The sequence below is a fragment of the Streptomyces sp. NPDC050806 genome, from assembly GCF_055586425.1.
In genome coordinates, this window is record NZ_JBVJIF010000012.1 from 55,264 (window position 1) to 112,670 (window position 57,407).

Genomic DNA, 57,407 nt, shown 5'->3' on the forward strand with positions numbered 1-57,407 from the left:
TCTCGACCTCGAAGATCCCCACCAGGTCCTCGGGCCGCCTGCTCGCCGCATACCGTCCGCACATGTATGCCACAGTGCCACGCCACAGCAAGGGGAGAGATGGACACCGATCACATCACAGACGTATGGGACCGGGTTTTCGCCACCCAGCCCGATCCGTCGGTCTGGCTGGTCGTGGCCACCGCCGTGGTCGCACTGGCGGTGGTGCTCCCCTACGGCGCCTGGCGGATTGCCCGTAACGCCATCACCATCGCGCACGAGGGCGGCCACGGCCTCGTGGCCCTGCTCACCGGGCGGAAGCTGGACGGCATCCGGCTGCACTCCGACACCTCGGGGCTGACCGTCAGCCGCGGCAAGCCGCACGGCCTCGGCATGATCCTGACCGCCGCCGCGGGCTACCTCGCGCCCTCCCTGCTCGGCCTGGCCGGGGCCGCGCTGCTCGCCGCCGGCCACATCACGGCCCTGCTGTGGGGCGCGACGGCGCTGCTGCTGGCGATGCTGGTGATGACCCGCAACGCGTACGGCGTGCTGACGGTGGTGCTCGCCGGGGCGGCGTTCTTCCTGGTCTCCTGGCTGACCAACGCGGACGTGCAGGCGGCGTTCGCGTACGCGGTGGTGTGGTTCCTGCTGCTGGGCGGGGTGCGGCCGCCGTTCGAGATCCAGGGGAAGCGCAGACGCATGTTGCGCGCCGCGCCAGCGGCTCCTTCAGGGGCGGTGGTCGGGCGACGGGCGGGCCAGGTGGACTCGGACCCGGACCAGCTCGCCCGGCTGACGAACGTCCCCGCCGCCGTCTGGCTCGGCCTCTTCCACGTGGTGACGCTCTGCTCGCTGATCGGCGGGGGCCGCTGGCTGCTGGAACTGTGAGGTGAGGACCGCCGAGCCGGGCGGTACGGCGCCGGTCCGCGCGCAGTTGCTTTACCAGTGCCATGTTTCGCACAGGTTGCGACCCATTTGATCAAGATCTGCCCTCCTGGTGAGCCATTAAAGTGAGCTGCATGACCGAGAGCCCCGCACACACCGCCCTCTGGCCAGCCCCCACCGCGCCCGGGGCGGTCGACGCGACCGTCACCGTGCCCGGGTCCAAATCGGTCACCAACCGTGGCCTGGTCCTGGCCGCCCTCTCCGCCGAGCCCGGCTGGCTGCGCCGCCCGCTGCGCTCCCGCGACACCCTGCTGATGGCCCAGGCGCTCCGCACCATGGGCGTGGGCATCGACGAGACCGTCTCCTCCAGCTCGGCGCCGTCCGGGGCGGGCGGCGGCGAGGCCTGGCGCATCATCCCCGCGGGGCTGCGCGGCCCCGCCACCGTCGACGTCGGCAACGCCGGTACGGTCATGCGCTTCCTGCCGCCGGTCGCGGCGCTGGCCGACGGCCCGATCCGCTTCGACGGCGACCCCCGGTCGTACGAGCGTCCGCTGGGCGGCGTGATCGACGGCCTGCGCGCCCTCGGCGCGCGCATCGACGACGACCACCGCGGCGCGCTCCCGATGACCGTGCACGGCAGCGGCGGCCTGGACGGCGGCCGGGTCGAGATCGACGCGTCGTCCTCCTCCCAGTTCGTCAGCGCCCTGCTGCTGTCCGCGCCGCGCTTCAACCAGGGCGTGGAGGTGCGGCACGTGGGCGACACGCTGCCCTCCATGCCGCACATCCGGATGACCGTGGACATGCTGCGGATCGCCGGCGCGCAGGTGGACACCCCGGAGGCCGGCGGCGAGCCGAACGTCTGGCGGGTCACCCCCGGCGCGCTGCTCGGCCGCGACCTGACCGTCGAGCCGGACCTCTCCAACGCCCAGCCGTTCCTGGCCGCCGCGCTGGTCACGGGCGGCCGCGTCACCATCCCCGACTGGCCCGGGCGCACTACTCAGCCGGGCGACGCGCTGCGCCGGATCTTCACCGAAATGGGCGGTTCCTGCGAGCTGACCGAGCAGGGCCTGACCTTCACCGGCAGCGGCCGGATCCACGGCATCGACATCGACCTGAGCGAGGTCGGGGAGCTGACCCCGGGTATCGCGGCGGTCGCGGCGCTGGCCGACTCCGAGTCCGTACTGCGCGGCGTGGCCCACCTCCGGCTGCACGAGACCGACCGGCTCGCGGCGCTCACCAAGGAGATCAACGGCCTCGGCGGCGATGTCACCGAGACCGCCGACGGGCTGCGCATCCGCCCGCGCCCGCTGCACGGCGGGGTGTTCCACACCTACGACGACCACCGCATGGCCACCGCCGGCGCGATCCTCGGCCTGGCCGTCGAGGGGGTCGAGGTGGAGAACGTCGGCACCACGGCCAAGACGCTGCCCGACTTCCCCGAGATGTGGACGGACATGCTCAGTCCGGCGACGGCCGCCGCCCGGAGAGCCTGAGAGTTCCGCCCGATGCGCCGCTACGGCAAGCACACCGACGAGGACGACGTCCGGGTCCGCCCCAACCGCAAGGGCAACCGGCCCCGTTCGAACATCCGGCCGAAGCACGAGGATGCCAGCGAAGGGCTGGTCCTCACCGTCGACCGGGGCCGCATCACGTGCCTGATCGAGGACCGCACGGTCATCGCGATGAAGGCACGTGAGCTGGGCCGCAAGGGAGTGGTGGTCGGCGACCGGGTCATGGTCGTCGGCGACCTCACCGGCGCCAAGGACACCCTGGCCCGCATCGTCCGGGTCCAGCCGCGCACGTCCGTGCTGCGGCGCACGGCCGACGACGACGATCCGTACGAGCGGGTGGTGGTCGCCAACGCCGACCAGCTGGCGATCGTCACCGCGCTCGCCGACCCCGAGCCGCGGCCCCGGCTGATCGACCGCTGCCTGGTGGCGGCGTACGACGCGGGACTGGAGCCGCTGCTGGTCCTCACCAAGTCCGACCTGGCGCCGCCGGACACCCTGCTGGAGTCGTACGGCGCGCTGGGCGTTCCGTACGTCGTGACCAACCGCGAGGAGCTGACCGACGGCGCCGCCGCCGACCGGGTCCGCGAGCGGCTGACGGGGCGCATCACCGCCTTCGTCGGCCACTCGGGAGTGGGCAAGACCACGCTGGTCAACGCCCTGGTACCGGAGCGGCGGCGGGCCACCGGGCACGTCAACGCGGTCACCGGGCGCGGCCGGCACACGACCACCTCGGCGCTGGCCCTGCCGCTCGCGGACGGTGGGGGCACCGCCGGTTCGGGCGGAGCGGGGAGCGGCAGCGGCTGGGTGATCGACACGCCCGGCGTGCGGTCCTTCGGACTGCATCACATCGACCCCTCGCGGGTCATCCACGCCTTTCCCGACCTGGAGCCGGGCACGGCCGAGTGCCCGCGCGCCTGCAGCCACGACGAGCCGGACTGTGCGCTGGACCAATGGGTCGCCGACGGCCACGCCGACCCGGCACGGCTGTACTCGCTGCGGCGGCTGCTGGCCACCCGGGAGCGGCGCGAGGGCGACTGACGGCCCGTCGGCCCGCGCGCCCGGCAGGCGGAAGATGGCTGCCGCGGGCCGGTATCAACTGCATAATCACATCAGGCACGGGCTCTCAGAACGGGCGAAGCGGTCGCCGGACTGACGGAGGCAAACTGATGGCGTGGCTGCTCGTCGTGGTGGCGGGAATCCTGGAGACGGGCTTCGCGGTCTGCCTGAAGCTCTCGCACGGTTTCACCCGGCTGTGGCCCACGGTCGCCTTCTGCGCCTTCGCGCTCGGCAGCTTCGGACTGCTGACGCTGTCGCTGAAGAAGCTGGACGTGGGCCCGGCGTACGCGGTGTGGACCGGCCTGGGCGCGGCGGGCACGGCGGCCTACGGCATGATCTTCCTCGGTGACGTGGTGTCGACCCTGAAGATCGTCTCGATCACGCTCGTCATCGCCGGTGCGATCGGGCTCCAGTTCTCCGGGTCGGCGCACTGACGGGACCGGGCGCCCCGGGCCCGGACCCGTACGCCGGGCTCAGCGCCCGGCCGGCTGGCGCGGCAGGCCGGCGAACGCGCCGCGCACGAGCCGCCCGACCTCGTCGGGGTCCGCCGGCGCGACCACGCAGGACAGGGTGAGCCGGACCGCCGCCGTGCACGCGCTCCCGAGCTCGGTCAGCTCCTCCTTGGGCCAGTCCGCCTCCAGCGCGGCCACCGCCCGGTCGCTGAACCGGCCGACCAGCTCGCTCGGCCCGGGCAGCGGCGCCTCCACCGGCGGCGGCACCATGGGAAAGCCCGTCCGGGCCCCCGGTACCGGCAGCGGGAGCGACTGGTCGGCGGGCGAGGGCAGCCGCTCGTTCCAGCACCCCGTCAGCACGGCCCGTACGAGCGGGTTGGCGCGGGCGGTACGCAGCGTCCAGTCGGCCGCCGCGGCCAGCCTGGCCTGCGCCTCCTCGGGAACGCCGGGCGGGCGGCCGCGGTCGGCGCCCAGGTCGCGGTCCTCGGGAGGCCCGTCGGCCGCGGGCCGGGACAGGATGCGCTCCACGCCCGCCAGATAGCCCTCGGTCTCCCGGCGTACCAGGGCGCGCGCGAGCCCCTGCTTGCTGCCGAACTCGTTGTAGAGGGTCTGCCGGGAGACGCCCGCCGCTGCGGCGACATCGACCATCCGGACGCCTGCCCAGGGCCGCACTTCGAGCGCCGCGTAGGCGGCGTCCAGTAGGGAATCACGCGCTGCGGGCATCGTCGCCTCCCAGGCCGTAGTGCCCATATGGCCTTGTGTGCGCACAGAATTGACGCCCCGCCAGGTGGTGTCAAGGGTCCGGAGCAAAGGTCTGCCGGCGGGTGGGGAGAGGCCCCCGGCGGGACGCCACGCCCGCCGGCGAGCCATGGGTTTTCCGTGCTCAGGGACCGAGAAAGATAGTGTTCGCACATGGCCGACTATCACGATGATCTCCGTCTCGCCCACGTCCTCGCGGACGCTGCGGACGCCGCGACCATGGAACGGTTCAAGGCGCTCGATCTGAAGGTCGAGACCAAACCGGACATGACGCCGGTGAGCGAGGCCGACAAGGCGGCCGAGGAACTGATCCGCGGCCACCTCGCGCGGGCCAGGCCGCGGGACGCGGTGCTCGGCGAGGAGTTCGGCTCGGAGGGTTCGGGGCCGCGTCGCTGGATCATCGATCCGATCGACGGCACGAAGAACTACGTGCGCGGCGTGCCGGTCTGGGCCACCCTGATCGCCCTGATGGAGCGCGGCGAGGGCGGCGACCGTCCGGTCGTCGGCGTGGTCTCCGCGCCCGCGCTGCACCGCCGCTGGTGGGCGGCCGAGGGGCTCGGCGCCTACACCGGCCGCAGCCTGACCTCCGCTCAGCGTCTCCAGGTGTCGAGCGTCGGGCGCATCCAGGACGCGTCGTTCGCCTACTCCTCGCTCACCGGCTGGGAGGAGCGCGGCACGCTGGGCGGCTTCCTGGACCTGTCGCGCGAGGTGTGGCGCACCCGCGCGTACGGCGACTTCTGGCCCTACATGATGGTGGCCGAGGGCTCCGTGGACATCTGCGCCGAGCCGGAGCTGTCGCTCTGGGACATGGCCGCGTGCGCCGTGGTCGTCCAGGAGGCCGGCGGGCGCTTCACCGGCCTGGACGGGACGCCGGGTCCGCACAGCGGCAACGCGGCGGCCTCCAACGGGCTGCTCCACGAGGATCTGCTGAGCTACCTGCGGGACTGAGCGCCCCGCACGCCGCTCCGGCGGCTTCGCCCGCTCTCCCCGCTCACGGGCCGTCAAACGGCGCCTTGGGGCGCGTGGCCGGCAGACCGGCTCTCACGCGCCCCTTGTCGCGCACCACTGGGCATGTGAACATGAGAATCCCCCCGCTTGTGCGTTTGTGAAAATTTTCTCCCGGCACTTCCGGCGCCGGGAATTCCTCCGGGGGTTCACCAAGGAGGTGGCTCCACTCCATGCCCATGTACGTCCGAGACGCCATGAGCACGGTGGTCCTCACCATCGGGCCCGCACACACACTCCGGCAGGCAGCACACCTGATGGCGGCACGGCGCGTCGGCGCCGCCGTGGTCCTCGACACCGACGCCGAAGGGCTCGGCATCCTGACCGAGCGCGACATCCTCAACTCCCTGGGCGCCGGGGAGAACCCCGACCACGAGACCGCACAGACCCACACCACCACCGACGTCGTCTTCGCCGCTCCGGACTGGACTCTGGACGAAGCCGCCGCCACGATGGTGCACGGCGGCTTCCGGCACCTGATCGTCCTGAACGAGCGGGAGCCGGTGGGCGTGGTGTCCGTACGCGACATCATGCGCTGCCGCTCCGCCCACCGGGAACGGGCGGCCACGGCCGTACTGGCCTGAGCGGAGCGGGGGCGGGCCACGGCGTCCGCCCTCCGGAATGCCGAGGAGGCCGGACACCCGAGGGTGTCCGGCCTCCCCTCTCCGGGGTGAAGGGGCCCCGGACGACGCGGTCGGCGGAGCGACGGTCAGCCGCGCAGGGCCTGGACCGCGGCCTCCAGCCGCTTGCCGTAGTCCGCGTCCGCCTTGCGGAAGTTCTCGATGGCGCGCTGCGCGATGTCGTCGCGCGAGACCTTCGAGATGAAGCCCGCGAGATTGTCGATCAGGCGGTCCTTCTCCTCCTCCGTCATCAGGCGGTAGAGGTTGCCCGCCTGCACGAAGTCGTTGTCCTCGGCGTGCGAGGGGGCCGCCGCCTCGCCGGTGGCACCGGCGACCGGGAGCGGCTGCCACAGCGCGCGGCCGGTCTCGGCCGGGCCGCCGAAGCTGTTCGGCTCGTAGTTCTTCTGGCCGCCGTGCCGGCCGTCGTACAGCACGCCGTCCCGGCCGTGGCTGCGCGCCTCGGTGGCGTGCGGGCGGTTCACCGGCAGGTGGTCGGCGTTGATGCCGACGCGGTACCGGTGGGCGTCGCCGTACGCGAAGAGGCGGCCCTGCAGCATCTTGTCGGGCGAGGGGCCGATGCCCGGCACGAAGTGGTGCGGGGAGAAGATCGACTGCTCGACCTCGGCGAAGATGTTCTGCGGGTTGCGGTTCAGCTCCAGCTTGCCGATCTCGATGACCGGGTAGTCCGCGTGCGGCCACACCTTGGTGAGGTCGAACGGGTTGAAGCGGTAGTTCGCGGCCTCGGCGACGGGCATGATCTGCACGCCGACGGTCCAGCTCGGGAAGTCGCCGCGCTCGATCGACTCACGCAGGTCGCGCTGGTGGCTGTCGGGGTCCTCGCCCGCCAGCTTGGCGGCCTCTTCGCTGGTCAGGGTCTTGATGCCCTGGTCGGTCTTGAAGTGGTACTTGACCCAGAAGGCCTCGCCGGCCTCGTTGTTCCACTGGAAGGTGTGCGAGCCGAAGCCGTCCATGTGGCGGTACGAGGCGGGGATGCCGCGGTCGCCGAACAGCCAGGTCACCTGGTGCGTCGACTCCGGCGACAGGCCCCAGAAGTCCCAGACGTTGTCCGCCTCCTGCGAGCCGGTGTACGGGTCGCGCTTCTGGGTGTGGATGAAGTCGGGGAACTTGATGGCGTCCTTGATGAAGAACACCGGGGTGTTGTTGCCGACGAGGTCGTAGTTGCCCTCTTCGGTGTAGAACTTCAGCGCGAAGCCGCGGGGGTCACGCACCGCGTCCGCCGCGCCGAGGTTGCCCGCGACGGTCGAGAAGCGCAGGAACGTCTCGGTCTGCTTGCCGACCTCGGAGAGGAACTTCGCGCGGGTGTACTTGGTCACATCGGCGGTGACGGTGAAGGTGCCGTACGCGCCGGCGCCGCGGGCGTGCACGATCCGCTCCGGGATCCGCTCACGGTTGAAGTGCGCGAGCTTCTCGATCAGCAGCTGGTCCTGGATCAGACCGGGACCGCCGATGCCGGCCGTCTCGCTGTTCTGGTTGTCCGCGACCGGAGCACCGGACTCCGTGGTCAGCGGTCCCGTGGTGCTTTCTACCGACACGTGCGCCTCCTGTGTAAATACCTGCCCTTGGCTTGCGCCGTACTCGATCCTACATTGGACAATGTCTAAGTCAAGAAGACTGCGAAACTCATACGCGTTCCGGTGATGGACGCCGCTGGTACTCTGGCTCATATCTGACTGATGGGTGATTGCGATGAGTGACCTGCTCGAACGACTCCGGGGACGCGGCTGGCGGCTGACCGCACAGCGCCGCGTCGTCGCCGAGGTCCTGGACGGGGACCACGTCCACTACACCGCCGACGAGGTGCACGCGCGGGCGTCCGAGCGACTGCCGGAGATCTCCCGCGCCACCGTCTACAACACGCTCGGCGAGCTCGTCTCGCTCGGCGAGGTGCTGGAGGTGAGCACGGACGGCCGCGCCAAGCGGTACGACCCCAACGCCCACCACGACCACCACCACCTCGTCTGCTCGCAGTGCGGCACGATCCGTGACGTGCACATCGCGAGCGACCCGCTGGCAGCCCTCCCCGAGCCGGAACGATTCGGCTTCGCGGTCTCGGAGGTCTCGGTCACCTACCGCGGCGTCTGCCCGAACTGCGCGAGCGCCTGACACCCGAGCCACCGCGGTACCCCCCTCGATCTCCCATCACCGACCCTTTCAGCCCGCCGCCTCCCGCGGCGGGCTTTTCGGCATGCCACCCTCCCGACGGGGTCGCGACCAGCGATTTTCGGCCTACCGTCGGCGGCCGTCGGCTTCCCACGTCCCGGCCGGCCCCGCGTACGCCCGCGTACCTCTTCCTGTTTCTGACGGATCGTCATATCGTGCGCCGCGCCACCCCCACGGCTGCCCGGGACCGCCGCGGCAGCCCGCCCGCACTCCGCGAGGAGCACACCGTGGGAGAGCCGCACCCGCCGCACCCGTCCGCCGTCCCGCGCCCGGCCGCCCCCGGGACACAGCCCCCGCCCGCCCTCCGCGCCCGGTCGCTCGGCCGCTCCTTCGGGCGCGGCCGCAAGGCGCTCACCGCACTCGGCCCGCTCGACCTCGATGTCGCGCCCGGCGAGTTCGTCTGCCTCGTGGGCCCCTCGGGCTGCGGCAAGTCCACCCTGCTGCGGATCGCCGCGGGGCTGCTCCGGCCCGGCACGGGTGAGCTGGAGATCCGCGCCGCCGGCCCACGCCCCGCCGCGATGATCTTCCAGGACTACGGCATCTACGACTGGAAATCCGTACTGGCCAACGTCCGCTTCGGCCTGGACGTCCAACGCGTGCCCCGCAAGGAGGCGGACGCCCGGGCCCGCTCCTGGCTGGCCCGGATGGGGCTCGCGGACTTCGCCGACGCCTACCCGGCCGTCCTCTCCGGCGGCATGCGACAGCGCGTGGCCATCGCGCGGGCACTCGCCGTCGAGCCCGAGATCCTGCTCATGGACGAGCCGTTCGCCGCCCTGGACGCCCAGCTGCGCACGATCCTCCAGGACGAGCTGCTGGACCTCACCCAGCACACGCACACGACGACGCTCTTCATCACGCACAGCCTCGAAGAGGCCCTCGTCCTCGGCGACCGGGTCCTGGTGATGTCGGCGCGGCCCGGCCGGATCATCGCCGAGCGCCGGCCGCCCTTCGGCCGCCCCCGGAGCGGAGCGGTCCGCGGCGCCCCGGAGTTCACCGCGCTCAAGGCCGAACTGTGGGAACTGCTGCGCGGCGAGGTGGACAACCGCTCCCGCACGCCGGAGGTGCGCGCATGACGCTCACCGACCGCGCCGCGCCCCGCGAGACCGTCCTCGTACGCCGACCGGGCCCGCGCGAACTCCGGCCGCGCCGCGCCCACCGGCGCCGCCGCGCCCTGGAAACCGGTCTGGCGCTCGCCGTCCCGGCCGTCCTGGTACTGCTGTGGCAGCTGGCCGCGACGAGCGGCTGGATCGACGCCCGGATCTACCCGGCGCCCACCACGATCCTGGCCGACGGCTGGGACCGGGCGCTGGCCGGAGCGCTGTGGCCGGACGTGTGGGCCACGCTCCAACGGGTCCTCTCGGGCTATGCCATCGGGACCGTCTCGGGCTACGCGCTCGGCCTCCTGATGGGCTCGCTCGCCCTCGTGCGCGCCGCCCTGGAGCCGCTGCTGGACGCCCTGTACGTGGTGCCGAAACTGGCCCTGCTGCCGGTCTTCCTCAACATGTTCGGGCTCGGCGAGGGGCCGCAGATCGCGCTGGTCGCGGCCACCGTCTTCTTCTTCGTGTGGATCTCCACCATGGCGGCGGTGCTGGCCGTGCCGGCCGGGCACCGCGACGCCGGACGGGTCTTCGGCGCGAGCGCCTGGCAGATGTTCCGGCACGTACTGCTGCCCGCCTCGCTGCCCGCCGTACTGGTCGGGGCCCGGATCGCGGCCGGCGTCGCGGTCCTGGTGATCGTGGCCTCGGAGCAGATCGCCGCGGCCGACGGCCTCGGCCATCTGATCTTCGACTCGCGCGCCCTGTTCCAGAACGACGTGATGTTCGTCGGGATCGTCTGCGTCGCCGTGCTCGGCGTGCTCTTCTCCGAACTGGTGCGGCTGGTCGGCCGCTTCCTCACCCCCTGGGCGCCGCGCGACCGCGGCCGCTCCCAGAGCTGAGCCCGTAGCCCTCTTCGCGTACGGAGGCCCCATGCGTCGCCGCACCACCGCGCTCGCCGCGCTGACCGCCGCCCTTGTCCTCTCCGCCGGCTGCACCGCACAGGAGCCCCCCGCGGCGGCCACGAAGCCCCGGCCGGTCAAGCCGGTCGCCGGCTGCGGCGCGGGCGCCTGGACCGACCCCGCCGACCTGGCGCCGGACCGCGCACCGGCCCGCTGCGACAAGGGAACGCCGGCCGCCCGCCCCCTGAAGAAGCGGCGGTCGCTCACCCTGGCCACCGGCACCCTGAACGCCGAGTACGTCGCGCCCGTACGGATGGCGCTGGCCAAGGGCGAGTTCGCCAAGGAGGGCCTGGACGTCCATCTGAAGGTACTGCCCACGCCCGAGGCGCTGCCGCTGCTCGCCAAGGGCGACGTGGACGTGCTGTGGGCGGCGCCGGAGGCCGCCGTCGTCAACGGCGTCGCCGGCGGCTTCGACATCCGCTGGGTCGCCGGGAACTTCTCCCCCGACCCGCGGTCCAGGAGCGGCCTGTGGATCCGCCTCCGCAAGGGCGAGACCGCCCGCTCGGCGTCCCTGAAGAACGCGAGCCTCGGCACGATGATCGGCAAGGGCTCCGTGATCATGTACCCGATGGACCGGTCCTTCGCCCGGCACGGCGCCCGCATGGACTCCGTCACCTTCCAGCAGCTCGGCTCAGCGGACGTGCTGACCGCGCTCACCGGCGGCGGTGTCGACGCCGCCTGGCTGCTGGACCCGGTCTGGCGGACGGTCGCCCATGACAAGAGGTACGCGTTCCTCGGCGGCCAGCCGCAGGGCGAACCGCTCGGCGGCGCCCTGTACGGCCCGAACCTGCTGCAGCGCGACCCGGACGCCGGTGTCGCCTTCCTCCGCGCGTACATCCGTACCGTCAACACCTACTTCCGCGGCGACTACAAGGCCGACGGGAAGTTCGTCGCGGAGCTGGCGAAGCTGCTGAAGGTCGAAGCGGACGTCCTGACGGCGGTGCCGTCGCTGCGGATGGACTGGGAGATCCGCAAGGGCACGGCGGACCGGCTGCAGCGCGCCTACCGCGACGCGGGGGTCACCGAGGGAGCGCCGGTCCCGGAGAACCGGCTCGTGGACCGCGCCCTCTACGCGGAGGCGGTCGGCCACCGGCCGTGACCGCACGCACACATGACGAAGGCCCGGATCCTGAGATCCGGGCCTTCGTCTTCAGTAGCGGGGACAGGATTTGAACCTGCGACCTCTGGGTTATGAGCCCAGCGAGCTACCGAGCTGCTCCACCCCGCGCCGTTGTGTTCACAACTCTAACCCCAAGCCGACGACCAGCGCAAATTCATCTCCCGGCGCCCCGCGCACCGGGTGTCCGGCCGGCCTCGCGGGACCGGCCGGACCTCATGCGCTCAGCTCCTCCTTGAGGGCGTCGCTCAGCCGCGAGGCACGCTGGGTGACCTCCGGCGGCCCCAGCTCCACGGCCCGCGCGCACCACCGCTGGCTCTCCGCGAGCGCGCCCCGCCGGGCCGCCAGCAGCGCGAGGCGCAGCGCCGCGCGGCCGTGCCCGGCCTCGGCGGCCCGCGTCCACCACAGGGCGGCCTCCGGGAGGCTGCCCTCGCGCGCCAGCAGCAGCCCGAGGTTGAAGGCCGCGTTGCGGCTGCCGGCCTCGGCCGCCGCGCGGTACCAGTCGGCGGCCGCCACCGCGTCGCCCCGGGACGCGGCGAGCATGCCCATCCGCACCTGGGCCCCGCGGTGCCCCTGCTCCGCGGCGCGCTCGTACCACTCCTCGCTCTCGCCGCCGGACTCCTCCGGGCCGCGGGCCTCCCGGTCCAGCAGCGCGGCGAGCCGGTAGGCCGCCTCGGTGCTGCCGGCGCCCGCGGCGCGCCGCAGGTGCCGCTCGGCGTCCTGCCACTCGCCCTCCCGCAGGAAGGAGATGGCCGCCTGCAGCGCCGCCTCGGTGTGCCCGGCATCAGCCGCTCGCTCGTACCACTTGCGGGAGGTGCGCTCCGCGCCCCGGCCGGCGTGCAGGATGCCGAGGTTGAACGCGGCGTCCACGCTGCCGGCCTCGGCCGCCTTGGAGAACCACGGCTCGGCGCCGGACGCGTCGCCGCGCTGCAGGAGCAGCACGGCGAGCGCGTTGGACGCCTCCCGGTGACCCGCGTAGGCGGCCCGGCGGTACCACTGCTCGCTGCGGCCGTCGCTGCCCTGCTGGGCGCAGAGCAGACCGATGTTGTACGCGCCGTTGACGTCGCCGGCCTCCAGCGCCGCGCGGTACCACCGCTCGGCGGTCTGCAGCTCGCCGCGGTCGGCGTGCAGCGCGCCCAGCGCGTTGGCGGCGTTGCCGTCGCCCTCCTGGGCCGCCCGGCGCCACCACTCGGCGGCGCTCTCCTCGTCGCCCGCGTCCTTGAGCAGGAAGCCGAGCGCGCACGCGGCGCGCGGCTCGCCGTCCTTGGCCGCGATGAGGTACCAGCGCCCGGCCTCCTTCAGCTCGCCGCGCTCCTCCAGGAGCGTGCCGAGGTGCAGCGCCGCCCTGCGGTGACCGCGGGCCGCGGCCTGGCGGTACCACTGCTCGGCGGCGGCGCGCGGTTCGGCGTGCTCGCCGTACGCGGAGCCGTCCGCCTCCCGCTCGTCGAGGATGCGCGCGAGACGGTACGCCGCTTCGCGGTGGCCGCGTTCGGCGGCGGCCACGAACCACTGCTCGGCGCCCTCCTCGCCGCGGTGGTCCAGCAGGTCGGCCAGCGCGTACGCGCCCAGGCAGTGGCCGGACTCGGCGGCCTGGCGCAGCCAGTACTCGGCGGCGGGCTCGTCGCCGCGCTCGCGGTAGTGGCGGCCCAGCGCGTGCGCCGCGGCGGCGGAGCCGGCCACGGCGGCGATGCGCCACCAGCCGGCCGCCTCGTCGGCGTAACCGCGCTGGTGCAGCAGGACTCCGAGGTTGTTGGCCGCGGCCCGGTCGCCCGCGACGGTGGCGGTGCGCAGGCACGGTTCGGCACCGTCCAGATCACCGCGCCGCAGCAGCATCGCGCCGAGCATGCTCGCCGCTGCCGGATCGCCGGCGGCGGCCGCCTTGCGGTGCCCCACCTCGTCCAGGACCTCGACGGCCTCGGGCGGCTCGGCGGTCTCCGCCGCGTCCGTCGCGTCGTCCGCGACCGGCGGCAGCTCGGATTCGCGCCCGTCGTCGGGCGCATGCACAAACGGTCCTGTCTCCAACAACCTTGCCTTGTCCCCCATAAGGGCCATCGTCGCACCACCCGAAGCCCGGGTACACCTGGTATACCGCAGCCAGTGAGGTCACTACAGCGTTTTGTCGACTTCCCGACACGACGACATGCCAAACGCTCGGAAGACGAGTCTCCCCAATGCGAGTGGTTTAACGCGCACATATGTGACGCCCACACATGACGAAGGCCCGGATCCTGAGGATCCGGGCCTTCGTCTTCAGTAGCGGGGACAGGATTTGAACCTGCGACCTCTGGGTTATGAGCCCAGCGAGCTACCGAGCTGCTCCACCCCGCGCCGTTGTGTATTTAAGGTACCACGGCGCGGAGTCGCAGCCATAATCCGCGGTCAGCCGCCCTGCTTGTCCCCCTCGTCCGAGCCGCCCCTGTCCGACGAACCGCCCTTCTCGCCCGCCTTCTTCTCGGCGGCGGCCGCCCGGTCCAGCGCGGCCTTCAGCTTCTTCTGCGCCTCGCCGTAGCCGCTCCAGTCGCCTTCCACGCGGGCCTTCTCGCCGTCCTCGTAGGCCTGCTGCGCATCGTCCAGCGCGTCCTGCACCGACTGGTCCGAGGGCGGGGTCGTACTGCCCTCGTCCGGCGGCGTGGTGGTGTCCTCCTCGCCGTCGTCACCGATGTTCGGTGCCTTCTTGCCGAACACCACGTCCAGCGCCTCGCCGAGGCTGTTCTCGAAGGCCGCCTTGTTGCCGTAGCTGACGAGCACCTTCTTCAGCAGCGGGTAGTTCGTGCCCGCGCCCCTCAGATAGACCGGCTCGACGTACAGCAGGCCGCCGTCCAGGGGGACGGTGAGCAGGTTGCCGTACTCGATCTCCGAGTCGCCCTTCTTGAGGATGTTGAGCGTCTTGGCCACCGTGTCGTCGGAGTTGAACTTCGACTGCACCTGCTGCGGACCCGGGACCGTGGTCTCGGACGGGAGTTTGAGGATTCTGATCTTCCCGTAGTCCGGACTCTTGGCGTTGGCGTCGACCGCCATGAACGCGCCCAGGTTGTCCCGCTTGTTCGGCGTGAACGTCGTCGTCAGCGAGAACGTCTGGTTCTTCTGGTCCGGCATCTTCATGCTGAGGTAGTACGGCGGAACCGCGGTCGCCGACTTGGTCGTCGGGTCGTTCGGGATCTGCCAGCGCTCGCTGCCGGTGTAGAAGGTGTTCGCGTCGGTGACGTGGTAGGTGGTCAGCAGCTGCCGCTGCACCTTGAACAGATCCTGCGGGTACCGCAGGTGCTCCATCAGGTCATTGCTGATCTTCGACTTCGACTCGACCGTGCCGGGGAACGCCTTCATCCAGGTCTTCAGGACCGGGTCCTTCTTGTCCCACTGGTAGAGCTTGACGGAGCCGTCGTACGCGTCGACCGTCGCCTTCACGGAGTTGCGGATGTAGTTGACCTGGTTCTGCTGGGCCACCACCGCGCGCTGGCCGTCGGTCAGCGAGTCCGCCGTGGTGTCGCCGAGCGTGGTCCGCGAGGCGTACGGATAACCGTTGCTCGTGGTGTACGCGTCCACGATCCACTTGATGCGGCCGTCGACCACCGCCGGGTAGGCGTCGCCGTCGATGGTGAGCCACGGCGCGACCGACTCCACGCGCTCCTTGGGCGTGCGGTTGTACAGGATGCGCGAGCCGTCACCGATGGCGCCCGAGTACAGGATCTGGGGCTCGCCGAAGGCCACGGCGTACGCCGCCCGGTTGACGGGATTGGCGAGGTTCACCCCGCTCTTGCCGCTGTAGCTGTAGCTCTTCTCGCCGCTGTCGTCGGAGTAGTCCAGCTCCTTCTGCGGACCCCCGACGATGGAGTACTGCGAGGTCTTCTCGCCGTAGTAGATGCGCTGCTCGTACTTGCCCAGGTGGCCCTTGGCCGGGAGGTTCTTCTCGGTGTAGTCCGGCTCGCCCTCGTTGACCGTGCCGGTCCCCTTGGCGGTGACCGCGCCGTACCCGTGGGTGTACTTGAAGTGGTCGTTGATCCAGTTGCGCTCGGGGATGCCGGCGATGTTCAGCTCGCGCAGGCCGATGACGGTGTCCTGCTCCTTGCCCTTGTCGTCCTTGTACCGGTCGACGTCGAGCGTGGCGGGGAACTGGTAGTAACCGCGGACCTGTTGCTGCTGCTGGAACGTGGGCGAGACGACGTTCGGGTCCAGCAGGCGCATGCTCGCGGTGGTGTCCGCGTCGGCGCGCAGCCGCTCGTTGTCCGCCTTGTCCGTGGGCTTGTAGTCACCCTTGTAGCCGGTGACCTTGGAGCCGCCGATGCCGTAGGCGTCCCGGGTGGCCTGGATGTTCTCCTTGATGTACGGAGCTTCCTTGGCCTGCTCGTTCGGCTGGACCTGGAACTTCTGCACGATGGCCGGGTACAGCCCACCGATCAGGACGGCGGAGAGCACCATCAGGCCGAAGCCGATGACCGGCAGCTGCCAGGTCCGCCGCCAGAGCGTGGCGAAGAAGAGCACGGCGCAGATCGCCGCGATGAAGAACAGGATCGTCTTCGCCGGCAGGTAGGCGTGCGCGTCGACGTACCGCAGGCCCGTCCAGCCCTCGGCGGACTTCAGCCCGCTGGACTTCACCGCGAGGCCGTACCGGTCCAGCCAGTACGCGATCGCCTTCAGTGACACGAAGATGCCCAGCAGCACCGAGAGGTGGCCGGTGGCCGCGGCAGTGGCCCGCGAACCCGGGCTCGTGACACGCAGGCCGCCGTACAGGTAGTGCGTGAGCGCCGCGGCGATCAGGCACAGCACCACACACGCGAAGCCGAAGCTCAACAGGAAGCGGAACCACGGCAGGTCGAAGGAGTAGAAGGAGATGTCCTTGCCGAACTGCGGGTCCTTCTGGCCGAACGGCACACCGTTGACCCACTGCAGCCAGGTGCGCCACTGGCTGGAGGCGGACGCGCCCGCGATCAGACCGACCAGCGCGGTGACCGCGATCAGCACCCACTTCTTGTACGGCGCGATGCTCATCCGGTAGCGGTCCAGGCTCTGCTGCTCCAGCGACATGGCGCTGAGCGGCGGGCGGAGCCGGTGGGCCAGCCAGACGTTGACCCCGATGGCCGCCGCCATCAGCACGCCGAAGAAGAAGAACAGCCCGACCTTGGTCCACAGGGTCGTGGTGAAGACCGAGGAGTACCTCACCGAGCGGTACCACAGCCAGTCGGTCCAGAACCCGGAGAACATCACGAAGAGCATGGCCAGCACGGCCAGCACGCCCAGGGTCAAAAGCCCGGTCCGCATCCGCCGCGACGGGCGGCCCACTCTCGTCCGTGGCCCCGATGGGCCTGAGCCGCGGTCCGGCATCTGGAAAGCCAAGGTGCGCACCTCGAAGTTCGCTGTCGTATGAAGCGGGCCCGGTGATAGTAGGACCCACTGTTGCAACTTACTAAGGCTTTACCCGGTTCCCGTTTTCCGGGAAGTTCAGGGCACGATATTCCACATGACCAACCTCCCCGTGGACGGCACCCCTCTCGCCGCCGACCCGCTGACCCGCGCCGTGCTCGAAATCGACGAGTACGCGGCCGGGATCGGCTGGGACCAGCCCGCCCGACTTTTCGCCCTTGTGGACACCGCGCGCCTGCGCGACCAGGAACCCGCCCTCGCCGCCCAGCTGGGCATCGACGAGAACGCCGACGCCTCCCTGACCCCCGTGGAGCAGGACGAGGTGCCCGCCACCGTGCCGCTCGACGAGTTCCTCGCCACCATCGCCTGGCCCGACGCGGTGGCCGGCTGCGCCATGACCGTGGAGCGGCTGATGCTGCCGCCGTCCGCCGAGGAATCCGTGCCGGCCGGCATGGACGAGGACGAGCTGGCCAAGTGGGTCGCCGAGCACCCCGACCGCCAGGAGGTCCGGATGACCGTGGCGGTGCTGCGGGACGGCCGGCGCGAATCGGCGCTGCGGCTGCGCGAGAAGGACTCCACCGCCGAGGTGCTCACCGGGGCCGACCTCGTACCGGGTCTGGCCGAGGCACTGACGGCGACGTTCGAGGAGTAGCGGAGCAGCTGCTCCGGGGCCGGGGCACTGTCGGGGCGCTGGGGGCTGGCGCCTGGGGGGGCGCGGCGCCGGGATGCCCGGGGGGGGCTCCCGTGTGCCGGGGGCTCCCGTGTGCCGGGGGCCCCCGGTGCCGGGGGCATTCGGATGCCCCAGGGGGCGCTCCGGGGGGGGAGCGCCTCGCTGCGGAAACCGGTCCGCCGTCAGGAACGCCCGGCCGGCGTGCAGCTGGGCAGATCCTTCGTGTCGCCCTTCCGGATCTTCGCGAGGGCCCGCGTCGCATCGTGAATGGTGTTCACCTTGACGAGGCGGAGGCCGTCCGGTGTGTCCTTGGCCGCGGTCGCGCAGTTGTCCTTCGGCGTCAGGAAGTATTCGGCGCCCTTGTCGCGGGCCGCGACGGTCTTCATCGAAATGCCGCCGATCGGCCCGACCACGCCCTTCTCGTCGATCGTTCCCGTACCGGCCACGAACTTCCCGCCGGTCAGGTCGGCCGGCGTGAGCTTGTCGACGATCCCGAGGGCGAACATCAGGCCGGCGCTCGGACCGCCCACGTCGGCGAGCTTGATGTCGATGTCGAACGGGAACGTGTGGTCGAGCCCGGCCTGGATGCCGACGATCGCCCGGCCGTCGGTGGCCTTCTTGGTCGTCAGCGAGACATCACGGCCGCCCGTGGGCTTCTTGCCCTTCTTCTCCGCCGCGGCCGCCTCCTTGGCCGGGATCAGCGTGAAGGTGACCTTCTCGCCCGGCTTGCGCTTCGTGACCAGCCCGGCGACGTCGGTCGGCTGCTTCACGGCCTTGCCGTCCACCGCCTTGATCACGTCACCGGCGTGCAGCGCGCCGTCGGCCGGGGTGTCCTTCATGACGGAGGCGACCACGACCTGTGTGTCGACCGGGATGTGCAGCTCCTTCAGGGCCGCCACCTTGGCGCTCTCCTGGGACTGGCTGAACTCCTCGGCGTTCTCCTGGTCGGCCTGCTCGGCGGTCTGGTCGTCCGGGTAGAGCGTCTTGTGCGGCACCACGGCGTTGTCGTGGGCCAGCCAGCCGTACGCCGCCTCGAAGAGGTTCATGCGGTAGTCGGGGCCGGTGACGCGGACCGTCGTCATGTTCAGATGACCGGTCGTCGGATACGTCTTGCGGCCCTCGATCCGGAGCACCGGCTCGCCGGCGTGATCGCCCAGGGTGTTGACCGTCGGCCCCGGCGTCATCTGCGCGTACGGCACGGGGATCAGCACCCCGGCGCACAACAGCGCGATCAGCATGAGGGTCGAGGCGAGGAGCGTCGCGGTCCGGCGTGGCATGGAACGACAGTACGGGACGAGTATGACAAGCGGCCCGCGGGGCCGTCCGTACGGGTCCCGGCTCGCCCCGGCGGCTCAGGCCGCGTCCGAATGCTCCTGCGGACGCGCGTCCTCGGACCGCTCCATCGCTTCGCGGAACCGGGCGTAACCGGCCAGCTCGGCGACATCGCCGGCCTTGCGGTTACGCGTCGTCCAACTGCTCCACACCGTGGCAGCCAGCGCGGCGAGAAGCGGAATCAGCAACCAGAGGAGCGCACCCATAGCGGCCTCCCGACCCCTTGTACAACCGCAACGACGAATTAGCAGATTAACCATCCGCCAGCTCAACGCTCACGCCCGGGTGCGGGTTACGCAACCGGAGGAGGATGTCGACTGTCCGGCTGATCAACGGGCGACTGCGGCGGGGCACCCGTGGAGAGCGCGTACCCACTTCGGAACAGCTCACCGCCCCCGCGCGCCCCATCCATGCGCCCTACACGCTTTCTTTACGCCATTCGGGGCGCGGGACCCGCGGCCTGTCCTGGGTGGGTGTCACGCGCCCTCCCGTCACCCGACCTCCACCCCCAGAAGACGGCGCTACCCGTCACCCGACCTCCACCCCCAGAGGACGGCGCTTACGCGCCGACCCACTCTTCGGTCCCGTCCGAAAACGTCTGGTGCTTCCAGATCGGCACCTCGTGCTTGAGGTCGTCGATCAGCCGTCTGCACGCCTCGAAGGCCTCCGCGCGGTGCGCACAGGACACCGCGACGACGACCGCGAGGTCCCCGATGGCCAGGTCCCCCACCCGGTGGACCGCGGCCAGCGCCCGTACGGGGAAATCCGCCGCCACCTTCTCCGCGACCCGGCGCAGCTCAGCCCCGGCCGACGGATGTGCGGAGTAACCGAGCCCGTCGACGTCCGAGCCGCCGTCGTGCGAGCGGACCGTGCCGACGAACAGGGCGGTCCCGCCGGACGCGGCGTCCCCCACTGCGGCGAAGACCTCGTCCACGGACAGCGGCGTGTCCCGGACGGCCAGCAGCCGGATCGGATCCGCCACCCCCTGCTCACCGGGGTGGTCGGGATGTGTCGACGGGTGGTGGTTCGTACCTGACATGCGCCCATCGTGCCCCACGGACACGGCACTGGGGAATGGCTGTTTCACCTGGTGTACGGACCGCCGTATGGAGGGTCCTACCAGACCGTAGGGGAACGGACGGCGGGTACGGACGACGCCTTCCCGCCGTCCGGAGGGAGCCACCGCTTCCGTACGGTCCCCGGCGCGTCGGGGGCGTGCGGGGCCCGGGAGGCGTGAACGGGTCGCCGGCCGTCCGCTTCGGAGGCGGCGCCCGGTGCGCTCAGAGGCGCCGCCGGGCCTTACGGGCGCGGCGCACGAGGGCGGCGGTGCCCAGGAGGGCGACGGTCGCGCCCGCGGCGCCGGCCGCGGTGGCGTCCTTGCGGCCCAGCCGGCGCCCGGCCACGGTGTGCCGTCCGGCGACCTCCTCCAGGAGCTCCGCGAGCACCTCCTCATTGGTCCAGCGCGGCCGCCAGCCCGCTTCGTGCAGCCTGCTGCCGCTGACCACCCACGGGTGCATGGTGTACGCCAGGTCGCCGGCGGGCGACGGCGTGAGCCCGATGCGGTGCAGCCGGGCCGCGGCCCCCAGGGCGACCGAGGAGGGCAGCTCCATGCGGCGGATGCCGGTGAGCTCCTCGACCTCCTCCTGCTCCAGCCAGCCGTCGCAGCCGACCGCGAGCTCGCCCTCGACCTTCTCCAGCGCCGCGTACTCCAGCGCGCTGACCAGGTCCTCCACGTGGCAGAACTGCCAGGTGGGGCGGGAGCCGGCGACGACCAGGAGGCGCGGCGACTCGAAGTACCGGGTGAGCGCCGTGTCGGTGCCGCCCACGAGGACGGTGGGGCGCAGCACGGTGACGTTCAGCCCCGGGTGCGCTCGCGGCGCCCGGTGGGCGAGGCGTTCGATCTCCAGGAGGTCGCCGACCCCCGTGGCATCGGCGGTGGCGCGGAGCTCGGCGTCCTCGGAGAGCGGGACGTCGTTGTCGGGCAGCGCCCCGTAGACCATCGCCGAGGTGCACAGCACGACCCGGTGCACGCCGGCCGCGGCGGCCGCCGTGAGGACGGTCTGGGTGCCGCGCACGTTGTACGCGGTGCGGGCCGCCGGGTCGGTCTCCAGGTCGAGGTCGAGCGCGAGGTGCACCACGACGTCGGCGCCCCGGAGCTTCTCCGCGATGGCGGGGTCGCGGACGTCCAGTACATGCCAGTCGGCGCCCTCCTCGTCCCCGCGTCGCTCGTCGATGGCCACGACCCGCTTGACCTCCTCCGATTCCAGCAGGGCGCGGGTCAGCAGCGTGCCGATCCCGGACGCGGCACCGGTGACCGCCACGACGGGGCGGTGCTGCGGTGCGCCTGCCGCGGCGAGGGTCGTCTCGGGCGTCTTCTCGGGCCTGGCAGCGTCGTTTCGCGCTGCGCGAACGGTCGGATCTGGGGAACTCACCGGGCGTCTCCAGCGGTTGTCTTCAGTACGTATGCGCACCGGCGCGTACGGACCAGCGTGCGTCCATCCTGCCGCAGGCACCCCGACAGCCAAGCACCGAGCCCCTCAGCGGCGCGGGGTGTCACAGGGGCGTCGGACCGTCTTCTCCGCGGCCGCGGAGAACGGCCGGGCACCCTCTAGGCTGGAAGGGAATGTCGGGCAGCCGCCGTCGGCCCGGGGCCGGCGGCCCTACGAGCCGAGGAAACCCGTGAGTGACAACCCATTCGGATTCGGCCTTCCGCCGGAGGAGCCGGAGGACGGCGACAACGGCAAGCAGAAGGGCGGCCAGGGAGGTAGCCAGGGCCCCGCGAATCCGTTCGGGTTCGGCGGCGGGAGCGGCGGCGCGGACAACCCGTTCGCGACGCTCTTCGGCGGCATGGGCGGGCCCGGGGGCGAGATGAACCCCGGCGACCTCGGAGCCGCCTTCCAGAAGCTCGGCCAGATGCTCTCGTACGAGGGCGGCCCGGTGAACTGGGACATGGCCAAGGACATCGCCCGGCAGACGGTGGCGCAGGGCGCCCCGGACGGCAGCAAGGACGCCAGCGTCGCGCCCGGCGAGCGGGCAGCGGTCGAGGAGGCCGTGCGCCTGGCCGACCTGTGGCTGGACGGCGTGACGTCGCTGCCGTCGGGTGCGGGCAGCGTGGTGGCCTGGAGCCGTGCCGAGTGGGTCGAGGAGACCCTCCCGGTGTGGCGCGAGCTGGTGGACCCGGTCGCCGAGCGGGTCGGCGCCGCGATGGGCGATGTGCTCCCCGAGGAGATGCAGGCCATGGCGGGCCCGCTGCTCGGGATGATGCGCTCCATGGGCGGCGCGATGTTCGGTACGCAGATCGGGCAGGCGCTCGGCACCCTGGCCGGCGAGGTCGTCGGCTCCACGGACGTCGGGCTGCCGCTGGGACCGGCCGGCAAGGCCGCCCTGCTGCCGGGCAACGTCGAGGCGCTCGGCTCCGGCCTGGGCGTGCCGCCCGAGGAGGTGCGGCTGTACCTGGCCCTGCGCGAGGCCGCCCACCAGCGCCTCTTCGCCCACGTGCCGTGGCTGCGCTCGCACCTCTTCGGCGCGGTCGAGGGCTACGCGCGCGGCATCAAGGTCGACACCAGCAAGCTGGAGGACGCGGTCGGCCAGCTGGACCCGGCCCACCCCGAGCAGCTGCAGGACGCCCTTCAGCAGGGCATGTTCCAGCCCGAGGACACCCCGGAGCAGAAGGCCGCGCTGGCCCGCCTGGAGACGGCGCTGGCGCTCGTCGAGGGCTGGGTGGACGCGGTCGTGCACGCCGCGGCGGCACCGCACCTCCCGTCGGCCGACGCGCTGCGTGAAACGTTGCGGCGGCGCCGGGCGACCGGCGGCCCGGCCGAGCAGACCTTCGCCACCCTGATCGGTCTGGAGCTGCGTCCGCGGCGCCTGCGGGACGCCTCGCGGCTGTGGGCCTCGCTCACGGACGCGCGCGGCCTGGAGGGCCGGGACGCCCTGTGGTCGCACCCGGACATGCTGCCCACGGCGCAGGACCTGGACGACCCGGACGGCTTCGTGCACCGCGAGCAGCTGGACTTCTCCGAGCTGGACAAGATGCTCGGCGAGGCGGCGCAGGGCACGGCCGAGGGCGGCCGGCCGGACCTGACCAAGCGCGAGGGTGCCGAGGGTGAGCGCCCCGAGGGTGACGCTTCCGAGCGTGCGGACGGCGACGAGGGCGACGGCGGCAAGTGGCCCTGAGCCTTCATGAGGACGCGGCGCGGGTCCTGAAGGAGTGGCCCGCGCACGCGCCCGATCAGGAGCGGCTGCGCCTGGCCTACCTGGACCACCTTGCCGCGTACCCCGACGGCATGTGGAAGCCCTGCGGCGACGGGCACATCACGGCGAGCGCCCTGGTGGTCGACCCGTCGCGCGGCCGGGTGCTGCTCACGCTGCACAAGAAGCTGCGCATGTGGCTGCAGATGGGCGGCCACTGCGAGCCCGAGGACGCGACGCTGGCGGACGCGGCGCTGCGCGAGGCGCGCGAGGAGTCCGGCATCGCCCGGGGCCTGACGCTGCTGCCCGGCGGCCCGGTGCGCCTGGACCGCCATCACACGCCGTGCGCGTGGCACCTGGACGTGCAGTACGCCGCGCTGGCCCCCGAGGGCGCCACGGAGGCGATCAGCGACGAGTCGCTGGACCTCCGCTGGTTCCCGTACGACGAGGTGCCCGGCGTGGCCGACGAGTCGGTGGTCCGACTCGTGGAACGGACCAGAGCGCTGCTCTGAGGCGCGCTGCTCCAAGGCGGGACGAGAAGGCCCGGCACCGGGAGGGTGCCGGGCCCTTTCGCGTGTCCCCGGCGGGCGCCCTGCCGGTCCGGAGGCGCCCTGCGCATCCTTCCCGGCGGCGTCCGGTCGGGCCGTGGATTCGGCCGGGTCGTGCATCCGGCTCAGTTCGTGAATTCGGCTCAGTTCGTGAAGATGTTGCCCTGGTTCTGCCCGCGGGCGCCGTGCCGGCCCATGCCGTACTGCGCGGCGAGGCCCTGCCCGATGGCCGCGTTCTGCGGCGGCAGCAGCTCGCTGGGCTGGACGAGCGCGTAGCCCTGTCCGAGGAAGCTGAGCTCCCAGCCCTCGCCGGTGCTGCCGCGGCGCCGCCACACGCCCGAGGAATGCGTCTGGGCCTGCATCTGGACGCGCAGCGAGGTGGCCCAGGCGACCACCGCGTCGGCGTCGGCGTTCACGTACTTGTCGGGTGTCACCTGCATCATCAGCGGCTGGCCCGAGGTCATCAGCGCGACCTTGCCCTGCCCGGAGATGTTGAGCTGGTACTTGCCGGTGCCCGAGATGCCGTACTGGCTGTCCACGGAGATGACCTCCCAGTGGAGCGTGGAGTCCAGCGCGAGCACGTAGTTGCTGTCGACGGTCAGGCCCTCGTGGTCGACGTCCACGAGGTGCACGTGCTGGGCGAGGTTGGCCAGGTAGACCGTGCCCTGCCCGGACACGCGCATCAGGTCCAGGCCCTCGCCGGCCCGGGCGCGCTGCCGGCGCTGGTTCGGGGTCTGGTACTCCCCGTCGAATTCGAGCAGCCCCTGATAGGCGACCATCGTGCCCTTACGGGCGAGCAGGTCCTCGTGGCCGGTCAGCGCGACCCGCAGGAGCTGCGGGTTCTGAAGTGCGTACCGGTCCTGCGTCTGCGCCTCTGTGTAGGCGAAAAGCGGGCTCTGCATGGTTACGGAAGTCCTCCCCCTCAGCCCCGGGCCCGGAGCCGGTCGGCGCTGTCCTCGCTGGGCTGTACGACCACGAAGCCCTGGCCGGAGAAGCCGAGCTGGTACGCCTCGCCACTGCCGCGCCCGATCATCGAGGACGCCTTGAAGCTGCGCTTGCCCTTCACGTTCAGATTCGTCGACCAGGCCACGAGCGCGTCGGGATCGACGTAGGTCTCGTCCTCACCGCGACCGCAGTCGACGACGATCGGGGTGCCGCGCGACGTCAGCGCGACCCATCCGGTGCCCGAGATCCCCACGTTGAACAATCCCTGTCCGGCGAACTTCGCCATCCCCTTGACGCGCTGGACGCCCCACTGGAGGTGCGCGTCGAAGGCGAGCAGGTTGGTGCCGTTCACGGAGATCGCGTCGTCGTTGAGGTTCAGGCACACCACGTCCGCGCCGTAGTCGGCGAGGTAGAGGAGGCCGTCCCCGCCGGCCTTCATGAGGGGCGCGCCCTCGCCTGTCAGCCACTGGGAGGCCATCTGACGGACGGCCGGCGGGTTCGGCTCGTACTGGACGAAGCCCTCGTAGGCGACCATCGAACCGGTGCGGCAGAAGACGTCCTGGCCGCTCTGCATGGCGATCTTCACCATCGCACTGCCGTGGTTCTCCATGCGGGCCGCGGGTGCGGTCGGGGCATAGCCCGAAAGCTGCTGCTGAGTCATGACGGGCTCCCTCAGACCTCGTAGGGCTGGACGACGATGAAGTTGCCGGGGGCGCCCCGGAACTGCAGGTTCACGGTCTCGCCGGAGTGCCCGGGGTACGCGTTGCGGCGCAGCCGCACCTGGCTGGAGACGATCACCTGGGACGCGGCGGACCACGCCACGATGGCGTTGGCGTCCGCGAAGGTCGTCGGCGTGACCGGCAGTACGACCGGCGTACCGGAGGTCTTCACGACGACCGTGCCGGTGCCCTGGAACTGCATCGTGAACAGCGCGCCCCCGGGGATGCCGTGCCCTTCGATGCGCCGCACCTCGTGCTGCAGCGACTCGTCGAAGGCGAGCACGCTCTCGGCGTTGACGCAGATGGCGTCGCCCTGCAGTTCGATCGGGTGCACGTGAGCGCTGTTCTCGGCGAAGAAGACCTGGCCCTGGCCGGAGCAGCGCATCAGCTGCATCTCCTGGCCGGTGGCGTTGCCCACGATGCGGCCGCGGAAGCCGGCTCCCTTGTAGCTGAAGTCGACCTTTCCCTGGTAGAGCACCATGCTGCCCTGCCGGGCCAGCACCGGCTGTCCGTCGATGCCGAGGTCGGCGCGGATCAGCTTCTCGCTCTGCGGCGTCCAGCGCTGCCCGGTGGCGGCCTCCCGGTACTTCTGCAGCGAGGCCTCCAGGCCCGCGCCCGCACCCTGCTGCGGCACCGCGTAGGCGCCACTGCCCTGCGGCGCCGGCTGCCCGTACGCGGGCGGCTGCTGGCCGTACGGACCGGGCTGGCCGGGCGGCGGCACCGGCTGCCCAGGGTGTGCTCCGGGAGCTCCGTACGGAGCGGGCTGGATCTGCGCTCCGTAGGGGGCCTGGGGCGGCGGCGTGGCGGCGGGCGGCGCCATGGGCGCGGCGATGGTCGGGGCCGCGTGCATCTGCGCCTGCTGGTCGGCCTGCGGGGCGACGGGCGCCTGAGGAGCCGGGTACTGCTGCGGCACGTCCGGCTGCTGGGCGACGGGCTCCGGCTGCGTGGCGTGCGGCGGCACGGGCGCCGGGGCCGGGGCCGGGGCAGGCTGCTGGGACGGGACGCCGAAGTCCGGTGCCGGCTCGGGAGCGGCGGGGGGCGCGAAGGCGGGCGGCGGCTCGGCGGCGGCGGGCGGGGCGAAGCCGGGCGCGGCATCCGGCTGCGGCGCGGCCTCGGCCTCCTCGGCGACCTCGCCGCCGAAGTTCCTCAGCAGCGCTTCCAGCCCGCCGTCGAAGCCCTGCCCGACGGCGGCGAAGCGCCACACGTCCTTCATGTAGAAGTCGCCGAGCATGACAGCACGCTCCGTGCTGAACTCCGCCCCCGTGAAGGAGTAGCGCGCGACCTCCTGTCCCCCGGCGACGATGCGGATGTACCCCGGGCCGATCTGCGACATCTGGCCCGCGCCGTCGATCGCCGCGGTGAAGGACAGCTTCTGGATGTGCTGCGGGATCCGGTCGAGCGTGACCCGGAAGGACTCGGTGTCGCCGGCCTGCGGGCCGAGCTGCTGGAGGGACTCCTCGGGCGACTTCGGCTGGTTGAAGAAGACGAAGTACCGGTCGTCGGACAGCCGTTCGTCGGCGTCCAGGCCGAAACAGCTGATGTCGAAGGTCAGACCGGGAGCGGCGATCTGTACGCCTACGTACAGATCCGTACCCGCGGTCAGGTCACTGATCCTGGCCTTGTGGCCCCGTTGGAATTCCCTGGCCATACGTAACGACCGTCCCCCATCCGAGCTTGATTGCGTTGCGCGTCAGGCTAACGGCTGGCTCGGACACGGGACGATGCCGGGGTTCGACGGTTCGGTCACGAAAATCCCGGGAGCACCGTACGGCTCATTCGCTGCGCGCGGCGGGCAGATGCGGCAGCCGGCCGGCGGCGACCACCCCTTCCAGGTAGCCGCGCGCCCGCTCCGTACGGGGGTAGGCCGTCAACAGCTCCCAGAAGCTGGGGCCGTGTCCGGGGACGAGCAGATGGGCCAGCTCGTGCAGCAGCACGTAGTCGATGACGTACTCCGGCATGCCCTGGAGCCGGTGCGAGAGACGGATGCTGCCCTCGGCAGGGGTGCACGATCCCCAGCGGGTGTTCTGATTGGTGACCCAGCGCACCGAGGCGGGACGGGCCCGGCCGCCCAGGTACTGCGCCGACAGCCGCTCGGCGCGCTCGGCGAGCTCGTCGTCGCCCAGTATCCGCTTGCTCTCCTGCGCGGCCAGCTTGTCCAGCATGACCGTCACCCAGCGGCGCTCCTCGGCCTCGGACATCCGGGCCGGGATCAGGACGACCGTCCGGTCGCCCTCTCTGTACGCCGAGACCGTGCGCCGCCTCCGTGAGCTTCTGCGCACCTCGACCGCGCTGGTCGTGGCGCCGCTGCCCTGCGGGCTCGCGGCGTTCCGGCGCTGCGGGTCGGCGGCACGATGCAGTGGGTCGGCGGGCACGCCCCGACGTTACCTGTTGGCGGCGGGGGAAGTCCCGTCCCCGAGCCGGGTTGCCGGCGAATCCCTCCATGTCGAGTACGCGGACGCCCGGCACTGGTACACAGAGACGCTCGGCGTTGGTACGACTATCTTCGCCGCCTGTGGACAACTCCGGGCGCCGGCCCGGGCTCTTGCCGCATGCTCGATCCGTGCGACAGATCCGGGCCTCGGCGAACGACCGGCAGGCAGCTCCGCGAGCCCCGCGTCGCATCCGCACCATCGCCCGGTCACACACCGACCAGCACCACACCAACGGGGGACGACATGCGACACCCACACCCGACCACTCCACATGCCCCTCCCCCTGCCTCGTCCCCCTCTTCTTCCACCACGCGTCCGGCTCCAGGCCCTCGCCCGCGGCCGATGCTCAAGCCCGCTCTGCGGCGCGGCTGGCGGGACAGGTCCACCGTGCGCTTCGGCGTCGCACCGGCCCATGCCGTGGTGATGGGCCCGGTGGACAGCGCGACCGGCAGTCTGCTGAGCCTGATCGACGGCACCCGCAGCGTCGAGCAGCTGGAGCGTGAGGCCGCCGCGCTGCAGCTGCCGCCGGAGCACACCAGGGAAGTGGTGAACCGCCTGGACGCCGCCGGGCTGCTGGACACCCCTTCCCCCGCCTCCCCGGTCGGCGAAGCGCTCCGGACCGACCTCCCCGCGTTCGACCGGCTGCGCCCGGACCTGGCCGGCCTGTCGGTGCACCATCGCGACAGGACGGGTGCGGAGGAACGGATGTGGGCACGCCGCTCGGCGCGGGTCCGCGTGCGCGGTACCGGCCGGGTGGGTGCGTCGATCGCGGCGCTGCTCTCCGCGGCGGGCGTCGGGCAGGTGGAGGTGCTGGACGGCGGTCGGGTCGAGCCGTGGGACGTGCTGCCCGCCGGCTTCTCCGCCGACCGCGTCGGCACACGCCGGGACGTCTCCGCCCGGCGCCTGATCAACGAATGCTCCCCGTGGACCAGGCGCCCCCGTTCCTCACCCGGAGCCGCGCCGACCGGCACCACGCCGCCCTCGGGTGAGGAACGGATCGGCGAGCCGGGTCCCCATACCCAGCACGCCCGACCGGCCCGGTCTGCCGAGGACGTCGCTCGCAGCATGGCCGGCGTTGACCGCACCCACGACGGCCCCGCCCCACCGGTCGATCCGCCTCTCGTCCTGACGGTCCTCGCCCCGCGCGACGGCCTGGCCGCCTACGCCCCCGATCCCCGGCTCGCCGAACCGCTCCTCACCTCCGGGATACCGCATCTGTACGCGGGCGTCGTCGAGGCCACGGGAGTGGTGGGGCCGCTGGTGCTCCCCGGGGACACGGCCTGCGCCGGCTGCTGGGAGCTGCGTCGCACGGAGGCCGAGCCGGCCTGGCCGCGACTGCTGGCCCAGTGGCGCTCCGGCCGTGCCGCCCCGGCCGTTCCCGCGTGTGACGCGGCGCTGGCGACGACGGTGGCGGGGCTCGCCGCGACACAGGTCCTGACCTTCCTCGACGGGTATCTGCCACCCTGTACGGGCGCACGGACAGAGCTTGCGCTCCCCTGTACGAGCTGGGACATCGATCGGATCGAGGCTCATCCCGAGTGCGCCTGTGGCGCGGCGCGCTCCGCTGCCACCGCAGCCGCCTCGGATCCTCGACCCCGACACGCCACAATGACGGGGTAACCCCACAGGGAACCGGAGCGAGTTGGAGGGGCACATGGCGGCACCACACCGAACCGACACGTCCACCGCCTACCCCTCGACCCCCAACTCGCCCCCCGACCGTCCCGGCCGTCCGACCGGTGCGACCGGCCCGGCCGATCCCACCGATCCGACCAACCCGATCGATCCGACCAACCCGATTGACCGAGCACTGACCTGACTCGTGGGAACAACGCGCCCCGCCGGAGCGGGGATCTTGGGAGGACGCGCACATGTCTGATCTGCCGCGCAAGGCCGTCGTGCGGACGGCCAAGCTCGCCGCCCTCCCCCTGGGCTTCGCCGGGCGCACCGCACTCGGGCTGGGCAAGCGCATCGGCGGACGCCCGGCGGAGATGATCGCCACCGAGCTCCAGCAGCGCACCGCCGAGCAGCTTTTCGCGACGCTGGGCCAGCTCAAGGGCGGCGCGATGAAGTTCGGGCAGGCGCTGTCGGTGTTTGAGTCGGCGCTTCCGGAAGAGATCGCCGGGCCCTATCGTGCCGCGCTGACCAAGCTCCAGGAGGCGGCCCCGCCGCTGCCCGCATCCACCGTGCACACGGTTCTCGCCCAGCGGCTCGGGGAGGACTGGCGGGAGCTGTTCGCGGAGTTCGACGACAAGCCCTCGGCCGCGGCCTCGATCGGGCAGGTGCACCGGGCGGTCTGGCACGACGGCCGCGAGGTCGCGGTGAAGGTGCAGTACCCGGGCGCCGGCGAGGCGTTGCTCTCCGACCTCGCTCAACTGGGCCGGTTCGCACGGCTGCTGGGTCCGCTGGTGCCCGGCATGGACGTCAAGCCGCTGATCACCGAGCTGCGCGACCGGGTCTCGGAGGAGCTGGACTACGGCCTGGAGGCGGCGGCCCAGCGGACGTACGCCGAGGAGTTCGCGGGCGACCCGGATGTCGTCGTGCCGGCCGTCGTCCACCAGGGTGACGAGGTACTGGTCACGGAGTGGATGGAGGGGATCCCGCTCTCCGAGATCGTCTCGCACGGTACGCCCGAGCAGCGGAACCGTGCCGGGCAGTTGCTGGCCCGCTTCCTCTTCTCCGGCACCGCCCGTACGGGCCTGCTGCACGCCGACCCGCACCCGGGCAACTTCCGCCTGCTGACCGGTGACGCACCCGACGGACCGCCGGAGGAGTGGCGGCTGGGGGTGCTGGACTTTGGCACCGTCGACCGGCTGCCCGACGGGCTGCCGCCCACGATCGGTACGTCTCTGCGGATGACGCTGGACGGCCGGGCCGATGAGGTCTACGAGCTGCTGTGCGAGGAGGGGTTCGTCAAGGACTCCATCGAGCTGGAGCCGGACGCGGTCCTGGACTACCTGCTCCCGATCATCGAGCCGGCGCAGGCCGAGGAGTTCACCTTCACCCGCGGCTGGATCCGGAACCAGGCCACTCGGATCGCCGACCCCCGCTCCCCCGCCCACCAGCTGGGCAAGCAGCTGAACCTCCCGCCGTCGTACCTCCTCATACACCGGGTGACGCTGAGCACGATCGGGGTGCTGTGTCAGCTGGGCGCGACGGTCCGGCTCCGGGACGAACTCATCAGCTGGCTCCCGGGCTTCGTCCACCCCGCCCCGGTCCCCGTGCCGGACCCCGAGTCCGCCTCGCTCCCCGCCCAAGCCAACCGCGACACCAGCCCCGAGACCAGCCCCGAGCCCGCGGAGGATCACGCCACGGAGGAGGACACCCCCGAAGAGTCCTCCGCCTGACCCTCCGCACCAGGTGGCTCCGGCGCCCAGCCCCCGGCCTTCGCGAGCCGGGGCGGCCCCGGGGGCGATGGGTCAGGGCCATTGCCGTGCAGGCGGCTGCCTGACAGCTGCCTGACAGGGGTGGCGGGGTTACCACCAGGCCGAGTCCAGGCGGGATTCGATGGCTCGCAGGTGGGTTCGGGCGCAGGTCTCGCAGAAGTAGCGGCGGGTGCCGTTTTCGACGGAACAGGTCCAGGTCGGCGGGGTGCCATCGGCCACCGCGCCGCACAGGGCACAGACCGTGGTCTCCTCGGGCCCGAACGTTTCGCCGCTCTCGGACGTGTCGTCCGGTGCGAGGTGTGGGTCCGTCGTTCCGGAGCTCCGGGCCGTCGTTCGGGGGTGTGCGTCCGTTCTGAGGGTGCCGCCCTCCCGGTTGGTTTTGCCGGTCAACTCCGCCCGCTCATGCGTCTCGTCGTCCACTGCCCGACGATATCTCCGCCAAGGCCGACAATACGTGCAGAAGACACTGGTAATGCGGATCGTGTCGGAGCACGGGCCCGCCATTACGGCGCACGGTGCGGGCGACCCGGCGCACAGTTCGACCGTCGGGTGCATGTGCCATCCAACGGGCGCACGGAGCGGAAGTCACGGCGCACGTTTTCATGCTTTCCGCTCCCCCATGCCCTTGGCTTCCCTCGGCCCCCTCCCCCGTCATCGCTCGGAAAAGCGCATAGCGCGCCGCACTGCCCGGGAAGGGCGTGGGCGCGCTATGTGAGTCGAGCCGCTCGGGGGCGGTCACTGCATGACGGCCATGGCCAGGGCGCGGCGGGCGCGGAGGGAGGCACGTTCGGCACGCCGCTGCATGCGGCGGGCCGTGGCGAGCCGGTGGGCTCTGCGGTCCCTCTCGGCCTCGCGCAACCTCTCATGGATATGCGCGCGAGCCAGGGCTTCTGGGATGAGTTGCATTTCGCGGGTCCTGTTCTGGCGACGCTCGTTCGCGCCGGAGTTCGCGGGGGCGGGCATGTCGGTGAGGGATGGGTTCATCGTCGGATCCTGCTTCTGGGGGTCCCGGGTGACGGGACGGTCGATCGTTCCTGTGCCGGTGGTGTTCATGCCGCGACCGGGTTCTTGCGCGGACGGCCACGCGGGCGCTTCCGGGGGACGACAACGCCCTGGACGAAGAGCTCACCGCCCCAGACACCCCAGGGCTCGCGGCGGTCCTTGGCGCCGGCCAGGCAGGCCTCGCGCACCGGACAGGTCTGGCACAGCGACTTGGCGTACTCGACGTCGGCCGGGGACTCGGCGAAGAAGACCTCCGGGTCGTAGGTACGACACGGAACGGCGGCGCCGAGGCGGTCGATCTCGTCGTCGAGCTCGGTGAGCGGAAGCAAGGAGTTCTCCTGGGTGTCGGGCGGGGGAATCAGGTCGGTGGCGACGGACGGGGTGTGCGTCTGGAGTTGCACGGTGGTGTGTTCCTCGTCTGTTCGGCCCGGCTGGTGGCTGGGCTGTCGTATGGCGCCCTCCGCCGGCTGCGGAGGACAAACAAAAGGGCCGCGGATCCCGGTGTGGGTTCCGCGGCCCTGGAAGGTGCCGACCTGATCTCGCCGATCAGGCTGGATCACTCCAGGGTTCGAGCCCGCGGAAGGCCCACATGTCGTTCTGCTGCGTGTACTCGGTCGTGCCGTACTGCGTCAGGGATTCGGCACCATTGGCCGCCGCAAAGGCAAAGGCATGCGCGTTTGCCACTGCTGCTACCTCAGGTGCCTCGGTCGGTCGCTCGCTGCGCTCGCGAATCGGAAGAATCGCGAGGGACGCGGGACGCGGGGCCGCAACGCCGGACAGGCGGACGGAACCGGACAGACCGGCTCCGGACAGACCGGTGCTACGGAGCGAAGAGCCGAGCGGGCAGGCGGCGACGACCGAGAGATCGGTCATTTTCTGGGTCTCGATGAAGCTGATCACTGGTCTCGCCTCCTTTCGGCGTCTTCGGGGACCGGCGCGAACCGGTCCGGGTTGTTCAGTACAGCACGAATCCAACGGTTCTCGGAAGGCCCGTTGTCTCCGTGCTTCCGAAGGCTATGGGGATGCGCTCCGCGCGCGCAAACTATTTTTCCGACGACTTTTCCGCGTCATCGGAGACGTTCCCCGGAAGCCTTCATTCCGCAGCGTCCTCGTCACCTTCGGCCCGGCCCGCCGCGAGTTCTCCACCCGGGAGTTCTTCCCCCGCGCACAGGGCCAGGACGTCGGCACCAAATCTGCCGAGCTTGCGCCGTACAACTCCAGGGATGCCCGCCAGCTCCTGTTCGGTTCCCGGAACGGCCTCGGCGATCGCCATGAGCGTCTTGTCGGTGAAGACGCAGAATGCCGGCTGGCCCAGCGCGGCGGCCTGCCCCTCGCGCCAGTCCCGCAGCCGCTCGTACAGCCCCTCGTCCAGCTCGGAGGGGCAGTCCTCGCAGCGCATCAGCTTGATCTCACCGCCGTCGGAGAGCACCCGGCCGCACACCCGGCAGCGGATCGGCCCGCGCCGCGTGCGGCGGGGCGCCTCCCGCTCCTCGCCCCGGGCGGCCGCGTCGCCGACGCCCCGCACGATGCCGCCGCCCCCGCCGGGCGAGCGGTGCCCCGCGGCCCCGGAGCCCGGCCGCAGCCCCTTCAGGAAGCGGCTGGCGCTCCGGTGGGCCCGGCCGCCGGGAGAACGCGAGAGGGCCCACGAGAGGCTCAGATGGCGCCGCGCGCGGGTGATGCCGACGTACAGCAGGCGGCGCTCCTCCTCCAGCTGCTCGTCCGTCCTGGCGTACGTGATCGGCAGCATGCCGTCGGTGAGGCCGACCAGGAAGACCGCGTCCCACTCCAGGCCCTTGGCGGCGTGCAGCGAGGCGAGCGTCACACCGTCGACCGTCGGAGCGTGCTGGGCGCTCGCCCGCTCGTCCAGCTCGGCGACCAGGTCGGCGAGGGTGGCCTCGCGGCGCGCCCGGGCGAAGTCCTCGGCGAGCCGGACCAGCGCGGCCAGGGACTCCCAGCGGTCGCGCACGGCGCCGGAGCCGGCCGGCGGCCGGTCGCCCCAGCCCATCTCGCTCAGTACGGCCCGCACCTCCGAGGGCAGGTCCTGGGCGTCGTCCAGCAGCGCGTCGTTCCCCCCGAAGCGGGCGGCCGCGCGCAGCTTGTGACCGGCCTCGCGCACCTCCGGGCGCTCGAAGAACCGCTCGGCCCCGCGGAGCTGGTACGGCACGCCCGCGTCGGCCAGCGCCTGTTCGTAGACCTCGGACTGGGCGTTGATGCGGAAGAGGACGGCTATCTCGCCCGCGGGCACGCCGGAGGCGATCAGGTCGCGGATGCGGCGCGCGGTGCCCTCCGCCTCGGCGGGCTCGTCGCCGTACTCCACGTGGACCGGCTCCGGGCCCGCCTCGCGCTGGGAGACCAGCTCCAGCCGGTGCTCCGCGGCGCGGCCGCCGGCCTGGGACAGGAGACCGTTGGCGAGGTGGACGACCTGGGGGCTGGAGCGGTAGTCGCGGACCAGTTTCACGACCGTCGCGCCGGGGTGGCGGGTACGGAAGTTCAGCAGGTGGTCGGGGGTGGCGCCGGTGAAGCTGTAGATCGTCTGGCTGGCGTCGCCGACCACGCAGAGGCTGTCGCGGTCGCCGAGCCACAGCTCCAGAAGGCGCTGCTGGAGGGGGCTGACGTCCTGGTACTCGTCGACGACGAAGTGCTGGTACTGGGAGCGGACCTGCTCGGCGATGTCCGGGCGGTCCTGGAGCACGCCGACGGTGAGCAGCAGCACGTCCTCGAAGTCGATGACGCCGCGGTCCCGCTTGAGGTCCTCGTAGGTGCGGTAGATCTGGGCGATCTCGGCGGGGTCGCGGGGGGCCTCGCGGGTGGCCTTGGCGACGGCTGCCGGGTAGTCGGCGGGGACGGTCTGGGTGACCTTGGACCATTCGATCTCGCCGGTGACGTCACGCAGCTCGGTGCGGTCCAGCCGGATGCCGGAGCGGGCGCCGGCCTCGGCGACCAGCTGGACCTTGCGGTCCAGCAGCCGGGGGACCTCGCCGCCGACCGCCTTGGGCCAGAAGTACTGGAGCTGGCGCAGCGCGGCGGAGTGGAACGTACGGGCCTGGACGCCGGCGGCGCCGAGCTGGCGCAGCCGGCCGCGCATCTCGCCCGCCGCACGGTTGGTGAAGGTGACGGCGAGGACGGTGTTGGGCTGGAGGATGCCCGCGCGGACGCCGTACGCGATGCGGTGGGTGATCGCGCGGGTCTTGCCCGTACCCGCACCGGCCAGCACGCAGACGGGGCCGTGCAGCGCGGTGGCGACCTCGCGCTGCTCGGGGTCGAGCCCTTCCAGCACGGCGTCGGCGTCCGCCGGGGCGGCGGGGAAGTTCGTCGCCGACGGTGCCTGCGGGAAGAGGGTGGGGTCCGATGCTGCTGTCACCCCGCCATGCTGCCAGGTCCGTGGCGGCGGCCGGGAATGTTGTCCACAGGCGCGGCCGGTGGTCGTACTTTTGCGCACGTCCCGAAGGAGCCGGAAGCGTGCGGGGCGGGAAGCACTAGAAGAAGGCGGGAATACTCACCCGCGAGCGCCCCCGAGAGAGCGGGGAATGGTCCGGGGTAGGTGCGCGTTGAACCACTGCGGTCGCGGCAATCCGCCGCCACCACGCCGAGCAGCAGCAAGAAGGAGCGCGAGACTCATGGCGGGCACTGTCACGATGTACAGCACCACCTGGTGCGGTTACTGCCGTCGGCTCAAGGGCCAGATGGACCGCGAGGGCATCGCGTACACCGAGATCAACATCGAGCACGACCCCGAGTCCGCGACGTACGTGGAGACCGTGAACGGCGGCAACCAGCTGGTGCCGACCGTCGTCGTGGTCCCCGAGGCGGGCGGCGAGCAGCACGCCAAGGGCAACCCGTCGCTCGCGTGGATCAAGGAGAAGCTCGCCGCCTGAGGCCCGCGCACGCCGTTGCGCGGCCCGCGCTGTGAGGCCGGACGCGCAGAGGGCCGGAACCGTACGGTTCCGGCCCTCGCGCATGCCCGCGGCCGCTACGGCTTCGGCAGCGGCTTCCCGTACCAGAGCTCGATCAGGCGGGCCGCGATGGAGATACCGTACGGCGGCAGGACCTCGCCCGATTCGAAGGCCTCGCGCAGGTCCTCACGGGAGAACCAGCGGGCCTCCTCGATCTCCTCGCCGTCCACCTGGATCTCGGGGTGCGTGGCACGGGCCATGAAGCCGAGCATCAGGCTGGAGGGGAAGGGCCAGGGCTGGCTGGCGACGTACTCGACGTCCCCGACGACCACGCCGGCCTCTTCGTGGACCTCGCGCCGCACCGACTGCTCGATGGACTCGCCCGGCTCCACGAAGCCGGCGAGCGTGGAGAACCGGCCTTCGGGCCAGTGCACCTGGCGCCCCAGGAGCGCGCGGTCCTCCTCGTCGGTGACGAGCATGATCACGGCCGGGTCGGTACGCGGGTAGTGCTCGGCGCCGCAGGCCGGGCAGCGGCGGATGTGACCCGCCGCCGCGATGACCGTGCGCTCGCCGCAGCGCGAGCAGAAGCGGTGCAGCCGCTGCCAGTTCTCCAGGGCGACGGCGTGCACGAGGAGGCCGGCGTCGCGCTCGGACAGCAGCAGACCGGCTTCCCGCAGGCCCGCGGGGCGCGCGGACTGGTCCATGCGGCCCGGGAGCGAGTCCTTCTGAAGCGCGAAGTAGCGGACGCCGTCCTCGTCCTGCCCGAGGTAGTAACGGTGGGTCTCGGTCATCGGCGCCTCGAAGGAGGGCGTCATGACCAGTTCCGTACGGCCGTCGGGGGTGTCGTCCACCAGGGCCTGGCCGCCGGAGACCACGAAGACGCGCGTCGTCGGGTGGCTCCACGCCGCGGCGAGCCATGCCTCGTCGAGTCGGTGATGCGCGCTGCGGTCGATGCCGCTGTCGGCGCTGAAGGTGATGGGCCGGTGTGCGTCGTGATCGATCCGGGTGGTCACTGGTGTTTCCAACTCCCCCTGTGCGAGAGGTGCGGGCTGCGTACGGATGCGGGGCGCCGGCCGGCAGGGGGCCGCGGCCGCGGTGGTCGGGTCATGCCGGGCGCCAGTTCTCCGCCAGGTCGCCCCACAGGTACGCCGCGGTCTCGACGCCCTTCATGAGCAGGTCCAGCTCGACCTTCTCGTTGGGCGCGTGCCAGCCGTCGGAGGGCACGGAGATGCCGAGGAAGAGCACCGGCGCGCCGAGCGCGTCCTGGAGGTCGGCGGCGGGCCCGGAGCCGCCCTCCCGGGTGAAGCGGATCTTCTGCTCGAAGGCGCGGCCCATCGCGCGGGCGACCGACTGCAGGGCGGGGTGGTCCAGCGGGGTGAGGCAGGGCCGGGTGGCGCCCCAGAAGGTGATCTCGTGCCGGATGCCGGCCGGCAGCCGCTCGGCGACCCAGGAGCGGACGGCCTCCTGGACGGCGGCCGCGTCCTGGCCGGCGACCAGCCGGAAGGAGAGCTTCAGCTGGGCCCTGGACGGCACGATGGTCTTGCCGCCGGGGCCCTGATAGCCACCGCCGATGCCGTTGACCTCGGCCGTGGGGCGGGCCCAGACGCGCTCCAGGGTGGTGTGGCCGGCCTCGCCGAGCGCGGCGTGCGAATGCGCCGTACGCAGCCACGCCTCCTCGTCGAAGGGCAGCTCGGCGAAGAGCTTCCGCTCCCGCTCGGTGAGCTCGGCCACGCCGTCGTAGAAGCCGGGGATCGCGACCCTGCGATCCGCGTCGTGCAGCCCGGCGGCCAGCCTGGCCGCCTCGGTGGCCGGGTTCGGCACGGCGCCGCCGAAGGAGCCCGAGTGGATGTCCTGGCCGGGCCCGTACAGGTCGATCTGGCAGTCGGTGAGGCCGCGCATGCCCGTGCACACGGTCGGCGTGTCCTCCGCCCACATGCCGGTGTCGGAGACGATCACCGCGTCGCACGCGAGGCGGTGCGCGTGCTTGGTGATCAGCGCGGGGAAGTTCGGCGAACCGGACTCCTCCTCGCCCTCGACGATCAGCTTGAGATTGACGGCGGGGGCGGTACGGCCGGTCGCGGCGAGGTGCGCCCGCACCCCGAGCGTGTGGAAGAAGACCTGGCCCTTGTCGTCGGCCGCGCCGCGCGCGTACAGCTTGCCGTCGGCGGTGTGCGGCTCGAAGGGGTCGGTGTGCCAGCCGTCCTCCAGGGCGGCGGGCTGCACATCGTGGTGGCCGTAGACGAGCACCGTCGGGGCCTCCGGATCACCGGACGGCCACTCGGCGAACACCGCGGGCAGCCCCTCGGTCTCCCAGATCTCGACTGTCGGGAACCCGGTCTCGGCGAGCTTCGCGACCAGCCATTCGGCGCTGCGGCGTACATCGGGGGAGTGGCCGGGGTCGGCCGACACCGAGGGGATGCGCAGCCATGCGCCGAGGTCGTCGAGGAAGGCCTCACGGCGGCTGCTGATGTACGTGCGGACGGCGCTGTCCGGGGTGCTGCTCATACCCCTGAGCCTATCGGCCCGTATGGGTCGTACGGTCGCCGGTCTCACCTCCGTGACCGGCCGGGTACGCCGTGTCGGCGTCGTACGCGCCCGGTGCGGCGGCCGTGCCGTCGGTGCCGCCCGGGTGCTCGCCGAGCAGGATGCGTTCCAGCTCACGGCGGCCGGGGAGTCCCGCGGGCCGGACCAGTTCGCCGCTGCGCACGTACAGGAAGGCGACGCGCACGGCGGTGAGCGGGACGCCGCGCTGCTCCGCCCAGGCCAGGCGGTACAGGGCCAGCTGGAGCGGGTCGGCGTCCTGACTGCGGCCCGTCTTCCAGTCGACGATCTCGTACACCGGGCCCTCGTGGCTGTCCGTCGCCTCCGGCTCGGGGGCGAGGCGGTAGACGGCGTCGATGCGGCCGCGGATGATGCGGCCCCCGAGGGTGAGCTGGACGGGCACCTCCACCCGGTACGGCGTGCGCCGCGCATACGGGGTGCGCGCGAACGCCTCCTTGAGGGCGGCGAGGTCCCGCTCGTCCGCGATGCCCTCCTCGGCCGGCATCTCCTCGTCGGCGCCGGGCAGCTCCTCGGGGCCGAGCATCGGCAGCGTCAGCTCCTCGAAGCGGGACTCGACCCAGGCGTGGAAGCGGGTGCCGCGGCGCGCGCCGGGCTGCGGGGGGCGCGGCATGGGCCGGGCCAGCTCGCGCGCGAAGCCGTCCGGGTCGGCGGCCAGCCGCATCAGCTGCGAGGCGCTGAGCGAGGACGGCAGCGGCACGTCCTGGACGCGGGCCCGGGACCGGCGCAGCTCGCCCGCCAGCGCGTCCAGGTCGCGATCCCAGGACGCGACGGCCCGCCGCTCCTCGGGGACGAGCGAAGCCATGGTGTCCGCCTCGTCGCCGTCCCGGGCCGCGGGGACGGCGGGTGTGTGCGCGGTGCGGTCGGGGACGGCGCGTGTGGGGTGGCCGGGGTGCGAGGCGTCGTCCGGCGCTGCGTACGTGCCGTCCTCGTCGTGCGGAGGCTCGTAGGGCCCGTCCTCGTCGTCCTCTCCGTACGGCGGCTCGTAGGACTCGTCCTCGCCGTACGGGTCGCCGTACCTCTCCTCGTCCTCGTACGCGGGCTCCTCGGGCGGCCATTCCGGGTCGTCCGCCGGAACGGGGCCGGCCGGGGCCTCCGGTGGCCCGGAGGGGGCCGTCCCGGCCTGCTCCGGACCGTGTTCCAGGCGCTGCACCCGGGCCAGTACGGCTTCGGCCGCGGCCCGGCGGCGGGCCATCGCCTCCGGGTCCAGCGGGAGCGGCCACTCCCCCGCCGCGTCGTCGTCCGCGGCCACGAGGGCGGGGTTCTCCGCGTCCTCCTCGGGCGGGTCGGCCCACTCCTCGATCTCGCCGTGGCCCGCCTCGCAGTGCGCGCGCAGCGCGTCCAGGAAGGCGGACGGGCCGCGGGGCCTCTTCTGATCGGGCCCCCACCAGTGGCCGGAGCCGAGCAGCAGGGAGCGCGGGCGGGTGAACGTGACGTATCCGAGGCGCAGTTCTTCGGTGGCCTGGTGGTCCTTCATCGCCTCCTTGAAGGCCTTCAGGCCGCGGCTGTCCCACTCCGGTACGTCGGGGAGGGTGTCGGCGTCGCCGCGCAGGGCGTGCGGCAGCACCTTGGCCTGGCTGGTCCAGGACTCGCGGGCCCGGCTGCTGGGGAACTGCTTCTCGACCAGCCCGGGGACCGCGACCACGTCCCACTCCAGGCCCTTGGACTTGTGCGCGGTCAGCACCTTGACGGTGTTCTCGCCGCCCGGGAGGGAGCTGTCCAGGCCCTTCTCGTGCTGCACGGCCGTTCGGAGGAACCCGAGGAAGGCCAGCAGCGTGGCCTCGCCGTCCAGGGCCGCGAACCCCGCGGCGATGTCGAGGAAGGAGCCCAGGGTCTCGCGGCGGCGGGCGGCCAGGGCGTGCGGGGAGGCGGACAGCTCGACGTCCAGCCCCGTGGTGGCCAGGACGCGGTGCAGGACGTCCATCAGAGGGTCCCCGAGGGAGCGGCGCAGCTCGCGCAGCTCGGCGGCGAGGTGCGCGAAGCGGACCCGCGCGGCGGCCGAGAAGGGCAGCGCGGCGCCCGGCCCGTCCTCCCCCGAGGCGCCGGCGTCCGTCCCGAGGAACGTGTCCAGGGCGTCGGCGAGCGAGATCACCTCGGCCGGGTCGGTGCCCTCGACGGCCTCGGCGAGGCGCCGCTCGGGATCGTCGGACGGTCCGTCGCGGTGGACGAGCGTACGGGCGAGGCGGCCCAGCAGGGCGAGGTCCCGGGGGCCGACGCGCCAGCGCGGCCCCACGAGGAGGCGGACCAGGGCGGCATTGGCCGTGGGGTCCTGGAGCACCTCGCAGACGGCGACCAGGTCGGCGACCTCGGGGAGGTGCAGCAGCCCGGAGAGGCCGACGACCTCCACGGGGATGTCGCGGGCGACCAGCTCGCCCTGGATGCGGGCGAAATCGCCGGCGGTGCGGCACAGGACGGCGATCTCGCCGGGCGGCGTGCCCGTACGGACGAGGTGGGCGAGGGAGTCGGCGAGCCAGCGCATCTCGTCGGCGTGGGTGGGCAGCAGGGCGCAGCGCACGACGCCGTCGCGCTCGGCACCCGGAGCGGGCCGCAGGGCCTCGACGCCTTCGTGGCGCTCGCGCAGCGGGGCGGCCAGGCCGTTGGCGAGGTCCAGGAGGCGGCCTCCGCTGCGGCGGTTCTCGCTGAGCGCGAAGCGGCGCGCCGGGCTGCCGTCGGCGAACGGGAAGTGCCGGGGGAAGTCGTCGAGGTTGGCCACCGAGGCGCCGCGCCAGCCGTAGATGGCCTGGCAGGGGTCGCCGACGGCGGTGACGGCGTGGCCGGTGCCCCCGCCGAAGAGCCCGGAGAGCAGCAGGCGCTGGGCCACGGAGGTGTCCTGGTACTCGTCCAGCAGGACGACGGCGAACTCCTCGCGCAGCAGGCGGCCCACCTCGGCGCGTGTCGTGGCGAGCGTGGCGGAGAGGGCGATCTGGTCGCCGAAGTCCAGGAGGTCGCGGCGGCGCTTCTCGCTGCGGTACGCGCCGACCAGGTCGAGCAGCTCCAGGCGGCCCTGCACCGCCTCGGGGACCTTGCGCAGCTCGGCGTTGCTGAGCTTGGCGGCGCCGAGCTCGGCGAGCAGCCGGGTGTCGTACGCGCGCAGCTCCTCGGGGGCGACGAGGTGTTCGGCCAGCTCGCCGTCGAGGGCGAGGAGGTCCTCCACGAGGGTGGGCAGCGAGGTGGTGAGCGCGGGATACGGGCCCGGCGCTTCGCGCAGCACCCGGGCGGCGAGCTGGAAGCGGGTGGCGTCGGCCAGCAGCCGGGCGCTGGGCTCGACACCGATGCGCAGGCCGTGGTCCTTCAGGAGCTGGCCGGCGAAGGCGTGGTACGTGGAGATACGGGGCTCGCCGGGAGCTTCGTCGGCGTTCCCGTGGCCGGGGGGCGCCGGGTCCGGGTCGGTCACGCCGGCCGCGAGCAGGGCGGCACGCACCCGCTCGGCCAGCTCGCCCGCGGCCTTGTTCGTGAACGTCAGGCCGAGTACCTGCTCGGGGGCGACCTGCCCGGTGCCCACCAGCCACACCACGCGCGCGGCCATCACCGTCGTCTTGCCGGAGCCGGCACCGGCCACGATCACCTGCGGAGCGGGCGGTGCCGTGATGCAGGCCAGCTGCTCCGGGGTGAACGGGATGCCCAGCAGCTCCTTGAGCTGTTCGGGGTCGGTGATGCGCGCGGACACGTCCGAGACGGTAACGGGCGGCACTGACAACGGAGCAAAACCGCCGGTCAGTGGGGCGGACCGTCACTCGACGACGTGCTGCCCCTCGGGCCGCGCCGAACAGGAGCTCTTGAAGGCGCAGTGCGTGCAGTGCTGTCCGGTCGAGGGGACGAAGCGCTCCTCCAGTACGCGGCCCGCGGCCGTGGCCAGCAGGTCGCCGACCCACTCGCCCGCCCCCTCACCCGACAGGGGAGGCTGCGCCTGCACCACGGGGAGCGCGTCGCCGCCGTCCTTCTTCGCGGCGCCCTGGCGCAGCTGTACCAGCTCCGCTCCCCCGGGCTCCGGGGTGCGGCCCCCGAAGACCTCGTCGACAGCCCCTTCGCGCACCGCGAGCTGGTACACGGCGAGCTGCGGGTGCCGGGCCACCTCAGGGCCGGTCGGCCGGCTCTTGCCGGTCTTGAAGTCCACGACGTACGCATGGCCGTCCGCGTCGGCCTCGACGCGGTCCATGCTGCCGCGGATGCGCACCGCGTACTCCTCCGCGGCGCCGGCCTTCAGTGTGACGTCGAAGCCGTGCTCGGTGGCGACCGTGGTGCGGCCGAGCGTCTCGCGCTCCATGACGTGCCAGCGCAGGAAGCGCTCCAGGGCGGCGCGTGCGCTGTCCTTCTCCTGACGCGACTTCCACGGCGCGTCGAAGGCGAGCGAGTCCCATACGGAGTCCAGCCGTTCCATCAGCACGGCGAGGTCGGCCGGGGTGCGGCCGGAGGCGACCTCGTCTGCCAGGACGTGCACCACGTTGCCGAAGCCCTGCGCAGCGGTCGCGGGCGCGTCCGCCTTGACCTCCCGGCCCAGGAACCACTGGAGCGCGCAGGTGTTGGCCAGCTGGTCGAGTGCGCTGCCCGAGAGCGCCACGGGGGCGTCCTTGTCGCGCAGCGGTACGGAGCTGTGCGTCGGCTCGTACAGGCCCCACCAGCGGTACGGGTGCGCGGCGGGCACGAGGGGGCGGCCCTCGTCGTCCCGGAGCGCGGCCAGCCTGGCGAGCCGCTCGACGGCGGCGGTGCGCAGCGCCTCGGAGGCGGCGGGGTCGACGACGGTGGCGCGCAGCTCGGCGACGAGCGCGGCCACCGACAGGGGGCGGCGCGGCCGCCCGGTGACGTCGACCGGGTCGACGCCCAGCTCGGTGAGGAAGCGGGAGGGCTGGTCGCCGTCGTCGGCCGCGGCCTTCACGGCGGTGACGACGAGGCGCTCCCGGGCACGGGTGGCCGCCACGTAGAACAGCCGGCGCTCCTCGGCGAGCAGCGCCCCCGGGGTGAGCGGTTCGGCGAGACCGTCCCGGCCGATCCGGTCGGCCTCCAGCAGCGAGCCGCGGCGGCGCAGGTCGGGCCAGAGCCCCTCCTGTACGCCGGCGACCACGACGAGGCGCCACTCCAGGCCCTTGGAGCGGTGCGCGGTCATCAGGCGGACCGCCTCGGGCCGCACCGTACGGCGGGTCAGCGTGTCGGCGGCGATGTCCTGGTTGTCCAGCTCCTCCAGGAAGTTCAGGGCGCCCCGGCCGCCGGTGCGCTCCTCGGCGCGCGCCGCGGTCTCGAACAGGGCGACCACCGCGTCCAGGTCACGGTCCGCGTTCCGGCCCGCGGCGCCGCCTCGCCGGGCGGTCCGTTCGAGCCGGCCCGGCCAGGGCGTCCCGTCCCACAGCTCCCACAGCGCCTGTTCGGCGGTGCCGCCGCCGGCGAGCAGCTCGCGGGCCTTGCGCAGCATCACCCCGAGGCGCTGCGCGCCCCGTGCGTACGCCGGGTCGTGGGCCACGAGGCGCTCCGGCTCGTCCAGCGCCTCGGCGATCAGTACGTCCGAGGGGCGCGCCACGGCCTGCCCGGCGGCCCGCTCCTCCTCCCGGAGCGCGCGCCCGAGCCGCCGCAGATCGGCGGCGTCCATCCCGCCCAGCGGCGACGTCAGCAGCTCTATGGCCACTTCGGGCGCTATGCGCGTGTACGCGGCGGGCGCCTCGGCCCCGGACGGCGCACCGGACTCGGCGGGCTCGACGGGCTCCGTGGCCTCCTCCGCGGCCTCGTCCGGGGCTCCCCCCTCCCCCGGGGGTTCCTCCGGGGTCCGGGCCTCCCCGTCGGCCGTCAGGTGCGCGTCCAGGTCCCCGTCCGGCGCCTCCTCGGCCCCGTCCGTGCCCGGGACGGCGGTCACCGGCGCGTCCGTCGCCGCCACCCGCAGCGCCAGCAGCAGCGGCGCGACCGCGGGCTCGTGGCGCAGCGGGAGGTCGTCGCCGTCGATGTCGAGGGGGACGCCCGCCGAGGTGAGGGCGCGGCGTACGGAGGGGATCGAACGGCCGCCGGCGCGCACGAGGACGGCCATGTCCTGCCAGGGAACGCCGTCCTCCAGGTGGGCCCGGCGCAGGATGTCGGCGATGTTGTCCAGCTCGGCCCCGGCCGTCGGGTACGTGTACACCTCGGCCCGGCCGCCGTCCCGTACCGGCGTGGGCTCGCGGTGCTCCCTGACCTGCCGGGCGGGCAGCCGGTTGAGCGGCATGCGGCGGGTGAGCAGCCGGGTGGCGGCGACGAGCGCGGCCCCTGAACGGCGCGCGGTGCGCAGCACCTCTACGGGCGCGGGCGCCCCGTCCGCGCGCCGGAAGGTCTCCGGGAAGTCGAGGATGCCGTTGATGTCGGCGCCGCGGAAGGCGTAGATGGACTGGTCGGGATCGCCGTAGGCGACCAGGGTGCGGCCGCCGCCGGCCCCGGGGCGCGCGGGCCCGCGGTTCCCCGCCAGCGCGTGCAGCAGCCGTACCTGCGCGGCGTCGGTGTCCTGGTACTCGTCGACGAAGACCGCGTCGTACCGGCGCGCCAGCTCGGCCGCCACTTCGGGGCGCTCGGCGAGCAGCACCGCGCGGTGCACCAGCTCGGCGTAGTCCAGCACCCCCTGCGCGTCGAGGACGTCGAGGTACTCGGCGAGGAAACCGGCGGCGGCGCCCCAGTCGGGCCGCCCCGTGCGGCGCGCGAAGTCGCCCAGCGCGTCCGGGCCGAGACCCAGCTCGCGGCTGCGGGCGAGCACGGCGCGCACCTCGTCGGCGAAGCCGCGGGTGGTCAGGCAGGCCCGCAGCTCGTCCGGCCAGCCGACCGGCGCGCGGCCCTCCCGGGCCAGCTCCGCCTGGCCCGCCAGCAGCTCACGCACCACGAGGTCCTGCTCGGGTCCGGACAGCAGGCGCAGCGGGTCGGCGAAGAGGTCGGCGTCCTGATGGGCGCGGACCAGCGCGTAACAGAAGGAGTGGAAGGTGGTGGCCTGCGGGCCGCCCGCCCGGCGCAAGGCGGCTCCCGTGTCCCCCGCCCCGTCCTCCGACGGGCTCTCGTGGCTCAGCCGGGCCGCCATCCGGTCGCGCAGCTCGACGGCGGCCTTGCGGCTGAAGGTGAGGACCAGGATGCGCTCGGGGTCGGTGCCCTCTCGTACGCGCCGGGTGACCGCCTCGACGAGCGTCGTGGTCTTGCCCGTACCGGGGCCGGCCAGCACGAGCAGCGGGCCGCCCTCATGGTCAACCACCGCACGCTGACGTGCGTCCAGGACAGGAGGGCGCACCGCGTCCGGCCGGCTGCGGACCAGGCGGTACGCGCCGGGCGCATCCCGCCGCTCCGGCCGTGGGTACGGCCGGGGCTGCGGAATCGCCGAGGAGGAGGAACTCACGTGGATCGCCTGTGCCGGGGTCTGAGGTGCGGTTGCGGTGGTACTGGGGTCCTGGTGTGCGGATGCGGTGGAGACGGGTGTCCGGTGAGTGATGCCGGACGCCCGATCTGCGGTGATGCTGGTGGTACGGACAAGGCTGTCGATACGTGTGGTGCCGAAGTGCGGGGTGGTATGGGTGCTGGTGTCCGTCGTGCGGGCTGCGCCCGACGCTACGCCAGGTGGCGCACGAGCCGCAGCGCGTCCCGCGAGCGAGCGGCGGGAACCGCCGGTCGCGCGCGTCCCGTACGCGCCCCCGGAAGCCGCGCGCTCAGCCCTCGCGGTCCGGGGCGCCGCCCGCGTCCCGGGAACCGGCCGGGTCCGGCTCGCTGCCGTCCCAGCGCGCCCGCGCCATGTCCAGCCGCGGTATCCCGCGCTCCTCGCGGGAGCCGGCGGTGCGCTTCGGCTCGCGCAGCGGCGTGCCCTCGGTGCGGTAGTGCTGGAGCGCGCGCCGCTCGCTGCCCGGCAGCAGGACGCCGTCGGCGCGGACCACGCGCCACCACGGCACGGCGCCGCCGTACAGCGCCATCACGCGTCCCACCTGCCGCGGGCCCATCCGGCGCCCGCCACCTCCCGCCTCCGGGTGCGCATCGGGGTGCCCCTCTTCATTCAGGTACTCGGCGACGTCCCCGTAGGTCATCACGCGGCCCGGCGGAATCCGTTCGGCCAGGTCGAGCACGCGATCCGCGTACTCCGGCAGCTCGCCGCCCGGGGCGTCGCTCCCGTTCTCTCCGGTCCCACTCATTCGGCCCATCCTGCCGTACGCCACCGACAACGCCCGCCGTTCCCCGCCACGGCGGTGGCGTCGCGTGCACGAAGGGGCGACGCGGCGTACGCTGCGCTTCCCGCGCCCCCGAAATGCACCCTGATGCCCCCCTCCGCTCCGTGGCCGTGCCACCATCTTCCGGGCGGTGACTGGTGATACGAGATCAAGAAGAGACGGCTGAGCAGCATCAGGGCGCGGCGCCTCCTGGGGAGGCGGGCGCTCCCGACGCGCTGTCCGGGCCCGGTGGCAGCACCGCCGACCACCGCTCCACCGAGGCCGGTACAGCCGGCACCAGCACCGCCGAGAACGAGAACGACGGAACGATCAAGAGGAAGCCGGAGCAGCCGGACCAGCCGGAGAAGACACCGGGACAGCCGCTACAACGGGGAAGGGCTTCCACCACCGACATGGCAAGCACGACCGACCAGGCCGGACGGGCCGACGTGCCCGAAGGGGCGGGCGCAGCCGCCGGCCGCAGCCCGAAGGACGAGCGTCCGCCGCCGGGTGCCACGCGCGACGACGCGGGCGGGCAGGACGCCGACAGACCCGGGACGGCGCAGGGCCTCCGTACGGAGCGGACCGACCGCCCCGAGGGGGACGACCGCCTCGCCAAGGGCGACCGGATCGGCGACGAGGGCGTCGGCAGCGAGTTCCACGTCGACCACATCTCGGGCGACGAGCCCCTGCTGCCCGCGCGCGTGCACCGGCCCTTCGATCTGCTGCGCTTCCTGCTCGGCATCGTGGGGATCGCGCTGGTCCTGGGGCTGGCGACGTTCGCGCACGGCACCACGCAGGGCCTGGAGAACGACATCGGCAAGGGCGCCGGACAGGCACCCCAGCTACTGATCACCTTCGCCGGGCTGACCGCGAGCATCGCGGTCCTGATCGTTCCGGTGGCCTTCGCGATCGAACGGCTGATCAAACGGGACGGCCTGCGGATCGCCGACGGCGTGCTCGCGGCCGTCCTCGCCCACGGGGTGTCACTCGCGACGGACCTCTGGGTGGCCGAGGCCGCACCGGAGTCCATCCGGGACGCGCTCACCCAGCCGCTGGCCAACGGGGCGATCACCGCCCCCGTGCACAGTTACCTCGCGCCCGTCATCGCCTACATGACGGCCGTCGGCATGTCCCGTAGGCCGCGCTGGCGCGTGGCCATGTGGTGCGTGCTGCTGCTCGACGCCTTCGCGGTGCTCGTCGGCCGGTACACCACCCCGTTCGCGATCGTCACGACCGTACTGATCGGCTACACGGTCGCCTTCGGCACGCTGTACGCGGTCGGTTCCCCGAACGTCCGGCCGACCGGTCAGAACCTCCTGGCCGGCCTGCGCCGGGTCGGCTTCCGGCCGGTCAGCGCGCTGCGCGCGGAGGACACCGCGTACCCGGAGCACTCCGACCGCGGCCGCCGGTACATCGTCACCCTGGAGGACGGCCCGCCCATCGACGTCACCGTCGTGGACCGCGAGCAGCAGGCGCAGGGCTTCTTCTACCGCGTGTGGCGCAGGCTCTCGCTGCGCGGCATCAACCAGCGCCGCAGCCTTCAGTCGCTGCGCCAGGCGCTGGAGCAGGAGGCGCTGCTGGCGTACGCGGCGATCGCGGCCGGGGCGAACGCGCCCAAGCTGATCGCCACCTCCGAGCTGGGCCCGGACGCCGTGATGCTCGTGTACGAGCACGTCGGGGGCCGCACCCTGGACGCGCTCGCGGACGAGGAGATCACCGACGAGCTGATGGACAACGCCTGGCAGCAGGTCGCGGCGCTGCAGTCACGGCGCATCGCGCACCGGCGGCTGGTCGGTGACGCGCTCCTGGTGGATCGTTCCGGCACGGTCGTCCTCACCGACCTTCGCGGCGGTGAGATCGCCGCCGGGGACGTGGTGCTGCGGATGGACGTCGCGCAGCTGATGACCACGCTGGGCCTGCGGGTCGGCGCGGAGCGCAGCGTGCAGGCGGCGGTGGAGGTGCTCGGCCCGGACGCGGTGGCGGACAGCCTGCCGCTGCTGCAGCCGATCGCGCTCAGCCGGACCACCCGGGCGACCCTGCGCCACCTGGCCAGGGAGCGGGCCAAGCGGGAGCGTGAGGCGGTCCTGGCGGCCTCACAGGCGGCAAAGGCGGCGAAGGCCGAGGAGGGCCGTACCGACCGCAAGACGCTGCGCGCCGAGAAGAACGCCGAGAAGCGGGCGCTGGACGAGGCGATGGAGGAGGCCCGCGAGGAGGACCTGCTCTCGCAGATCCGCCGCCAGGTGCTGCTGATCCGGCCGACCGCGCCGGTGGAACCGGCCAAGCTGGAGCGGATCAGCCCGCGCACGCTGGTGAGCTGGATCGCCGGCGCGTTCGCCGCGTACTTCCTGCTCTCGCAGCTCACGCACGTGAAGTTCGACCAGGTCATCGGCGAGGCGAACTGGGGCTGGGTGGCGGCCGCGATGTTCTTCTCGGCGCTGACCTACATCGCGGCGGCGCTCAGCCTGCTGGGCTTCGTCCCCGAGAAGGTCTCCTTCGTGCGGACGGTGATCGCGCAGGTCGCGGGCAACTTCGTGAAGCTGGTCGCGCCGGCCGCGGTCGGCGGCGTGGCGCTCAACGCCCGCTTCCTGCAACGGGCCGGCATCCGGCCGGGCCTCGCCGTGGCGAGCGTCGGCGCGTCCCAGCTGTTCGGCCTCGGCAGCCACATCCTGCTGCTGCTGACCTTCGGCTATCTGACCGGCACCGAACGCACGCCCTCGCTGTCGCCGTCCCGTACGGTCATCGCGGGGCTGCTGACGGCGGCGGTACTGGCCCTGGTGGTCACGGCCATCCCGGCGCTGCGCAAGTTCGTGGTGACCCGGGTGCGGTCGCTGTTCGCCGGCGTGGTGCCGCGCATGCTCGACGTGCTGCAGCGCCCGAAGAAGCTGGTCGCCGGCATCGGCGGCATGCTGCTGCTGACGGCGGCGAACGTGATGTGCCTGGACGCCTCGATCCGGGCCTTCGGGGGCGGCGACCAGATCTCCTACGCGAGCATCGCGGTCGTCTTCCTGGCGGGCAACGCGCTCGGCTCCGCCGCGCCCACGCCGGGCGGCGTCGGCGCCGTGGAACTGGCCCTGACCGGTCTGCTGACGGCGGCCGGCCTGGGCAGTGACACGGCCCTGTCGGCGGTGCTGCTCTTCCGTCTGATGACGTTCTGGCTGCCGGTGCTGCCGGGCTGGATGTCCTTCACGTTCCTGACGCGCAAGGGATCGCTGTGACGCACGCGTACGAAGGCGAGCGCACGGTCGCCGCTCGCCTTCATACGTGGCGCGACGCGCGCCTCAAGAGGCCCGCGCGGCACGCGGCTTCGTACGCGGCGCGGCACGTACCTCCGTACACAGCGCGGCACGCGCCTCCGTACGCCGCGCCCCGCGGGCCCCGTAGGGCCGGCCGGGCCCGTCAGTCGTCCCAGAAGGGGCGGGCCCGGGCCGCGGCCGCTGCGATCTCGGCGCCGTCCAGCGGCGTGAAGGTGAGTTCCACGCCCAGCAGCGGCCACTCCACCGCCAGCTCGAAGAGCTGCGGCGGCGGCAGCGGCCAGAGCCAGAGCGTGTGCTCGGTGTCGACGTTCTCGCCGGAGCCGCCGCCGCCCTCCTCGCTCAGGCACAGCACCGGCCGCTCCGGCCGCCGGCCGGGCCACTCGTCCTCGTCCTCGCGCTCGTCGACGGTGGTCACCACGGAGCCGTCCGCGAAGCGCACCCCGAAGCGCAGCAGCCCGTCCGGGTGGCGGCCCTGCGCGGCCGCCGCCTCCGCCTGCGCCACGTGCCACGGATCGTCGTCGAAGCCCCACATGCCACGGGAGACCAGCGCCCATTCCTCACGGCTCATGCCGGGGCGGCGCCGGGCGCGCAGCCGCAGCCCGATCTCCACACCGTCCGCGTAGGCGACCGCCTGGGTCGCGACGATCGCCAGGTGGTCGTTGCGGGCCAGCACCCGCTCCAGGGGCACGACGCCGCCGATGACCTCCTCGGGCGCGCCGTCCCAGGGCACCCGCGCGAACTCCAGCTCGTCGCCGGTCTCCTCGTCCCTCGGCCGGGGCGGCGGAAAGAAGTCCATGCCGCAACGGTACGGCGGGCACTTCCCGTCGCGGTACTGCTTTACGGCGCGGGCAGCGCCCCCTTTGCGGCGGGACGGAACGCTGTCCCTCGGGTACGCCGCACCGGGGCGTCTCCGGAGCCCCGGCCCGCGCCCAACATGCGGAAGGCCCGTCCGCGATACGGACGGGCCTTCCTGCGCTCAGTGGGCGCGCACGGTCAGTAGACCGGCTTGTCCGGCTCGATCTGGTTGACCCAGCCGATGACGCCGCCACCGACGTGCACCGCGTCCGAGAAGCCCGCGGACTTCAGGACCGCGAGGACCTCGGCGGAGCGGACACCCGTCTTGCAGTGCAGGACGATCTTCTTGTCCTGCGGCATGTCCTGCAGGGCGGTGCCCATCAGGAACTCGTTCTTCGGGATCAGCTTGGCGCCGGGGATCGAGACGATCTCGTACTCGTTCGGCTCGCGGACGTCGATGATCTCGATCTTCTCGTCGCCGTCGATCATCTCCTTGAGCTGCTTCGGAGTGATCGTCGAGCCGAGGGCCGCCTCCTGGGCCTCGTCCGACACGACGCCGCAGAAGGCCTCGTAGTCGATGAGCTCGGTGACGGTGGCGTTCGGGCCGCAGACCGCGCAGTCGGGGTCCTTGCGGACCTTGACCTGGCGGTAGGTCATCTCCAGCGCGTCGTAGATCATCAGGCGGCCGACCAGCGGGTCGCCGATGCCGGCGAGCAGCTTGATGGCCTCGTTGACCTGGATGGAGCCGATCGAGGCGCACAGCACGCCGAGGACGCCGCCCTCGGCGCAGGAGGGCACCATGCCCGGCGGCGGGGGCTCCGGGTACAGGCAGCGGTAGCAGGGACCGTGCTCGGACCAGAAGACCGACGCCTGGCCGTCGAAGCGGTAGATCGAACCCCACACGTACGGCTTGTTCAGCAGCACGCAGGCGTCGTTGACCAGGTAACGGGTGGCGAAGTTGTCCGTACCGTCGACGATCAGGTCGTACTGCGCGAAGAGCTCCATGACATTGGAGGAGTCGAGGCGCTCTTTGTGCAGGTTGACCGTGGTGTACGGGTTGATGCCGAGGACGGTGTCCTTCGCCGACTCCGCCTTGGAGCGGCCGATGTCCGCCTGGCTGTGGATGATCTGGCGCTGCAGGTTCGACTCGTCGACCTCGTCGAACTCCACGATGCCGAGCGTGCCCACACCCGCCGCGGCCAGGTACATCAGCGCGGGCGAGCCCAGGCCGCCGGCGCCGACACACAGCACCTTGGCGTTCTTCAGCCGCTTCTGCCCGTCCATCCCGACATCGGGGATGATCAGGTGGCGGGAGTACCTGCGGACCTCATCGACGGTGAGCTCCGAAGCGGGCTCTACCAGGGGTGGCAGCGACACGGGGACTCCGTTGGTCGGTAATTCATGACAGTTGCTCTGTCGGTAACACTGCCACGCCCTTCTTCATTCCGAGACACCAGGTCCGATGCGCGAGACGAATTCGTCCCAGTAACCGGGCAGCGTCTGCCAGGCGTCCCCGGCGCCGGTGTCCCGGCGGTCGGTGAAGAAGACGGTGCCGGCGCCCTGCCACCGGGCGATGCGCAGCGCCTCCTCCAGGTGCGTGCGCGGAATGCCGTGCACCAGGTGGCAGAACCGCTCCGGCGGATGGTCCGCGGTCCACTCCGCCACCTGTGACCAGCGGTACTCCGTCCACGGGCCGGCGAAGGTGACCAGCTGGTCGGCGCTCTCCGCGTACCCGGGGCACGGATGCTCGCCGTGCCGGAAGACGAGGTACGCGTCGTCCGTCAGGGCCCGCAGCGTGGTGGCGACGCGGCGGGTCTCGGCGAGGTGTGTCCGGTCCGTGGGACAGCGGTCCAGGATGAAGCCGTCCACCCCGTACCAGTCGAGGTACCGATGCGCTTCGGACACCAGCTCGCCGAAGCTCCGGGAGCCGTACGCCGCGTTCAGGTGGCCGAGCAGCCGGGGGCCGGGCCGCCGTCCGCCGGCACCCCGGTCCGGGCCCGTCGCCGCCCGCAGCCGGGCCACGGCAGCCAGGCAGTGCGGGTCGGGCCGGGAGCCCGGCCCGTCGGCGACGTTCAGCACCGCCCAGTGCAGCGGCCCGCCGCCGTACGGATGCGGGCCCTCCTGGGCCAGCCGGTGCAGCTCGCCCCACTCGGCCGGGGCGAGCAGCGGGTGCCCGTATCCGGGCACCCCGACCCCTAGCGGGCCGGCGCCGAGCGCCGCTTCGAGGCTCGGGGTCTGCGCGGTCAGATGCGACATGCGGCCTCCATCCAGATGTCCGCGAGCGATTCCTCCAGCCCGATGCGCGGGCGCCAGCCGAGCCGGTCGCGGGCGGTCCGCACATCGGCCTGCTGCCAGCTGCCGCAGCCGTCCGGGTACGGGTAGGCGGGCAGGCCGCCACCGGGGTGCTCGCCGGTCTGGCCCGGGATCGCGACCCGCGCGGGGGCGTGGCCGCCCGGGGCGAACCCCGGCGGCGTGTCCAGTTCGTGCAGCGCGCCGCCGAACCCGGCGACTCTGGCGAGCACGGCGGCGGCCTCACGCAGTCGTACGGCTTTGCCCGTGCCGATGTTCACCACTCCCTGGGCGGCGGAGAGCGACGCGGCGTGCACGGCGCGCGCCACGTCGCGCACATCGACGAAGTCGCGCTGCACGCCGAGCCCGCCCAGCTTCAGCTCGCCCTCGCCGGACTGGATGGTGCGGCGCATCGCCTCGGCGAGCCGGCCCAGCGGGGACCCGGCCGGCGTGCCGGGGCCGACCGGCGAGAAGACCCGCAGCACGACCGCGTCCAGGCCGGAGCCCAGCACCAGTTCGGTCGCGGCGAGCTTGCTCACGCCGTACGGGCCGCCGGGGCGCGGCACCGCGTCCTCGGCGGTGGACGACCCCGGCTGCGACGGCCCGTACTCGGAGGCGCAGCCGAGGTGCACCAGACGGGCACCGCAGCCGCTGCGCCGCAGCGACTCGCAGATCGTGGCGACCGCGACGGTGTTGTGCCGGGTGAGGTCGCGGGCGCCGCCGCGCGTCGTGCCCGCGCAGTTGATCACGACGCCGGGGTGCACCGCGTCGAGGAAGCGGGTGAGCGCGCCCGGGCTGCCCGAGGCCAGGTCGAAGCGGACGTCGGCGTCGTCGCCGCGGCCGAGCGCGGTGAGCTGGACGGCGGGGTCGGCGAGCAGCCGGTCGGCGACGTGCCGGCCGAGGTACCCATTGGCACCGACGAGCAGAACCCTCATCGCGCGCCCCCCAGTTCCGGTACGGCCGGAACGGCCGGGCGGGCGGTGGCCCGCTCCCGCAGGGCCGGGGCGGTGGCCGGCTTCCGTACGGCCGGTTCACGTACGAGTGGTTCTCGTACAGCGTGCTGGACGGTCATGGGCGAGGGCTCCTCAGAGGGGGTCGTGAAGGGGGTCGGGGTACGGAGCGGGGGGTGACGGTGCGCGGCCGGTGCCTGCGTGGCTGCGCGGCCGCGTGGATCAGGGGGTGGTCGCCGCGGGCGGACCGGGCGGCTGCGGGCCGGCGGGGCCGGGCCGGAGCGCGGCGGTACCGGGCTCCGGGGAGTGCGCCGACGCGCCGGTCAGGGCCCGCAGTCCGTACGCGAACAGGCCGAGCGCGGCGGCGGCGCAGGCCACGGCCGGTACGACGGCGGGGCCGAGCAGGCCGGCCGCCGTCTCCACGGGACGGGCCACCGCGTCCAGCCCCGGGAGCCGCCCGGCGGGCAGCGTGGCGAGGGCCAGGGCCTCCAGCGCGCCGGCCGTGGCGAGCCCGGTGCCCGCGGCCGCCGGGAAGCCGTGGACGGCCAGGAGGCGGGCGAGGAACAGCAGCGCGGCGAGGGCCAGAGCGGCGGCGGAGGGGGCGAGCGCACGGAGCGGCAGCGGCCCGGGGCCGGCGCCCGGCGTGCCGGTCAGGAGGGCGGCGGCGGCCAGCAGCGCGGTGACCGCGGCCACGAAGAGCAGCACCGTGCCGATCAGCAGGGGACGCATCCGGGCCGCGAACTCACCGAGGCCGCGGCTGGCCGCGAGCCGGCGCCGCCCGCGTACCGCGAACCGGCGCGCGCACCAGGCTGCGGGCACGACCGCGCAGCACAGTGCGACCGCGGTCGCCGTGCCGTACGGGGTCAGGCCGGGCAGCCGGAGCGGCCCGCCGGCGGCCTCCGGGGCCGCGGCGAACAGCGCCTCGAAGGCGGCCCGCCATCCGCCCGCGGATACGTCGGGGCCGCCGGACCGCAGCAGGTGGAAGAGCCGGTCGCCGAAGAGCGCGTAACCGGCGAGCCAGCAGGTCCACAGGGCCGCCACGCGGCCGGTGCGCTGCCCGCCGCCCAGCGGTCCGCTCCGCAGGCACAGCCGCAGCGCCAGAAAGACGCACGCCGCGCCGGCGACGGCCAGGGCCGGGCGGACGTACGGGGCGGGCGCCGGGCCCTGGACCGAGGCGACGGCGGCGACGGTGGCCGCGGCCAGCGCGCCCGGCAGTGCCTGCAGCGCGGCGCGGACCCGGCGGGAGGGCAGCGGCGCCGGGTCGGCGGGACGCGCGGCGTCGGGGGCGTCGGTGCGCGGCACACGGGCGTAGAGCTCCTCGGCGAGCGAGAAGACGTCACGGTGCCGGAAGCGGGCGGCCGTACGGTCGGTCACGCCGTGCGCTTCCAGTCCCGCGGCGATCTCCAGCGGGTCCACGGCCCGTTCGCACAGCTCCCGGTGGCGGTGCATCAGCTCCCGTACGGGGTCCGCGGGCCCCCTCCGGGGCGGCGTCTTCCGTGCGGGGCCCTCTTCGGGGGCGGAGTGCGGCTCCTCTTCGTGGCCCGCGTCCCGCGCCGCCTCGGGGGCGCGTCCGAGGCCGGCACCTCTTGGGGCGTCGGCCGCGTCGCCTTCGGAGGCAGTGGCGCTTCCGGAGACGGCGGCGCTTCCGGATGCGGTGGCGCTCCCGGAGGCGGTGGCGCTCCCGGAGGGCGTCCCGCCGATGGCGGGCCCGTCGGTCCCGGCCACGTCGCCCGCGGGAGCGGTGCTCCCGGCGGCCCGGCCGAGCATCGCGCTGGAGCGGGGGTCCCAGCCTCCGGGGCTGCGCGGGGTGGTGGGCAGCTCGGGCCGGTGCGCGGCCCGGGTCCGGTACGCGGTCATGCGTCGGCTCCTCCTCTCGTCCGGGCCACGCCGGCCGGCACCCGCGGCCCGGCGTGGTCCGGTCCCGCGGGCGGTCGGGCCCAGCTGGGGGTGTGGCCGCTGTCCTGCGGCCCGGACGCCGGGCGGGCGGCGGACCACCGGCCCGGAAGCTGCGATTCGGCGGTGCGCGCGAAGAGGCGCGGCGCGCCGTCCACGTCCCGCTCGGCATGGAGCAGCGGGGTGTGCGCCATCAGCTCCAGGTAGATGCCACGAAATGCCCCGATGTTCTGCTCGACGGTGAACAGTTCGAGTGCCCGGGCGCGCGCCGCCGCGCCCAGCCGGGCCCGCCGCGCCGGGTCGCTCAGCAGCGCGGTGCACGCCTCGGCCAGCGCCCGGGGGTTGCGCGGCGGTACGACCAGGCCCGTGCCGCCGATGACCTCGCAGACCGCACCCACGTCCGTGGACACCGTGGCCCGGCCGCAGAACATCGCCTCCACCAGCGTCCTCGGGAACCCTCCGACGACGCTGGACAGCACCAGCACCGCGCCCGCTTCGTAGGCGTCGGCGAGGCGCGCCACGCCGGGGTCGCCGATCTCCTCGAACGAGACCGGGTTCTCGCCGACCGTGACCGCGTCGGCGGCCTCGTCCGGGAAGAGCTGCGCGGCGAGCGCCCTGCAGTGCGCGAGATACGCGGCCGACTCCGGGCCCTCACCGGGTGCGCCGATGATCCGCAGGGTCGCCTCCGGCTCGGCGGCGCGGATCCGGGCGAACGCGTGCAGCAGGCCGATGAGGTCCTTCTCGGGCTCGACGGTCCCGACCCACACCAGGGTCTTGGAGCCGTCGGCGGCGGCGTCCGGGACGGCGGCGAACGGGGCGGCGTCCATGCCCGGGTAGACCGTGCGGAGCCGGTCGCGGGGCGCGCCGCACCGCTCCTGCCAGCGACGGATGCGGGTGTTGCCGGGGGTGATGAGATCGGCCACGCGGTACGTCTCCGTGGCGAGCGCCGCCTCGAAGGCCGCCAGCAGGGCGTGCACGGGCGTGCTGAGGGTTACGGCGCCGCGCGCGAGGTAGTGCTCGCGCAGCCGTACGCCGTACTCCGTGACCAGGAGCGGAGTGTTGCAGAAGCGTTTGGCCAGCAGTCCGGCGAGGGCTGCCGGGCCGCCGCTCGTGACGTGGCAGAGGTCGACTCCGCCGAGCCCCCGCTCGTCGGCGCACCCGGCGCCTCGCGCGCCTTCGTGCCACCCACCCTCCCCGTCGCCGTACCAGTCCAGCGACAGCGGGCGCAGCGCGGCTTCGAGCGCTTCGGTGACGGCCAGCAGGTCGCTCACCTGGGCGGCGCGCGCGGCCACTGTGGCGCCGGGCGCCCGGCAGGCCGCTTCGAGCACGCGGACGGCCGTCTCGGAGCGGAGCAGTTCGGGGAGGAGGCCGTCGGTGCGGGCCAGCTCGGCGAGGCCGTACAGCCCCGCGGCGAAACGGTCCGCCTGCGGTTCCGCACCGCTGCCCACGCTGCCTTTGCCACGCGGGTCCGCCGCCTTCGCCGGCTCGTCCGCCGGCTCGCCGGGCGCAC

General features: G+C 73.0%; 47 protein-coding genes and 2 tRNA genes (2 of these 49 only partly in view). 17 read left to right on the plus strand and 32 right to left on the minus strand.

Features of this window, described 5'->3' with window-relative positions; all coding sequences use genetic code 11:
* Positions 1–64, minus strand: the start of a protein-coding gene (locus ACZ6WH_RS33810; RefSeq protein ID WP_469733301.1) for an SOS response-associated peptidase. The gene continues 755 nt to the left of window position 1, outside the view; the window shows 64 of its 819 coding nt (coding positions 1–64); the start codon lies at positions 62–64; the stop codon falls past the left edge of the window.
* Between the two features lie 35 nt (positions 65–99).
* Here ACZ6WH_RS33810 and ACZ6WH_RS33815 point away from each other — a divergent pair, with 35 nt between their 5' ends.
* The 4 genes from ACZ6WH_RS33815 to ACZ6WH_RS33830 all read left to right on the plus strand — a co-directional run bounded on the left by ACZ6WH_RS33815 (position 100) and on the right by ACZ6WH_RS33830 (position 3,862).
* Positions 100–864 (plus strand): M50 family metallopeptidase, encoded by a 765-nt coding sequence (locus ACZ6WH_RS33815; RefSeq protein WP_469733303.1) that lies wholly within the window; start codon positions 100–102, stop codon positions 862–864.
* Between the two features lie 131 nt (positions 865–995).
* Positions 996–2,354, plus strand: coding sequence for a 3-phosphoshikimate 1-carboxyvinyltransferase (gene aroA, locus ACZ6WH_RS33820; protein ID WP_469733305.1), 1,359 nt, complete (start codon positions 996–998; stop codon positions 2,352–2,354).
* A gap of 12 nt (positions 2,355–2,366) precedes the next feature.
* The gene (gene rsgA, locus ACZ6WH_RS33825) at positions 2,367–3,410 is read left to right on the plus strand and encodes a ribosome small subunit-dependent GTPase A (RefSeq protein WP_469733307.1); all 1,044 of its coding nucleotides are present in this window, start codon (positions 2,367–2,369) and stop codon (positions 3,408–3,410) included.
* A gap of 128 nt (positions 3,411–3,538) precedes the next feature.
* Positions 3,539–3,862, plus strand: coding sequence for a DMT family transporter (locus tag ACZ6WH_RS33830; RefSeq protein WP_361563951.1), 324 nt, complete (start codon positions 3,539–3,541; stop codon positions 3,860–3,862).
* Between the two features lie 39 nt (positions 3,863–3,901).
* Here the strand turns inward: ACZ6WH_RS33830 and ACZ6WH_RS33835 are convergent, their stop codons facing one another.
* Positions 3,902–4,603: a TetR/AcrR family transcriptional regulator gene (locus tag ACZ6WH_RS33835; protein ID WP_469733309.1), complete on the minus strand. Its 702-nt coding sequence runs from the start codon at positions 4,601–4,603 to the stop codon at positions 3,902–3,904.
* Positions 4,604–4,792: 189 nt separating this feature from the next.
* Between ACZ6WH_RS33835 and hisN the strand changes: the two genes are divergently transcribed.
* Both hisN and ACZ6WH_RS33845 read left to right on the plus strand, forming a co-directional pair.
* Complete coding sequence (gene hisN / locus ACZ6WH_RS33840) at positions 4,793–5,587, plus strand: histidinol-phosphatase (RefSeq protein ID WP_361563946.1); 795 nt, start codon at positions 4,793–4,795, stop codon at positions 5,585–5,587.
* Between the two features lie 236 nt (positions 5,588–5,823).
* Positions 5,824–6,228: a CBS domain-containing protein gene (locus tag ACZ6WH_RS33845; protein ID WP_469733474.1), complete on the plus strand. Its 405-nt coding sequence runs from the start codon at positions 5,824–5,826 to the stop codon at positions 6,226–6,228.
* Positions 6,229–6,353: 125 nt separating this feature from the next.
* On the opposite strand, the gene ACZ6WH_RS33850 is transcribed toward ACZ6WH_RS33845, so the two are convergent.
* Positions 6,354–7,817, minus strand: coding sequence for a catalase (locus tag ACZ6WH_RS33850; protein WP_469733312.1), 1,464 nt, complete (start codon positions 7,815–7,817; stop codon positions 6,354–6,356).
* A gap of 154 nt (positions 7,818–7,971) precedes the next feature.
* On the opposite strand from ACZ6WH_RS33850, the gene ACZ6WH_RS33855 reads away from it, so the two are divergent.
* From ACZ6WH_RS33855 to ACZ6WH_RS33870, 4 genes are all read left to right on the plus strand, one after another.
* Positions 7,972–8,388 carry a Fur family transcriptional regulator gene (locus tag ACZ6WH_RS33855; protein WP_361563941.1) on the plus strand — a complete coding sequence of 139 codons (417 nt, stop codon included), beginning with the start codon at positions 7,972–7,974 and terminating at the stop codon, positions 8,386–8,388.
* A gap of 284 nt (positions 8,389–8,672) precedes the next feature.
* The gene (locus ACZ6WH_RS33860) at positions 8,673–9,518 is read left to right on the plus strand and encodes an ABC transporter ATP-binding protein (protein WP_469733476.1); all 846 of its coding nucleotides are present in this window, start codon (positions 8,673–8,675) and stop codon (positions 9,516–9,518) included.
* Positions 9,515–10,381, plus strand: a complete 867-nt coding sequence (locus tag ACZ6WH_RS33865) for an ABC transporter permease (RefSeq protein WP_469733314.1) — start codon at positions 9,515–9,517, stop codon at positions 10,379–10,381. Before ACZ6WH_RS33860 ends, ACZ6WH_RS33865 begins: the two co-directional genes overlap by 4 nt.
* A 31-nt stretch (positions 10,382–10,412) precedes the next feature.
* Complete coding sequence (locus tag ACZ6WH_RS33870) at positions 10,413–11,540, plus strand: ABC transporter substrate-binding protein (protein WP_469733316.1); 1,128 nt, start codon at positions 10,413–10,415, stop codon at positions 11,538–11,540.
* A 55-nt stretch (positions 11,541–11,595) separates the two neighbouring features.
* Here ACZ6WH_RS33870 and ACZ6WH_RS33875 read toward each other — a convergent pair.
* From ACZ6WH_RS33875 to ACZ6WH_RS33890, 4 genes are all read right to left on the minus strand, one after another.
* Positions 11,596–11,669, minus strand: a tRNA-Met gene (locus ACZ6WH_RS33875).
* Between the two features lie 105 nt (positions 11,670–11,774).
* Positions 11,775–13,610 carry a tetratricopeptide repeat protein gene (locus ACZ6WH_RS33880; protein ID WP_432858617.1) on the minus strand — a complete coding sequence of 612 codons (1,836 nt, stop codon included), beginning with the start codon at positions 13,608–13,610 and terminating at the stop codon, positions 11,775–11,777.
* A 202-nt stretch (positions 13,611–13,812) separates the two neighbouring features.
* Positions 13,813–13,886, minus strand: a tRNA-Met gene (locus ACZ6WH_RS33885).
* A gap of 51 nt (positions 13,887–13,937) precedes the next feature.
* Complete coding sequence (locus ACZ6WH_RS33890; protein ID WP_432864676.1) at positions 13,938–16,877, minus strand: UPF0182 family membrane protein; 2,940 nt, start codon at positions 16,875–16,877, stop codon at positions 13,938–13,940.
* A gap of 136 nt (positions 16,878–17,013) precedes the next feature.
* Here ACZ6WH_RS33890 and ACZ6WH_RS33895 point away from each other — a divergent pair, with 136 nt between their 5' ends.
* Positions 17,014–17,568 carry a PPA1309 family protein gene (locus ACZ6WH_RS33895; protein WP_361563929.1) on the plus strand — a complete coding sequence of 185 codons (555 nt, stop codon included), beginning with the start codon at positions 17,014–17,016 and terminating at the stop codon, positions 17,566–17,568.
* Positions 17,569–17,768: 200 nt separating this feature from the next.
* On the opposite strand, the gene ACZ6WH_RS33900 is transcribed toward ACZ6WH_RS33895, so the two are convergent.
* From ACZ6WH_RS33900 to ACZ6WH_RS33915, 4 genes are all read right to left on the minus strand, one after another.
* Complete coding sequence (locus ACZ6WH_RS33900; protein ID WP_432858615.1) at positions 17,769–18,863, minus strand: YlbL family protein; 1,095 nt, start codon at positions 18,861–18,863, stop codon at positions 17,769–17,771.
* 75 nt (positions 18,864–18,938) lie between these two features.
* On the minus strand, positions 18,939–19,124 hold the full coding sequence (locus ACZ6WH_RS33905) for a hypothetical protein (RefSeq protein ID WP_469733319.1): 186 nt from the start codon (positions 19,122–19,124) through the stop codon (positions 18,939–18,941).
* Positions 19,125–19,477: 353 nt separating this feature from the next.
* Positions 19,478–19,957, minus strand: coding sequence for a molybdenum cofactor biosynthesis protein MoaE (locus tag ACZ6WH_RS33910; protein ID WP_469733321.1), 480 nt, complete (start codon positions 19,955–19,957; stop codon positions 19,478–19,480).
* Positions 19,958–20,198: 241 nt separating this feature from the next.
* On the minus strand, positions 20,199–21,350 hold the full coding sequence (locus ACZ6WH_RS33915; protein ID WP_432858611.1) for an SDR family oxidoreductase: 1,152 nt from the start codon (positions 21,348–21,350) through the stop codon (positions 20,199–20,201).
* A 247-nt stretch (positions 21,351–21,597) separates the two neighbouring features.
* On the opposite strand from ACZ6WH_RS33915, the gene ACZ6WH_RS33920 reads away from it, so the two are divergent.
* Together ACZ6WH_RS33920 and ACZ6WH_RS33925 are read left to right on the plus strand one after the other, a co-directional pair.
* The gene (locus ACZ6WH_RS33920) at positions 21,598–23,094 is read left to right on the plus strand and encodes a zinc-dependent metalloprotease (RefSeq protein WP_469733323.1); all 1,497 of its coding nucleotides are present in this window, start codon (positions 21,598–21,600) and stop codon (positions 23,092–23,094) included.
* Positions 23,091–23,621, plus strand: a complete 531-nt coding sequence (locus tag ACZ6WH_RS33925; RefSeq protein ID WP_432858607.1) for an NUDIX hydrolase — start codon at positions 23,091–23,093, stop codon at positions 23,619–23,621. Before ACZ6WH_RS33920 ends, ACZ6WH_RS33925 begins: the two co-directional genes overlap by 4 nt.
* Before the next feature lie 179 nt (positions 23,622–23,800).
* Here ACZ6WH_RS33925 and ACZ6WH_RS33930 read toward each other — a convergent pair whose 3' ends face one another.
* From ACZ6WH_RS33930 to ACZ6WH_RS33945, 4 genes are all read right to left on the minus strand, one after another.
* On the minus strand, positions 23,801–24,559 hold the full coding sequence (locus ACZ6WH_RS33930; protein WP_469733325.1) for an AIM24 family protein: 759 nt from the start codon (positions 24,557–24,559) through the stop codon (positions 23,801–23,803).
* Positions 24,560–24,579: 20 nt separating this feature from the next.
* A complete protein-coding gene (locus tag ACZ6WH_RS33935; RefSeq protein ID WP_432858603.1) occupies positions 24,580–25,263 on the minus strand; it encodes an AIM24 family protein in 684 nt (227 codons plus the stop codon).
* A gap of 11 nt (positions 25,264–25,274) precedes the next feature.
* A complete protein-coding gene (locus ACZ6WH_RS33940; RefSeq protein WP_469733328.1) occupies positions 25,275–26,969 on the minus strand; it encodes a TerD family protein in 1,695 nt (564 codons plus the stop codon).
* Positions 26,970–27,093: 124 nt separating this feature from the next.
* A complete protein-coding gene (locus ACZ6WH_RS33945) occupies positions 27,094–27,693 on the minus strand; it encodes a M48 metallopeptidase family protein (RefSeq protein WP_361563903.1) in 600 nt (199 codons plus the stop codon).
* 402 nt (positions 27,694–28,095) lie between these two features.
* Here ACZ6WH_RS33945 and ACZ6WH_RS33950 point away from each other — a divergent pair, with 402 nt between their 5' ends.
* Complete coding sequence (locus tag ACZ6WH_RS33950) at positions 28,096–29,373, plus strand: ThiF family adenylyltransferase (RefSeq protein WP_469733330.1); 1,278 nt, start codon at positions 28,096–28,098, stop codon at positions 29,371–29,373.
* Positions 29,374–29,624: 251 nt separating this feature from the next.
* The gene (locus ACZ6WH_RS33955; RefSeq protein ID WP_469733332.1) at positions 29,625–31,100 is read left to right on the plus strand and encodes an ABC1 kinase family protein; all 1,476 of its coding nucleotides are present in this window, start codon (positions 29,625–29,627) and stop codon (positions 31,098–31,100) included.
* Positions 31,101–31,229: 129 nt separating this feature from the next.
* On the opposite strand, the gene ACZ6WH_RS33960 is transcribed toward ACZ6WH_RS33955, so the two are convergent.
* The 5 genes from ACZ6WH_RS33960 to ACZ6WH_RS33980 form a co-directional block, all read right to left on the minus strand.
* Positions 31,230–31,559, minus strand: a complete 330-nt coding sequence (locus ACZ6WH_RS33960) for a hypothetical protein (RefSeq protein WP_469733334.1) — start codon at positions 31,557–31,559, stop codon at positions 31,230–31,232.
* A gap of 315 nt (positions 31,560–31,874) precedes the next feature.
* Positions 31,875–32,192: a hypothetical protein gene (locus tag ACZ6WH_RS33965; RefSeq protein WP_361563895.1), complete on the minus strand. Its 318-nt coding sequence runs from the start codon at positions 32,190–32,192 to the stop codon at positions 31,875–31,877.
* Positions 32,189–32,542 (minus strand): WhiB family transcriptional regulator, encoded by a 354-nt coding sequence (locus ACZ6WH_RS33970; RefSeq protein WP_361563892.1) that lies wholly within the window; start codon positions 32,540–32,542, stop codon positions 32,189–32,191. The genes ACZ6WH_RS33965 and ACZ6WH_RS33970 overlap by 4 nt, the downstream gene beginning before the upstream one ends.
* Positions 32,543–32,687: 145 nt before the next feature.
* Positions 32,688–33,041, minus strand: a complete 354-nt coding sequence (locus tag ACZ6WH_RS33975; RefSeq protein WP_469733336.1) for a hypothetical protein — start codon at positions 33,039–33,041, stop codon at positions 32,688–32,690.
* Positions 33,042–33,234: 193 nt separating this feature from the next.
* On the minus strand, positions 33,235–35,580 hold the full coding sequence (locus ACZ6WH_RS33980) for an ATP-dependent DNA helicase UvrD2 (RefSeq protein ID WP_469733338.1): 2,346 nt from the start codon (positions 35,578–35,580) through the stop codon (positions 33,235–33,237).
* A gap of 178 nt (positions 35,581–35,758) precedes the next feature.
* On the opposite strand from ACZ6WH_RS33980, the gene ACZ6WH_RS33985 reads away from it, so the two are divergent.
* On the plus strand, positions 35,759–36,016 hold the full coding sequence (locus ACZ6WH_RS33985) for a glutaredoxin domain-containing protein (RefSeq protein ID WP_432858594.1): 258 nt from the start codon (positions 35,759–35,761) through the stop codon (positions 36,014–36,016).
* Between the two features lie 95 nt (positions 36,017–36,111).
* Here the strand turns inward: ACZ6WH_RS33985 and nudC are convergent, their stop codons facing one another.
* The 5 genes from nudC to ACZ6WH_RS34010 form a co-directional block, all read right to left on the minus strand.
* Complete coding sequence (gene nudC / locus ACZ6WH_RS33990) at positions 36,112–37,047, minus strand: NAD(+) diphosphatase (RefSeq protein WP_432858592.1); 936 nt, start codon at positions 37,045–37,047, stop codon at positions 36,112–36,114.
* 91 nt (positions 37,048–37,138) lie between these two features.
* Positions 37,139–38,539: a dipeptidase gene (locus ACZ6WH_RS33995; RefSeq protein ID WP_469733341.1), complete on the minus strand. Its 1,401-nt coding sequence runs from the start codon at positions 38,537–38,539 to the stop codon at positions 37,139–37,141.
* Between the two features lie 10 nt (positions 38,540–38,549).
* On the minus strand, positions 38,550–42,260 hold the full coding sequence (locus tag ACZ6WH_RS34000) for a UvrD-helicase domain-containing protein (protein ID WP_469733343.1): 3,711 nt from the start codon (positions 42,258–42,260) through the stop codon (positions 38,550–38,552).
* Between the two features lie 63 nt (positions 42,261–42,323).
* Entirely contained in the window at positions 42,324–45,917 is a 3,594-nt protein-coding gene (locus ACZ6WH_RS34005; RefSeq protein WP_469733345.1) for an ATP-dependent helicase, read from the minus strand.
* Between the two features lie 307 nt (positions 45,918–46,224).
* Positions 46,225–46,698, minus strand: a complete 474-nt coding sequence (locus ACZ6WH_RS34010; RefSeq protein WP_469733347.1) for an MGMT family protein — start codon at positions 46,696–46,698, stop codon at positions 46,225–46,227.
* Positions 46,699–46,871: 173 nt separating this feature from the next.
* On the opposite strand from ACZ6WH_RS34010, the gene ACZ6WH_RS34015 reads away from it, so the two are divergent.
* Positions 46,872–49,931, plus strand: a complete 3,060-nt coding sequence (locus ACZ6WH_RS34015; protein WP_469733349.1) for a lysylphosphatidylglycerol synthase transmembrane domain-containing protein — start codon at positions 46,872–46,874, stop codon at positions 49,929–49,931.
* A 181-nt stretch (positions 49,932–50,112) separates the two neighbouring features.
* Here ACZ6WH_RS34015 and ACZ6WH_RS34020 read toward each other — a convergent pair whose 3' ends face one another.
* The 7 genes from ACZ6WH_RS34020 to ACZ6WH_RS34050 all read right to left on the minus strand — a co-directional run.
* Positions 50,113–50,766, minus strand: a complete 654-nt coding sequence (locus ACZ6WH_RS34020; RefSeq protein WP_469733351.1) for a hypothetical protein — start codon at positions 50,764–50,766, stop codon at positions 50,113–50,115.
* 197 nt (positions 50,767–50,963) lie between these two features.
* Positions 50,964–52,142 (minus strand): adenylyltransferase/sulfurtransferase MoeZ, encoded by a 1,179-nt coding sequence (moeZ, locus tag ACZ6WH_RS34025; RefSeq protein WP_361563866.1) that lies wholly within the window; start codon positions 52,140–52,142, stop codon positions 50,964–50,966.
* 63 nt (positions 52,143–52,205) lie between these two features.
* Positions 52,206–53,021: a spherulation-specific family 4 protein gene (locus ACZ6WH_RS34030; protein ID WP_469733354.1), complete on the minus strand. Its 816-nt coding sequence runs from the start codon at positions 53,019–53,021 to the stop codon at positions 52,206–52,208.
* Positions 53,009–53,989: an NAD-dependent epimerase/dehydratase family protein gene (locus tag ACZ6WH_RS34035; protein WP_432858576.1), complete on the minus strand. Its 981-nt coding sequence runs from the start codon at positions 53,987–53,989 to the stop codon at positions 53,009–53,011. The genes ACZ6WH_RS34030 and ACZ6WH_RS34035 overlap by 13 nt, the downstream gene beginning before the upstream one ends.
* Positions 53,986–54,126: a hypothetical protein gene (locus ACZ6WH_RS34040; RefSeq protein WP_469733356.1), complete on the minus strand. Its 141-nt coding sequence runs from the start codon at positions 54,124–54,126 to the stop codon at positions 53,986–53,988. Before ACZ6WH_RS34040 ends, ACZ6WH_RS34035 begins: the two co-directional genes overlap by 4 nt.
* Positions 54,127–54,226: 100 nt before the next feature.
* On the minus strand, positions 54,227–55,861 hold the full coding sequence (locus tag ACZ6WH_RS34045) for a hypothetical protein (protein ID WP_469733358.1): 1,635 nt from the start codon (positions 55,859–55,861) through the stop codon (positions 54,227–54,229).
* Positions 55,858–57,407, minus strand: partial view of a glycosyltransferase gene (locus ACZ6WH_RS34050; protein WP_469733360.1) — the 3' portion only. Its footprint extends 310 nt past the window's final position; the window shows 1,550 of its 1,860 coding nt (coding positions 311–1,860); its start codon lies beyond the right edge, outside the window — the gene reads right to left on this strand; its stop codon occupies positions 55,858–55,860. Before ACZ6WH_RS34050 ends, ACZ6WH_RS34045 begins: the two co-directional genes overlap by 4 nt.

Coding starts and splice junctions, on each gene's coding strand:
- ACZ6WH_RS33835 (WP_469733309.1), bottom strand. CDS start 4,603: ATGCCCGCAGCGCGTGATTCCCTACTGGACGCCGCCTACGCGGCGCTC.
- ACZ6WH_RS34035 (WP_432858576.1), bottom strand. CDS start 53,989: ATGAGGGTTCTGCTCGTCGGTGCCAATGGGTACCTCGGCCGGCACGTC.
- ACZ6WH_RS33880 (WP_432858617.1), bottom strand. CDS start 13,610: ATGGCCCTTATGGGGGACAAGGCAAGGTTGTTGGAGACAGGACCGTTT.
- ACZ6WH_RS33930 (WP_469733325.1), bottom strand. CDS start 24,559: ATGCAGAGCCCGCTTTTCGCCTACACAGAGGCGCAGACGCAGGACCGG.
- ACZ6WH_RS33815 (WP_469733303.1), top strand. CDS start 100: ATGGACACCGATCACATCACAGACGTATGGGACCGGGTTTTCGCCACC.
- ACZ6WH_RS33870 (WP_469733316.1), top strand. CDS start 10,413: ATGCGTCGCCGCACCACCGCGCTCGCCGCGCTGACCGCCGCCCTTGTC.
- ACZ6WH_RS33985 (WP_432858594.1), top strand. CDS start 35,759: ATGGCGGGCACTGTCACGATGTACAGCACCACCTGGTGCGGTTACTGC.
- ACZ6WH_RS33855 (WP_361563941.1), top strand. CDS start 7,972: ATGAGTGACCTGCTCGAACGACTCCGGGGACGCGGCTGGCGGCTGACC.
- ACZ6WH_RS33910 (WP_469733321.1), bottom strand. CDS start 19,957: ATGTCAGGTACGAACCACCACCCGTCGACACATCCCGACCACCCCGGT.
- ACZ6WH_RS33900 (WP_432858615.1), bottom strand. CDS start 18,863: ATGCCACGCCGGACCGCGACGCTCCTCGCCTCGACCCTCATGCTGATC.
- ACZ6WH_RS33955 (WP_469733332.1), top strand. CDS start 29,625: ATGTCTGATCTGCCGCGCAAGGCCGTCGTGCGGACGGCCAAGCTCGCC.
- ACZ6WH_RS33950 (WP_469733330.1), top strand. CDS start 28,096: ATGCTCAAGCCCGCTCTGCGGCGCGGCTGGCGGGACAGGTCCACCGTG.
- ACZ6WH_RS34030 (WP_469733354.1), bottom strand. CDS start 53,021: ATGTCGCATCTGACCGCGCAGACCCCGAGCCTCGAAGCGGCGCTCGGC.
- ACZ6WH_RS33830 (WP_361563951.1), top strand. CDS start 3,539: ATGGCGTGGCTGCTCGTCGTGGTGGCGGGAATCCTGGAGACGGGCTTC.
- ACZ6WH_RS33890 (WP_432864676.1), bottom strand. CDS start 16,877: ATGCCGGACCGCGGCTCAGGCCCATCGGGGCCACGGACGAGAGTGGGC.
- ACZ6WH_RS33895 (WP_361563929.1), top strand. CDS start 17,014: ATGACCAACCTCCCCGTGGACGGCACCCCTCTCGCCGCCGACCCGCTG.
- ACZ6WH_RS33905 (WP_469733319.1), bottom strand. CDS start 19,124: ATGGGTGCGCTCCTCTGGTTGCTGATTCCGCTTCTCGCCGCGCTGGCT.
- ACZ6WH_RS34010 (WP_469733347.1), bottom strand. CDS start 46,698: ATGAGTGGGACCGGAGAGAACGGGAGCGACGCCCCGGGCGGCGAGCTG.
- ACZ6WH_RS33935 (WP_432858603.1), bottom strand. CDS start 25,263: ATGACTCAGCAGCAGCTTTCGGGCTATGCCCCGACCGCACCCGCGGCC.
- ACZ6WH_RS33845 (WP_469733474.1), top strand. CDS start 5,824: ATGTACGTCCGAGACGCCATGAGCACGGTGGTCCTCACCATCGGGCCC.
- ACZ6WH_RS34020 (WP_469733351.1), bottom strand. CDS start 50,766: ATGGACTTCTTTCCGCCGCCCCGGCCGAGGGACGAGGAGACCGGCGAC.
- ACZ6WH_RS33865 (WP_469733314.1), top strand. CDS start 9,515: ATGACGCTCACCGACCGCGCCGCGCCCCGCGAGACCGTCCTCGTACGC.
- ACZ6WH_RS33995 (WP_469733341.1), bottom strand. CDS start 38,539: ATGAGCAGCACCCCGGACAGCGCCGTCCGCACGTACATCAGCAGCCGC.
- ACZ6WH_RS34045 (WP_469733358.1), bottom strand. CDS start 55,861: ATGACCGCGTACCGGACCCGGGCCGCGCACCGGCCCGAGCTGCCCACC.
- ACZ6WH_RS33940 (WP_469733328.1), bottom strand. CDS start 26,969: ATGGCCAGGGAATTCCAACGGGGCCACAAGGCCAGGATCAGTGACCTG.
- ACZ6WH_RS34040 (WP_469733356.1), bottom strand. CDS start 54,126: ATGACCGTCCAGCACGCTGTACGAGAACCACTCGTACGTGAACCGGCC.
- aroA (WP_469733305.1), top strand. CDS start 996: ATGACCGAGAGCCCCGCACACACCGCCCTCTGGCCAGCCCCCACCGCG.
- ACZ6WH_RS33965 (WP_361563895.1), bottom strand. CDS start 32,192: ATGAACACCACCGGCACAGGAACGATCGACCGTCCCGTCACCCGGGAC.
- hisN (WP_361563946.1), top strand. CDS start 4,793: ATGGCCGACTATCACGATGATCTCCGTCTCGCCCACGTCCTCGCGGAC.
- rsgA (WP_469733307.1), top strand. CDS start 2,367: ATGCGCCGCTACGGCAAGCACACCGACGAGGACGACGTCCGGGTCCGC.